At 72.4% G+C, this 42,922-nt stretch carries 41 protein-coding genes and 3 pseudogenes (1 of these 44 only partly in view); 22 read left to right on the forward strand and 22 right to left on the reverse strand.

Annotation, left to right across the window (positions count from 1 at the left end; all coding sequences use genetic code 11):
- On the reverse strand, positions 1 to 621 hold the 5' portion of the coding sequence (locus ACZ3YO_RS18245; protein WP_465570533.1) for a DUF6333 family protein. It extends 12 nt beyond the left edge of the window; 621 of the gene's 633 nt are visible here — the first part of the coding sequence; its start codon is at positions 619 to 621; its stop codon lies off the left edge, out of view.
- Here ACZ3YO_RS18245 and ACZ3YO_RS18250 point away from each other — a divergent pair.
- From ACZ3YO_RS18250 to ACZ3YO_RS18285, 8 genes and pseudogenes are all read left to right on the forward strand, one after another.
- Positions 620 to 1,012, forward strand: a complete 393-nt coding sequence (locus tag ACZ3YO_RS18250) for an Imm32 family immunity protein (RefSeq protein WP_465570217.1) — start codon at positions 620 to 622, stop codon at positions 1,010 to 1,012. The two genes, ACZ3YO_RS18245 and ACZ3YO_RS18250, sit on opposite strands and share 2 nt — an antisense overlap.
- 48 nt (positions 1,013 to 1,060) lie before the next feature.
- A pseudogene (locus ACZ3YO_RS18255) lies at positions 1,061 to 1,336 on the forward strand (SDR family NAD(P)-dependent oxidoreductase); the annotation flags it as partial.
- Positions 1,337 to 1,500: 164 nt separating this feature from the next.
- Positions 1,501 to 2,361, forward strand: a complete 861-nt coding sequence (locus tag ACZ3YO_RS18260) for an NAD(+)/NADH kinase (protein ID WP_465570219.1) — start codon at positions 1,501 to 1,503, stop codon at positions 2,359 to 2,361.
- A gap of 284 nt (positions 2,362 to 2,645) precedes the next feature.
- Positions 2,646 to 3,170, forward strand: coding sequence for a hypothetical protein (locus ACZ3YO_RS18265; RefSeq protein ID WP_465570220.1), 525 nt, complete (start codon positions 2,646 to 2,648; stop codon positions 3,168 to 3,170).
- A 2-nt stretch (positions 3,171 to 3,172) separates the two neighbouring features.
- Complete coding sequence (locus ACZ3YO_RS18270; RefSeq protein WP_465570222.1) at positions 3,173 to 3,544, forward strand: tail fiber domain-containing protein; 372 nt, start codon at positions 3,173 to 3,175, stop codon at positions 3,542 to 3,544.
- 53 nt (positions 3,545 to 3,597) lie between these two features.
- Complete coding sequence (locus tag ACZ3YO_RS18275) at positions 3,598 to 5,178, forward strand: glycosyltransferase (RefSeq protein WP_465570224.1); 1,581 nt, start codon at positions 3,598 to 3,600, stop codon at positions 5,176 to 5,178.
- A gap of 39 nt (positions 5,179 to 5,217) precedes the next feature.
- Entirely contained in the window at positions 5,218 to 5,529 is a 312-nt protein-coding gene (locus ACZ3YO_RS18280; RefSeq protein WP_465570226.1) for a hypothetical protein, read from the forward strand.
- Between the two features lie 20 nt (positions 5,530 to 5,549).
- The gene (locus ACZ3YO_RS18285; RefSeq protein ID WP_465570227.1) at positions 5,550 to 6,317 is read left to right on the forward strand and encodes a class I SAM-dependent methyltransferase; all 768 of its coding nucleotides are present in this window, start codon (positions 5,550 to 5,552) and stop codon (positions 6,315 to 6,317) included.
- Between the two features lie 44 nt (positions 6,318 to 6,361).
- On the opposite strand, the gene ACZ3YO_RS18290 is transcribed toward ACZ3YO_RS18285, so the two are convergent.
- The 4 genes from ACZ3YO_RS18290 to ACZ3YO_RS18305 form a co-directional block, all read right to left on the reverse strand.
- Positions 6,362 to 6,877, reverse strand: coding sequence for a GNAT family N-acetyltransferase (locus ACZ3YO_RS18290; RefSeq protein WP_465570229.1), 516 nt, complete (start codon positions 6,875 to 6,877; stop codon positions 6,362 to 6,364).
- A gap of 238 nt (positions 6,878 to 7,115) precedes the next feature.
- Positions 7,116 to 7,481 (reverse strand): gamma-glutamylcyclotransferase family protein, encoded by a 366-nt coding sequence (locus ACZ3YO_RS18295; protein ID WP_465570231.1) that lies wholly within the window; start codon positions 7,479 to 7,481, stop codon positions 7,116 to 7,118.
- Between the two features lie 63 nt (positions 7,482 to 7,544).
- Entirely contained in the window at positions 7,545 to 8,234 is a 690-nt protein-coding gene (locus ACZ3YO_RS18300) for a M24 family metallopeptidase (RefSeq protein WP_465570233.1), read from the reverse strand.
- Positions 8,235 to 8,665: 431 nt separating this feature from the next.
- Entirely contained in the window at positions 8,666 to 8,821 is a 156-nt protein-coding gene (locus tag ACZ3YO_RS18305; RefSeq protein ID WP_465551789.1) for a DUF6131 family protein, read from the reverse strand.
- Between the two features lie 1,129 nt (positions 8,822 to 9,950).
- On the opposite strand from ACZ3YO_RS18305, the gene ACZ3YO_RS18310 reads away from it, so the two are divergent.
- The 3 genes from ACZ3YO_RS18310 (at position 9,951) to ACZ3YO_RS18320 (ending at position 15,535) form a co-directional block, all read left to right on the forward strand.
- Positions 9,951 to 11,765: a C40 family peptidase gene (locus tag ACZ3YO_RS18310; protein ID WP_465570236.1), complete on the forward strand. Its 1,815-nt coding sequence runs from the start codon at positions 9,951 to 9,953 to the stop codon at positions 11,763 to 11,765.
- A gap of 29 nt (positions 11,766 to 11,794) precedes the next feature.
- A complete protein-coding gene (locus tag ACZ3YO_RS18315) occupies positions 11,795 to 12,391 on the forward strand; it encodes a transglycosylase family protein (protein ID WP_465570238.1) in 597 nt (198 codons plus the stop codon).
- A 1,041-nt stretch (positions 12,392 to 13,432) separates the two neighbouring features.
- Positions 13,433 to 15,535: an FG-GAP-like repeat-containing protein gene (locus ACZ3YO_RS18320; RefSeq protein WP_465570240.1), complete on the forward strand. Its 2,103-nt coding sequence runs from the start codon at positions 13,433 to 13,435 to the stop codon at positions 15,533 to 15,535.
- A gap of 151 nt (positions 15,536 to 15,686) precedes the next feature.
- Here ACZ3YO_RS18320 and ACZ3YO_RS18325 read toward each other — a convergent pair whose 3' ends face one another.
- Positions 15,687 to 16,340, reverse strand: a complete 654-nt coding sequence (locus tag ACZ3YO_RS18325; RefSeq protein WP_465570242.1) for a TOPRIM nucleotidyl transferase/hydrolase domain-containing protein — start codon at positions 16,338 to 16,340, stop codon at positions 15,687 to 15,689.
- A 176-nt stretch (positions 16,341 to 16,516) separates the two neighbouring features.
- Positions 16,517 to 17,257 carry a class I SAM-dependent methyltransferase gene (locus ACZ3YO_RS18330; RefSeq protein ID WP_465570243.1) on the reverse strand — a complete coding sequence of 247 codons (741 nt, stop codon included), beginning with the start codon at positions 17,255 to 17,257 and terminating at the stop codon, positions 16,517 to 16,519.
- A 340-nt stretch (positions 17,258 to 17,597) separates the two neighbouring features.
- Between ACZ3YO_RS18330 and ACZ3YO_RS18335 the strand changes: the two genes are divergently transcribed.
- Entirely contained in the window at positions 17,598 to 17,852 is a 255-nt protein-coding gene (locus ACZ3YO_RS18335; protein ID WP_465551783.1) for a hypothetical protein, read from the forward strand.
- Between the two features lie 24 nt (positions 17,853 to 17,876).
- Here the strand turns inward: ACZ3YO_RS18335 and ACZ3YO_RS18340 are convergent, their stop codons facing one another.
- The 3 genes from ACZ3YO_RS18340 to ACZ3YO_RS18350 form a co-directional block, all read right to left on the reverse strand.
- Positions 17,877 to 18,488 carry an STAS domain-containing protein gene (locus ACZ3YO_RS18340; protein ID WP_465570245.1) on the reverse strand — a complete coding sequence of 204 codons (612 nt, stop codon included), beginning with the start codon at positions 18,486 to 18,488 and terminating at the stop codon, positions 17,877 to 17,879.
- A 5-nt stretch (positions 18,489 to 18,493) separates the two neighbouring features.
- On the reverse strand, positions 18,494 to 18,835 hold the full coding sequence (locus ACZ3YO_RS18345) for a helix-turn-helix transcriptional regulator (RefSeq protein WP_465570246.1): 342 nt from the start codon (positions 18,833 to 18,835) through the stop codon (positions 18,494 to 18,496).
- 95 nt (positions 18,836 to 18,930) lie between these two features.
- Positions 18,931 to 19,302 (reverse strand): low affinity iron permease family protein, encoded by a 372-nt coding sequence (locus ACZ3YO_RS18350; protein WP_465570248.1) that lies wholly within the window; start codon positions 19,300 to 19,302, stop codon positions 18,931 to 18,933.
- A 502-nt stretch (positions 19,303 to 19,804) separates the two neighbouring features.
- On the opposite strand from ACZ3YO_RS18350, the gene ACZ3YO_RS18355 reads away from it, so the two are divergent.
- Both ACZ3YO_RS18355 and lanL read left to right on the forward strand, forming a co-directional pair.
- Positions 19,805 to 19,972 (forward strand): SflA family class IV lanthipeptide, encoded by a 168-nt coding sequence (locus tag ACZ3YO_RS18355; protein ID WP_331741511.1) that lies wholly within the window; start codon positions 19,805 to 19,807, stop codon positions 19,970 to 19,972.
- A gap of 2 nt (positions 19,973 to 19,974) precedes the next feature.
- The gene (gene lanL / locus ACZ3YO_RS18360; protein ID WP_465570250.1) at positions 19,975 to 22,605 is read left to right on the forward strand and encodes a class IV lanthionine synthetase LanL; all 2,631 of its coding nucleotides are present in this window, start codon (positions 19,975 to 19,977) and stop codon (positions 22,603 to 22,605) included.
- Positions 22,606 to 22,744: 139 nt separating this feature from the next.
- Here the strand turns inward: lanL and ACZ3YO_RS18365 are convergent, their stop codons facing one another.
- The gene (locus ACZ3YO_RS18365) at positions 22,745 to 23,194 is read right to left on the reverse strand and encodes a hypothetical protein (protein WP_465570251.1); all 450 of its coding nucleotides are present in this window, start codon (positions 23,192 to 23,194) and stop codon (positions 22,745 to 22,747) included.
- A gap of 385 nt (positions 23,195 to 23,579) precedes the next feature.
- On the opposite strand from ACZ3YO_RS18365, the gene ACZ3YO_RS18370 reads away from it, so the two are divergent.
- Positions 23,580 to 24,635 (forward strand): NAD-dependent epimerase/dehydratase family protein, encoded by a 1,056-nt coding sequence (locus tag ACZ3YO_RS18370; RefSeq protein ID WP_465570253.1) that lies wholly within the window; start codon positions 23,580 to 23,582, stop codon positions 24,633 to 24,635.
- On the opposite strand, the gene ACZ3YO_RS18375 is transcribed toward ACZ3YO_RS18370, so the two are convergent.
- Together ACZ3YO_RS18375 and ACZ3YO_RS18380 are read right to left on the reverse strand one after the other, a co-directional pair.
- Positions 24,636 to 25,772 carry a sensor histidine kinase gene (locus tag ACZ3YO_RS18375; protein ID WP_465570254.1) on the reverse strand — a complete coding sequence of 379 codons (1,137 nt, stop codon included), beginning with the start codon at positions 25,770 to 25,772 and terminating at the stop codon, positions 24,636 to 24,638. It abuts the gene before it with no gap.
- Positions 25,769 to 26,524, reverse strand: coding sequence for a response regulator transcription factor (locus ACZ3YO_RS18380; protein WP_465570256.1), 756 nt, complete (start codon positions 26,522 to 26,524; stop codon positions 25,769 to 25,771). Before ACZ3YO_RS18380 ends, ACZ3YO_RS18375 begins: the two co-directional genes overlap by 4 nt.
- A 214-nt stretch (positions 26,525 to 26,738) precedes the next feature.
- Here ACZ3YO_RS18380 and ACZ3YO_RS18385 point away from each other — a divergent pair.
- The 3 genes and pseudogenes from ACZ3YO_RS18385 to ACZ3YO_RS18395 all read left to right on the forward strand — a co-directional run.
- Positions 26,739 to 27,449: pseudogene (locus ACZ3YO_RS18385) on the forward strand (glycosyltransferase family 2 protein); the annotation flags it as partial.
- 174 nt (positions 27,450 to 27,623) lie between these two features.
- Positions 27,624 to 28,079 (forward strand): TIGR04282 family arsenosugar biosynthesis glycosyltransferase, encoded by a 456-nt coding sequence (locus tag ACZ3YO_RS18390; RefSeq protein WP_465570536.1) that lies wholly within the window; start codon positions 27,624 to 27,626, stop codon positions 28,077 to 28,079.
- A complete protein-coding gene (locus ACZ3YO_RS18395) occupies positions 28,076 to 28,744 on the forward strand; it encodes a class I SAM-dependent methyltransferase (protein WP_465570257.1) in 669 nt (222 codons plus the stop codon). The genes ACZ3YO_RS18390 and ACZ3YO_RS18395 overlap by 4 nt, the downstream gene beginning before the upstream one ends.
- A gap of 126 nt (positions 28,745 to 28,870) precedes the next feature.
- On the opposite strand, the gene ACZ3YO_RS18400 is transcribed toward ACZ3YO_RS18395, so the two are convergent.
- The 3 genes from ACZ3YO_RS18400 to ACZ3YO_RS18410 all read right to left on the reverse strand — a co-directional run bounded on the left by ACZ3YO_RS18400 (position 28,871) and on the right by ACZ3YO_RS18410 (position 31,759).
- Positions 28,871 to 29,491, reverse strand: coding sequence for a cytochrome b/b6 domain-containing protein (locus tag ACZ3YO_RS18400; RefSeq protein WP_465570259.1), 621 nt, complete (start codon positions 29,489 to 29,491; stop codon positions 28,871 to 28,873).
- Positions 29,475 to 30,128: a molybdopterin-dependent oxidoreductase gene (locus tag ACZ3YO_RS18405; protein ID WP_465551905.1), complete on the reverse strand. Its 654-nt coding sequence runs from the start codon at positions 30,126 to 30,128 to the stop codon at positions 29,475 to 29,477. Before ACZ3YO_RS18405 ends, ACZ3YO_RS18400 begins: the two co-directional genes overlap by 17 nt.
- Before the next feature lie 125 nt (positions 30,129 to 30,253).
- Positions 30,254 to 31,759: a hypothetical protein gene (locus ACZ3YO_RS18410; protein WP_465570261.1), complete on the reverse strand. Its 1,506-nt coding sequence runs from the start codon at positions 31,757 to 31,759 to the stop codon at positions 30,254 to 30,256.
- Between the two features lie 113 nt (positions 31,760 to 31,872).
- Between ACZ3YO_RS18410 and ACZ3YO_RS18415 the strand changes: the two genes are divergently transcribed.
- Entirely contained in the window at positions 31,873 to 33,051 is a 1,179-nt protein-coding gene (locus tag ACZ3YO_RS18415) for a molybdopterin-dependent oxidoreductase (RefSeq protein WP_465570263.1), read from the forward strand.
- Positions 33,048 to 33,479, forward strand: a complete 432-nt coding sequence (locus ACZ3YO_RS18420; RefSeq protein WP_465570264.1) for a DMT family protein — start codon at positions 33,048 to 33,050, stop codon at positions 33,477 to 33,479. The genes ACZ3YO_RS18415 and ACZ3YO_RS18420 overlap by 4 nt, the downstream gene beginning before the upstream one ends.
- Here the strand turns inward: ACZ3YO_RS18420 and ACZ3YO_RS18425 are convergent.
- From ACZ3YO_RS18425 to ACZ3YO_RS18440, 4 genes and pseudogenes are all read right to left on the reverse strand, one after another.
- Complete coding sequence (locus ACZ3YO_RS18425) at positions 33,445 to 34,302, reverse strand: S-methyl-5'-thioadenosine phosphorylase (protein WP_465570266.1); 858 nt, start codon at positions 34,300 to 34,302, stop codon at positions 33,445 to 33,447. The two genes, ACZ3YO_RS18420 and ACZ3YO_RS18425, sit on opposite strands and share 35 nt — an antisense overlap.
- 110 nt (positions 34,303 to 34,412) lie before the next feature.
- The gene (locus ACZ3YO_RS18430; RefSeq protein ID WP_465570268.1) at positions 34,413 to 35,393 is read right to left on the reverse strand and encodes a zinc-binding dehydrogenase; all 981 of its coding nucleotides are present in this window, start codon (positions 35,391 to 35,393) and stop codon (positions 34,413 to 34,415) included.
- Between the two features lie 83 nt (positions 35,394 to 35,476).
- Positions 35,477 to 36,061, reverse strand: a complete 585-nt coding sequence (locus ACZ3YO_RS18435; RefSeq protein ID WP_465570269.1) for a TetR/AcrR family transcriptional regulator — start codon at positions 36,059 to 36,061, stop codon at positions 35,477 to 35,479.
- A gap of 220 nt (positions 36,062 to 36,281) precedes the next feature.
- Positions 36,282 to 36,974 (reverse strand): annotated as a pseudogene (locus ACZ3YO_RS18440) (SulP family inorganic anion transporter); the annotation flags it as partial.
- 179 nt (positions 36,975 to 37,153) lie between these two features.
- On the opposite strand from ACZ3YO_RS18440, the gene ACZ3YO_RS18445 reads away from it, so the two are divergent.
- Positions 37,154 to 37,843, forward strand: coding sequence for a hypothetical protein (locus ACZ3YO_RS18445; protein ID WP_465570271.1), 690 nt, complete (start codon positions 37,154 to 37,156; stop codon positions 37,841 to 37,843).
- A gap of 125 nt (positions 37,844 to 37,968) precedes the next feature.
- Here the strand turns inward: ACZ3YO_RS18445 and ACZ3YO_RS18450 are convergent, their stop codons facing one another.
- Positions 37,969 to 40,701 carry a class III lanthionine synthetase LanKC N-terminal domain-containing protein gene (locus tag ACZ3YO_RS18450; RefSeq protein WP_465570273.1) on the reverse strand — a complete coding sequence of 911 codons (2,733 nt, stop codon included), beginning with the start codon at positions 40,699 to 40,701 and terminating at the stop codon, positions 37,969 to 37,971.
- Positions 40,698 to 41,012 (reverse strand): hypothetical protein, encoded by a 315-nt coding sequence (locus ACZ3YO_RS18455; protein ID WP_465570275.1) that lies wholly within the window; start codon positions 41,010 to 41,012, stop codon positions 40,698 to 40,700. The genes ACZ3YO_RS18450 and ACZ3YO_RS18455 overlap by 4 nt, the downstream gene beginning before the upstream one ends.
- 481 nt (positions 41,013 to 41,493) lie before the next feature.
- Here ACZ3YO_RS18455 and ACZ3YO_RS18460 point away from each other — a divergent pair, with 481 nt between their 5' ends.
- A complete protein-coding gene (locus ACZ3YO_RS18460) occupies positions 41,494 to 42,780 on the forward strand; it encodes a discoidin domain-containing protein (RefSeq protein WP_465570277.1) in 1,287 nt (428 codons plus the stop codon).
- Positions 42,781 to 42,922: the final 142 nt, after the last annotated feature.

The following is a 42,922-nucleotide window of genomic DNA, read 5'->3' on the forward strand; positions in this document are numbered from 1 at the left end:
CGGGAGAGCGTCATGGCGGCGGAACGCGGCGGGCAATCGCTCACACCCCCTCACCCACGCCCCCAACAGCGCCGGGGCCCAGGCCTTCGTCGCCCTGGTGGAATCCCCCGACGGCCAGAAAGTGCTCTCGGACGCGGGCTTCCTCAGCGCCTGACCCGCAGACCGGCGCGGCCGCGCCCCCTCGGTGACAACGGGCCGACAGCAGCAGGAATCGGCGGGACGGTGCCCTCGCCCGTGCGGCTCGGTCCCCGAGGGCTTGTCTGACGATTCGCGTCGCATCAGCCCGCGGCGGGAATGGTCAGACAGGCCGAACCGCCAGATCTCTTCCATCAGGGCCGTGTAGCCCTCGGTGTGGCGGACGCGGAACGCGGACGTCCGGAGGGACGTCCGGAGGGCTACGAACCCCCACGGGTCGTAGGGCCCGAGCACCAGGCGGCCGAATGCCTGCCAGTTGGTGAAAGCCGGGTCCTCCTCGTTCAGTTCGGCGTCATGCCCGGCCAGCGAGTCGGGGCGGCGGCGAACGGCCGTACGCGCGACCGGTATGCCATCGCGGGATCCCCGTCGCCGACGGCCCCGGCCGGCCCGCGGAGCACGACCCGCCCGAAGGAGGAGGAACACCATGGAGATCCACTGCTCGGACAGCACGGGGGAGGCGCTGCTCCTCGGCGATCGGGAGGAGCTGCTGGCGCCCGCGGAGGTGATCCGCTCGGGAGCCGGCAGTGTCGGGCTCGCCCCGGTCACCGATGCGGCGCCCTATGACCGCGGTCTGGCGGTCCTGGAGGTGGAGACCGTCGCCGAGGCGGCGGTCACCCTGTCCGTCGAGGGGAGCTCCGACCGGTTCCGGATCACCGGGGAGCCCCGCCTGTTGGACGTACTCGCGGCCAACGTCGAGGAGTACGGCCGCCATGCCGACGCCGGGAACTCGCTCGACCATCTTCACGTCGACTACTTCCCCGATCACTACTACCTGTCGCCGGAGTCCGAGTCCCTGGTCGTCAGCCTGCCGGGCTGACATCCGCACGCCTTGAAGGCCCGGAGTGGACGGCACGCTCGCTCCGGGCCTGGGGCCTCCCCCTTCGCCGTGCGCCGGCCGTCGCCCGGCGCCGGGGCCACCCGGGCCGTTCATGAAGCCGGTGGAGCAGGGGCCGCCACCTCCGTCCTGCTCGCCACCTCACCCCTGCTCGACGGCATCGGCGGCCGCTACTTCGCCGACTGCAACGAGACCGAGACCGTCGACCGCCACACGGGCACCCTCCACGGCGTGGCCCGCTACGCCGTGGACCCGGACAACGCCCGGCGCCTGTGGACGCTCTCGGAGGAGCTCCTCGCGGCCGCCGGCCGAGGCCGTGACGCCGAGGAGCGGGCCGGTCACCGGCCCAGCGGGAGTCCGGCGTGGACACCCGCGACGGACCGAAGCCCCGTGGTGACCTTGAAGCCGGCGACCGGCTGTGCGTGACTGGAGGGAGCAACAGTGACCCGGCCGATATCGAGGTGCTCCGGATGGGATTCATCGGCACGGTGGGGCTGGTGCTCCACCCCGAACGTACCTGCGCGCCCACGGTGGATGCAGTGGTGCGGTGGAGCCGGGCCAGGGGTGCGAAGGTCCTGGGGCTGGCGGCGGAGGTGGCACGAATCGGCTGCGAGGCCATACCGGTCGAGGCCGAGGAGATGACCGCGAGCGCCGACCTCATGATCAGCCTGGGCGGGGACGGCACCATGCTGCGCGCCATGCGGCTCATGACCGGGGGGCACGCCCCCGTCCTGGGCGTCAACGTCGGTCGCCTGGGCTTCCTCGCCGAGGTCGACATCCCCGAACTCCCTGCCGCGCTGGACGCCATCGACGACCAGCGCTTCACCGTGGAAGTACGCTCCGGCGTCCACGCCCGCTTCGGCGCCACCGAGGAGACGGCGCTCAACGACGTCGTGCTCCTGCGCAGCCCGGGGCACAAGTCCGCGGCGGTGGCCGTGCGGGTCCAGGACGAGCCCTTCGTGTCCTACACCGCCGACGCGGTCGTCGTCGCCACGCCGACCGGCTCCACCGCGTACAGCTTCTCCGCCGGCGGCCCGATCGTCTCCCCCAACGCGGAGGGACTGCTGATCACTCCCGTGGCTCCGCACGCCGCGTTCAACCGCTCCGTGTTCCTCTCCAGCGGTGAGCGCCTCCAACTGGACGTACTGCCGCACAGCGGTGACCTCGCCATCGAGGCCGACGGCCTGCTGGTCGGCCACGTCTCACCGGGCGACATCGTCGAGGTGAACATGCTGCCCGCCGCCGCACGCGTCGTACGCCTCGGCCACACCACCTTCTACCAGCGGGCCCAGCGCAAGCTCCGGCTCACCGGCTCGGCGGAGCACGGCTGACCTTCCGGTCCCGTGGGCGTCCGCCGACGGGCATCGCGACCACCACCGGTGACCTTCCCGGCCTCCCGGGCGCCGCTCGGGCCTACCCGGGCGCCTCCCGGGCCGCTCGGGCCGCTCGGACAGGAGCCCGGTGAGCGAACGCGGCCTCGACCGCGGCGGTCACCCGATGGGGCGCAATGCGCGACCGCCATCCTCTATGTCCTGATTGCCGGGAGCGGATGATGGGCCGTCCGGGTGAGATGGCGCGGGACGGCCCCGCCACCGAGTCACCCGTGGAGAAGAGCATGAAGCTTTCAGGAAGCCGGATCGCCGGACTCGCGGCGGTCGCGGTGAGCACGCTGTCGCTCGGCGCCATCATCGGCTCCGCCACGCCCGCCGTGGCCCAGCCGCCCATCTGCGGCGAGGCCGACTGCCCCAGTCTGAAGCCCGTCGGCATGAGTGCCAGCCAGGGGGCGCTGAACCTCACGAGCCTGCAGTTGGAGAACATCTCCGCCACCGTCACCGACATCGTCACCGGGCGGCCGCTGGTGGGCCTGCAGGTCCGGTTCTACACGTCCGGCGGCCGTCTGCTGGGGTCGGCCTACACCAACTACGGCGGCCTCGCGGGCATCACCGCCTCGGAGAACCTCGGCCCCGGCACCATCCAGGAGCTGCTGAACGGCTACGAGGCCGTGCTGGTCGGCGACGGTGTCCACGTCGCGGCCTCGGCGCACGGGGCGATCACCGTCGGCACGGACTGCGCCCCCACGCCGCCTCCCAGCGACCGCCGGCTCAAGTGCGACGTGGTCCCGGTCGACTGGAGCTGCTGACCGTGCGACTGTTCCGACGCTCCGGCAGAGCGGCCCAGGCCGCCCCGGCCTCCACCGCCGCCCCCGGCGCCTCCGCGGTCGCCCCGGCCGGGGCGGTCAACGGCCACCAGGTGCTACAGACGGTCGTCGACCTGCCCATCAGCACCTGGCGCTACCTCTGGGAGCCCGAACGGGTCCGCCACATCGGCCCGATGGCCCAGGACTGGCATGCCGCCTTCGACTTCCACCACGAGAACACCCGCGTGATCCCCGTCGTCGACGCCAACGGCATCGCCCTGGTCTGCATCCAGGCCCTGAACCGACGCATCGACGAACTCACCTCCGAGGTCCGGCGTTTGCGCGAACTCGCCCAGGACTGCGAAGCGAGCCGGTGAGCGGGCGGAAGCGGCCCCGGCGGCCGGCACACAGTCCCGGCAGCGAGGCGGCAATGACGACGCAACCCTCCGGCGAACCGGCCGGGACGCCGGACGAGGCGGGACTGGCCGCCCTGCGGGAGCTGGTGGCCGCGTCCGGCGACCGCTTCCGGCTGCGCCCGGAACCCGGACCGGCCCAGGAACCGCGCACCCTCACCGTGGGCATGGGGACGTACGACGACTACGACGGCGTGTACTTCACCGTGACGAGCCTGCTCCTCTACCACGCGGAGGTGATGGACCGGGTCAGCATCATGGTGGTCGACAGTCACCCCTCCGGCCCGCACGCCTGGGCGCTGAAGCGGCTGGAGCAGGAGGTTCCCCAACTGCGCTACGTGCCCTACGACCGGCGCCTCGGCACCGCCGCCCGCGACCGGATCTTCCGCGAGGCCACCTCGGACTGGGTCCTGTGCGTGGACTCCCACGTCCAGTTGCACCCAGGGGCGCTGGCCGGTCTCCTGGACCACATCGACGCCCACCCCGACAGCGCCGACCTGCTCCAGGGCCCGCTGGTGTCCGCCGACGGACGCGAGGTGTCCACCCACTGGGAACCCCGCTGGGAACGGCTCATGTACGGGGTCTGGGGCACCGACCCGCGCGGCACCGACCCCGCCGCCCCGCCCTTCGAGATCGCCATGCAGGGCCTCGGCCTGTTCGCCTGCCGCACCGGGGCCTGGCCCGGGCTCAACCCCGCCTTCGCCGGCCACGGCGGCGAAGAGGGCCACCTGCACGAGAAGTTCCGCCGCGCCGGCCACGCCGTACGGTGCCTGCCCGCCCTGCGCTGGACGCACCGTTTCGACGGACCGCGTCGCGGCGGGAGCGCCTCGACCTGGTACCAGCGCCTGCTCAACTACCTCATCGGCTACGACGAACTCGGCCAGAGCGCCGACGAGGCGATCGACCACTTCACCGCCGTCCTGGGAGAGAAGGCCGTCCGTCAGGCACTGGCCGACTACGAGGCCGAGAAACGCAACCCCTTCACCGCCTTCGGCGGCATCACCTGCATCAACCTCGACGAACGACCCGACCGCTGGCAGGCCGTGCAACGGCGCCTGACCCGACTCGGCCTGCGTCCCGAACGCGTGCACCGCCAACCGGCCACCGCGACACCGGGCGACCACCGCATCGGCTGCGCGCTCTCCCACCGCCGTGCCATCCAGCAGGCCCACATCGATGGCCTGCACTCCCTGCTCGTCCTGGAGGACGACGCTCTCTTCCTGCCCGGTGCCACCTGGGTCCTGCGCCGAGCCCTGGCCGAACTCGACGGCAGGTCCTGGTCATTGCTCTACCTCGGCGGAGCCGACCGGGGCCGGGCCTTCCCGCTGGCTGAGGGCTGCCACCACCTCGAAACAGTCACCGGCATCACCACCACCCACGCCATCGCCTACCACCACAGCGTCTTCGCCCACCTGCTCGACGAACTCCCCGGCACGGTCGAGGGCATGACCGGCTGGATCCAGCGCCACACCGCCCTCGACCAGTACCTCTCCCGCTGGGACCGGCCCGACATCCACCGCACCGTGCCGGTCATCGCCGCCCAGGCCGACCAGACCGGCCCGGGGGCCGAGGACCTCCGCGACCAGTTCACCTCCTGAACCACACCCGACCCCGGGCCACCGCAAGGAGCGCCGCCGATGACCACCTTCCGTGCCCACCGCGACGGGCTGCGCGTCAAGGAGCTCGCCGACGGCCGCCTGGCCGTCTACGACGAGCACACCGAGCAGGGGCACCTCCTCAGCCCGCTGTGCGCAGCCGTCTTCCACCTCGCGGACGGCACCCGCACCCTCACCGACCTCGGCACCGCCGTCGCCGGCACCCACCCGGCGGCCGACGCGACCGTGATCCGACGCGCCCTCGCCGAACTGAACACCGCCCGCCTGCTCGACACCGCGCCCGGTGAGCCCGGGGCCGTGGGTCGCGCGAAAGACCGGGCATCGACGGCGTAGCTCGTGCCAGGATGCTCGGTATGTCGAGTCGTGCGCTGAGCTTCGGAGTGATGGCGGAAGCCTACGAACGGTTCCGTCCGGGGTATCCCGCGGAGCTCTTCGACCTCGTGGCGGCGTACGCGGGCGGTCCGCTGCGAACCGCCCTCGAAATCGGCGCCGGGACGGGCAAGGCGACCCGCCTCTTCGCTCACCGGGGGGTCGCGGTCACGGCGACCGAGCCCGACGGGGCCATGCTCGCCGAGCTGCGCAAGCACGTGCCGGGGAACGTCACGGCGGTGCAGGCGGCGTTCGAGGACCTGCGGCCGGGCCAGCGATACGGGCTGGTCTACGCGGCAGCGGCACTGCACTGGACCACCCCGGAGGGCCGGTGGTCACGCATGGCCGGGCTGCTGGAGCCGGGTGGTGTGTTCGCCTCCTTCGGCGGGCCGGTACGGCCGGCCGACCCGGCGGTGGAGGAAGCCGTCGGCGCGGCCCGGGCGCCGTTCCTGGAGAGCGACGACGTCCCGTCGCCCGACGGGACGCCGCCGGGGCACGACCTGCAGTGGCCGGGTACGGAGCTCCAACTGTCCGAGTGGTTCACCGGTGTCCGACAGTCGGTCATCGAACGACGTCTGACGGTGAGTGCCCGCGAGTACGTCGGCCATCTCTCGACCGTCTCGGCCTATCTCGTGCTGCCGCTCGCGGAGCAGGAGCAGGTGTTCCGCCGGATCATGCGGGCCCTGCCGGAGACGGTCGAGATCACCGCCGACATCACCGTCCATCTCGCGCGTCGGCGCCACGACCGGTAGGACCTCGATCAGCGGATCCCCCGTCGGGCGAGGGCTACCGAGGGCTACTCGGCGCCCGCCACCGGACGGCGGACCAACACGCGGGTGGTGCTTCCGTCGTCCTCCTCGATGTCCCGGACGTGCTCGAAACCGATCCTGTGCAGCAGGGTCAGTGAGGCCTGGTTCGGTGCGGCAACGGTGGCGTGGACCTCCGCCAGTCCGAGGGTGCCGAAGCCGTAGGCGGTGATCGCCTGCGCCAGCTCGGTGCCCAGGCCGAGCCCCCAGGCCGCCGGCGCCAGGGCGTAGACGATCTCGTGGCCCCCGGTGACATCGGTCGGCTTGATCTCGGCATGCCCGACGAGGAGTCCGTCCCGGCGAACGGCCCAGACGTCGAAGAGGCTCCGGGCATAGACCTTGGTGAAGATCCGCCCGAACAGGGCCCGGTCCTCCGCTTCGGACGCGGGGCCGTCACCCATCCACTGCGACACCCTGGTGTCCTGGAACAGGGCGACGAAGCCCTCCTCATCGCCGGGGACGTACGGGTCCAGAAGCAGCCGCTCGGTGCGCAAAGTCGGGGTCACGGACGGCGACGCTACTCAGGCGGCGCCCGGGCCGGCAACCGGATTCGGTGCTGGACACACTGTGTCCTGCCAGTGAGGTCGGCGCGGGCGCGGCCCACGGGGTTCGCCCCACCAGGTCCGCGCCCGCGCGGCCTCACCGGTCCGGCCTCAGCCGCCCGGCCTCACCAGCCCGGATGGCAGCGCGACGTGATCGAGGTCGCACCCCGGGACGGTTCCGCCACGGGAGACCGACGAACCGTCAGACCTTCGCCCCCGCCGTCGCGTCGAGGTACACCCACGCCTTGACGCCCGAGCGCAGGACGACCTCCGCCCGGGCGTAGTCGTCGACCTCGTAGTCGTCCGCCGCGGCAAGTTCGGTGTCGGTGATGGAGAAGACGCTGCCGTCGACGGCGTCGCCCGGATCGGACGAGGCGACGACCAGCGGGTGCCGGTCGGTGCCGCTGGCCGCGATCACCTCGGGATCGGTGATCTCTATGTAGGTCAGCCGGTACCCCGGCAGTGCGTCGGGGCTCCCTTCGAGCAGCCGACCGAATCGTGCGAGCTGCACCTCGCGCAACTGCAACGTGCCGTAGGAGAACAGCTGGTGAGTGGCCGGAGCAGCCATGCGGACAACCTCCTGGAGAAGTCTGATGATGAAGGGTGGTGCGGGAAAAAGCCGGTGCTCCGGTCAGCCGAGGTCGAGCAACTCCTCGTGGAAGCCGCCGTAGCCACGCTCGAGGTCCACCAAGTGGACCTCCAGTATCCAGTGGCAGCGCCGCCCGACCCGGTCGGTGCGACGCATCGGGTGGTCGCTGCCCGGCGCGATGTACGACTCGATGTCAGCGCCGTCGATCTTCTCGTGCGGGAACTCACCCACCAGGTGCCCGGCGATCGAACCCCCGAGCCCCCAGCCGGCCTCGGCGGCCAGCCGTGCCACCTCGGCGTGGAGCTGGGCGCCGGTGACATCCGGGTGGGCTTCGAAGTATCGCCTGCCGGCCGCGAAGACGGCCGGCAGGTCGTCCCGCAGCCGGTGCTTGTCCGGATCGTCGCCGAGGACGAAGGTCCGCCCGAAGTCGGCCTCCCACTCCTCGAAGATGGGGCCGAAGTCGCAGAAGACGATGTCGTCCTCGCCGATCACCCGGTCCGGCGGGTTCTCCCGGTACGGGTGCAGCGTGTTCGGTCCCGACCTGACGATCCGCTTGTGCCAGTGGCGCCTCACGTCGAACATCTCGTTCGCGAGATCACGGATCCGGTCGCTGACCGCCCGCTCGCCCTCCCCGGCCGCGATCAGACCTCGCCTCTCCACCTCGGAGAACAGCTCCACGGCCTTCGCCTGGGCATTCAGTAATCCTGCCGCACGTGCGGGTTCATCATGCATGGCGCCACCGTATGAGACCGCCCTTCCCGCGCCAACCGAGTTGCCGCGTTCCGACGAGGCGAGGCGATGAAGGGGCGAGGAGGCGAAGAGAGTCGAGGCTCCGTACCCGCGGTGGTCGCCGGCTCGTGGGAGGGGCTGCCGGTCAGGCAGCACGCGGCGGGCGGTCCTCTCAGGGCCCGCCCGCCGCGTGCTGCCTGACCGTGCCCCCTCCACCAGTTCGGTGCCCTTCCCGACGCCTCTGCGGCACGCGGGGAGTCGGGCATCCGGGGATCTGCATGGGGGAGCCAAACCGCCACCCGCTGCCTTCGGGTGTTGGAATCAGCGCGGTCCGGCACCCCAGGCCCGCTCTCACGACCTCGGTGCCGGCCGCGCGGAACCCGCCTTGCTGTGAACGCGCACCCGCCGGACTTCGGAGAGTTTTCGGCCGGCCTCTACCAGTAATGGCGGCGGCCGGCGACCTCGTGGCCGACCGCACCCATGATCCACAGGACCACGCCTATGAGGACCAGGATGATGCCGATGGTCCACAGGATGGAAAGACCGGTGACGAATCCGATAACGAGGAGGATGACTCCGAGGACGATCACGATGACCTCCGATTTTCGCTGCTCCCGACAATGGCCATCCGCCGACGCGGAGGTCGAGCTGCGTCTTTCCAGTTCCCGGGTCTTCAATCCGGCGGATCGCGATTCCCGATCGCGGTCGAGGATGCGCCGTCCCCGCTGAGTTCTGCGGCCGCCAAGGGGCCGGGTTGAGGGTCGCGGTCAGGCCGGTGACGGGGATGACCTTGATCGGCCGGTGAGGCGGGAGCAGCCGCGAGACCACCGCCGTGGTTGCCGGCCTCGCGGCCCAGGAGACCAAGGCCGCGGCCACAGCCGCCCACGCTTCCGGCCCAGCAGCCGTGCGGCGTGCTTCGACGGGATCTACGCCGCCGGCCCCAAGGGCACTCGCGCCGGGCTTCGCCCACCTACCCCCGCCGTGCCGTCACCGAGCTGCCTTTCCTCGCCTCCACCGGCCCGCGCCCTCTTCGCCCTGTTCATCCGGTTCGGCCACGACCTCTGCATCGCCCGGTCGACAGCCAGGCCGGCACGTGACCCGGCTCCCAGAGGGTCGGTTGCGCCGAGTCACACCGGCCGGTCCGCGAGGTTCGCTCTCCCCGAGCAGGGGAGGCCGTCGACGGTTCGGCCGGGCTGCTGCGGCACGCCGGCCCCTCTGGGAAGAATTCCAGAATCTCTTCGACGTCCTGTCACATCGTCCCACCGGCATACGTCGATGAGGTGACGGCAGCTGGTGCCGTTGCTCGATGAGACGCCGAGGGGGGCTACGGGGGTGTCGAGGCATGAGCAGCATCCGAACGGTGTCCTGACCCGGTGCATGCGGCGCAGACGAAGAGTCAGACACTGATGCCGTGTATCGCCGCCATTGCACTGCTGATTTGCCTACCGACACAGAGGCGTGACCCGGTGCAGCCCGACGCCCGACGGTCGTGCAGTTCGGCGCCATGCCGATCCGCACTGAGCCGCCGACAGCCTGAGCCGCTGAGCCGCTGACCCGGCAAACACCGGGCGGAATACGGCGGTCGGGGCCGGAGACCACCAGAGCACCGATCAGGACGGCGCAATCGGCGGACCACCGTCCACCCGGCTCTGGACCATTTCACCGAAATTCACCGGGCACCTCGGCACGCCGAAGGCTGCCCGAAAACAGAAAGCCGACATGAAGATCTCTCTCATAGCCCGTGGTTCATCCGTCGCAGCTCTGGTGACAACGGCCCTTGCGTTCGGCGCGGTTGCCGCCGCTCCCGCGGCCACCGCCGACCCCGGCGCCGCCGTGGCGAACCCGGCGAGCCCGTCGGCGGACGACCACCCCAGCCTGGGCCAGGGCGTCCCCACCTCCCAGCTGCGCGCCGACGGCCTGGCCGCGCCCCTCGCCGCTGCCCAGTCCATCACCCGCAGCGAGGTCCTCGGCCGCGCCGCCACCTGGGTGGACAAGGGCCTGGTGTACAACATGGGCGGCTCGTACCAGGGCTGGCGCACCGACTGCTCCGGCTATGTCTCCATGGCGTGGGGCCTGCCCGCTCCAGGTGAGGCCACCCCCACCTTCATCCCGTCCGGCGTCGCCCACGCGATCAGCAAGGACGAGCTGAAGCCCGGTGACGCCCTCAACAACCCCAACCCGGGCAGGTACGGCCACATCGTTCTCTTCGAGAAGTGGACCGACTCCTCCAAGTCGTCCTACTGGGGCTACGAGTTCAGCAGCACCGGCGTCCACCACCGGGTGATCCCGTACGCCTACTTCTCCCTTTCGGAGGAGTACCAGCCGATCCGGCTCAACTCCATCGTGGACGACGACCCGGCCCTCGCCTCCACCGACGACAGCTCCCGGGTCAGGGGCGATTTCGACGGTGACGGCCGTGACGACGTCGCGGTGCTGTACGACTACGGCAAGGAGGGCGACCGCAGCCACTCCGGCCTGTGGACCTTCACCGGCAACGGCACCGGCTTCAACTCCCCCAAGAAGGTGTGGGACAGCGGCGCGGACAGCTGGAACTGGGCCTCCAGCAAGGTGACCGTCGGCGACTTCGACGGCGACGGCAAGGCCGACGTCGGCGTCCTCTACGACATGGGCCGCGGCGACGACGGCCGCAACCGCAGCAAGCTCTTCACCTTCACCAGCACCGGCAACGGCTTCAACGCACCCGTCAAGGTCTGGGACAGCCAGGACGACGCGGTCAAGAGCTGGAACTGGACCGCCAGCAAGCCCCTCGCCGGCGACTTCGACGGCGACGGCAAGACCGACCTCGCCGTGGTCTACGACTACGGCCAGACCGACTCCCTCAACCGCACCGGCATCTGGACCTTCACCAGCACCGGCAACGGCTTCACCAGCCCGAAGCTCACCTGGGACAGCAAGACGGACGCCGTCAAGAGCTGGAACTGGACCAACAGCAAGGCAACGGTCGGCGACTTCAACGGCGATGGCAAGACCGACATCGGCGTCCTCTACGACTACGGCAAGGACGGCGACCGCAGCCACTCCGGCCTGTGGACCTTCACCAGCAACGGCACCGGCCTCAACTCCCCCAAGAAGGCGTGGGACAGCGGCTCGGACAGCTGGAACTGGGCCTCCAGCAAGCCCACCACCGGCGACTTCAACGGCGACGGCAAGACCGACGTCGGCGTCCTCTACGACATGGGCCGCGGCGACGACGGACGCAACCGCACCAAGCTCTTCACCTTCACCAGCACCGGCAACGGCTTCAACGCACCCGTCAAGGTCTGGGACAGCCAGGACGACGCGGTCAAGAGCTGGAACTGGACCGCCAGCAAGCCCCTCGCCGGCGACTTCGACGGCGACGGCAAGACCGACCTCGCCGTCGCCTACGACTACGCCCAGACCGACTCCCTCAACCGCACCGGCATCTGGACCTTCACCAGCACCGGCAACGGCTTCACCAGCCCGAAGCTCACCTGGGACAGCAAGACGGACGCCGTCAAGAGCTGGAACTGGAACAACAGCAAGGTCAGCTGACCACTCATCAGGTCGAACGGATTCAGGACATGATTCTTCCGATACGCGGGAAGCACAGACTCGTCAACGCCGCCACCGTGACGCTGGCCGCCGCCGGGCTCGTCGCAGTCCCCGCCGTCACGGCCCAAGCCGCGTCGGTCGCCACCTGGGACAAGGTGGCACAGTGCGAGAGCAGCGGCGACTGGAGTTACCACAAGGGAACGAACCTGGGCGGCGGTCTGCAGATCCTGCCGACCACCTGGGAGGAGTACGGCGGGAGGACATACGCGCCGTACGCCTATCAGGCCACCAAGGAGCAGCAGATCCGGATCGCGGAGAACGTGCTCGCCGTTCAGGGAGTGGTCGCGTGGCCGAACTGCTGGAAGCCGGCCGGCCTGACCGTCGACGGTGAACCGCCGTTCCCCGACGGCTCCACCGACCCGGACCAAGCCGGCGCCGACCGGACGACGGGCGATTTCAACGGCGACGGCAAGGCCGACGTGCGGTGCTGTACGACTACGGCAGGGACGGCGACCGCAGCCGCTCGGGCCTGTGGGTCTTCACCAGCAACGGCACCGGCTTCAACTCCCCCAAGAAGGTGTGGGACAGCGGCGCGGACAGCTGGAACTGGGCCTCCAGCAAGGTGACCGTCGGCGACTTCAACGGCGACGACAGGACCGACATCGGCGTCCTCTACGACATGGGCCGCACCGAGGACGGCCGCAACCGCACCAAAGTCTTCACCTTCACCAACACCGGCAACGGCTTCAACGCACCCGTCAAGGCCTGGGACAGCCAGGACGACGCCGTCAAGAGCTGGAACTGGAGCGCCAGCAAGCCCATCGCCGCCGACTTCGACCGGGACGGCAAGACCGACATCGGTGTCCTCTACGACTACGGACGGACGGGCGACGTCAGCCGAACCGGCATCTGGACCTTCACCAGCACCGGCAACGGCTTCACCAGCCCGAAGCTGGTGTGGGACAGCAGGACGGACGCCGTCAAGAGCTGGAACTGGGCCGCCAGCAAGGTGACGGTCGGTGACTACAACCTCGACGCCCTGCCCGACATCGAGGTGTTCTACGACTACGGGACGAGCGGGGACGTCAGCCGTACCGGGCTCTGGACCCTCACCGGCAACGGCAGTGGCTTCGACTCCCCCAAGAAGGTCTGGGACAGCGGCGCGGACAGCTGGAACTGGCACGCGATCAAGCCCTTCTCCGGGGACTTCGACAACGACGCCACGACCGACGTCGGCGTGCTCTACGACATGGGCCGCGGCGACGACGGCCGCAACCGCACCAAGCTGTTCACCTTCCTCGGCAACGGTGCCGGCTTCAACGCCCCCAAGAAGGTGTGGGACAGCCAGGACGACACCGCGGTCAGGAGTTGGAAGTGGAGTGGCAGCAAGGTCGTGGCCGGCGACTTCAGCGGCGACCGGCTGGCCGACGTCGGCGTGCTCTACGACTACGGCACGACCGATTCGGGCAACCGCAGCGCGCTGTGGACCTTCACCAGCACCGGTCTGGACTTCGCCGCCCCCAAGGTGGGCTGGGACAGTGCCGCGGACCAGGTCAAGAGCTGGCAGTGGGCTTCCAGCAAGCTCGGCTGAGCCTTTCCGCCGCACCGCAAGAGCGAGGTTCTGTGAAGGACGTCGAGGCTTCCGATCAGGAAGGGACACAGTGGGAATGGGAAAACTGAAACGCCGCACGGCCTGCGTGCTCGTGGCGGCCGCGGCCGCCTGGGCCCTGTTCACCCCGGCCGGGGCGCCTGCCCAGGCGGCCGGGAAGATCCGGGTCGCCGCCCAGGAGCAGGCCTTCCCGGCACCGGCTCTGCTGACCGAGCCGGAACTGCGGGTGGTGTCATGGAACATCTGTGGCGAGGCCGGCGGCAGTCGCGGGCAGGACGGCTTCTGCCCGTACCGCGCCGAGCCCCGGCAGAAGGTCGAACAGATCGCCCAGGTGGTCGCCGAACACGACGCCGACGTCGTCATGCTCCAGGAGGTGTGCGGCGAGGCGCCCGGCAGCCACATGGAGTTGCTGAGGACGGCGCTCGGCAGCGGCTGGTCGATCGAGCATGCGACGGGGGCCCGCCCGGACGGGACCGCCGGTTGCCGGAACGGGCTCAGCGGTGAGCTGGGGGTGGGCCTCGCGGTGAAGGGCCGCGTCACCGAGGTCACGTCGCCGAACACCGTGCCCGCGGGCGGTGACCGGCAGACCCTGCCCGTCCTGTGCGTCCGCGTCGAGGGCTGGACCACGCGGGTGTGCACCACCCACATCCTCGCCGACGGCTCCGACCCGCGGCGGTCGGGGCAGATCCAGAACGTGAAGAGCGAGATCTGGCCGGACCGGGGTCACGTCGTGCTCGGCGGGGACTTCAACATGTTTCCGGACAGCCCGGGGCTGAAGCCGATCTCGGACGATTTCGACGAGTGCGACCGTCGGTCCTACGGTGCCGGTGACGAGGTCAACGAGATCACCCATCACGCCTGGGACGACCGCAGCGGGCACGTCCTGCGCAAACGGGACCACATCTTCGCCTCCTGGGGCGAGGCCGGCACCCGGTTCACCGCCTGCGACGTGGACCGGTCCCGGATGGACACGTCCGAGAACCGGCCCAACAGCGGTCCGCCCACCGGCTATTCCGATCACGCCCCGATCATCGGCCACCTCAGGGCCCCCCAACACCTCGACGCGACCGGCGACTTCGACGGTGACGGGAACGACGACATCGCGGTGCTCCACGGCGAGGGCCGGTCCGCCGACGGACGTAACCAGTCCAGTCTGTGGCTCATCAACGGAACCGGTTCCGGCTTCGCCGCACCGCGCCGGGTCTGGGACAGTGGCGCGGACAGCTGGAGCCGGTCCTCGAGCACCCTGGCCGCCGGCGACTTCGACGGCGACGGCAAGGCCGATCTCGGGGTCCTCTACGACTACGGCAGGGACGGCGACCGCAACCGCACCGCGCTCTGGACGTTCAAGGGCGCCGCCCGGGGGCTGGAGGCGCCGCGCAAGGCGTGGGACAGCCAGGACGACCCCGTCAGGAGCTGGAACTGGTCCACGAGCGCGCCCGTGGCGGGCGACTTCAACGGCGACGGCAAGACCGACATCGGCGTCCTGTACGACTACGGCCGCACCACCACCGGCAACCGCACCGGCCTGTGGACCTTCACCAGCAACGGCACCGGCTTCGACTCCCCCAGGAAGGCCTGGGACAGCGCCTCGGACAGCTGGAACTGGAACGCCAGCAAGCCCGTCGCCGCGGACTTCAACGGCGACGGCAAGACCGACATCGGCGTCCTGTACGACTACGGCCGTACCACCACCGGCAACCGCACCGGCCTGTGGACCTTCACCAGCAACGGCACCGGCTTCGACTCCCCCAGGAAGGCCTGGGACAGCGCCTCGGACAGCTGGAACTGGAACGCCAGCAAGCCCGTCGCCGCGGACTTCAACGGCGACGGCAAGGCCGATGTCGGGGTCCTGTACGACTACGGCCGTACCGGCGGCCGCAACCACACGGGCCTGTGGACCTTCACCGGCAACGGTGCCGGCTTCGCTCCGCCGCGCAAGGTCTGGGACAGCGAGGACGCCGCCCAGAGCTGGAACTGGGCCGCGAGCAGGCCCCTGGCGGGCGACTTCAACGGTGACGGCAAGGCCGACATCGGCGTCCTGTACGACTACGGGAACGCGCCCAACGGCCTGAACCAGACCAGCCTCTGGAGCTTCACCAGCCAGGGCGCGGACTTCGGCGGACCGCGGAAGTACTGGGACAGCAGCGCACCCCGCTGAACCGGCCACCACCGACCCGCCACCGCCGGGTCCGGGCCCACCTCGGCCCGGGCCCGGCGGCCTCGTGCCGCTCACCGCCCGGCTGCCGGACCGCGGCCTCCTGGCAGCCCCGGCTGCAGCCGGGGCTGCCGACCCGCGATCAGCGCATCGGTCAGAGGCTCGCGAGCAGATCGTGGAGGGGAGCCGGCACCGGCGCGGAGTCGAGGGCCTCGACCAGGAGGCTGCCGTAGCGGATCTTGCGGCCCTTCTTCGTGCCGAGGAAGCGCCGCATCTGCCGCTGCGGGGAGCGGCCTTGGTGCGCGGGCTGGCGCACGAAGGTCTGCCAGGCCGGGAGGTCGCCCGCGGCCCGGACGATCTCCTCCACCCGTGCCACACCCAGCGAGCGGATGAGTTCGTCCTCTAGGTCCGCCGCGCACACGAAGAACCCTTGCCGCGGCGCGCCGGCCCTCTCGAGACCGCGCTCGTAGAAGCCCTGCTCCCCCTCGTCACAGAGCCCGGCGAGGCGCAGACCCAGCCCCGGCGGGCCGAGGAGGCCGGCGTAGCGGCCGATGCTCATCGCGCCACCCATGGGGATGACGCACACCCCTTCGGCGGGCAGGTCCCGGCCATAGCGCCCGGCCAGCGCCTCCACGGCCGCGAGGTCGCTCGGCCCTTCCAACAGCACCGCCGTCCGTACGCGCAGTCGCACGGCCAGCTCACCCGCCAGCTCACCCGCCGACTCACTCGTCTGCTCATCCGCCGGCCCACCGGGGCTGCCCGCCGCCCAGCTGGTGACCGCATCCCGGAACGCTCGCATGTCCGCCATGGGGCGATTTTGCTCCTGCGCGGACGGACGCGGTACGGATTTTTCGCCGGCCGCGTCTGCGGGTCCGCCCTCCGGCCCCGTCCTGAACATCCGCCCTTCCCCGTAGGGATATGCCGGAGGTCCGCCCGCCCCTGGGCGATCCGGGGGCGGGCGAACCGGGGGCGGGCCGCTCGGAGTCAGGCGCGGCAGCGCAGCATCGTCAGCGGCGGGTTGGCGGCGTAGTCGTCCCAGAACTCCTTGCCGTACTCGTGCACGCCGGCGGCGGAGATCTCCAGGGGGACCCAGGTGACCTCGCCGAATCCGGCCGTCCGCAGGCACTTCTCGTAGACCTCGCGGCTGGGCGGGTTCGCGACGAACGAGATCGGCGGGTCGAGAAGCGCGGTGATCCTCACACGCGGCCCGATCTCGGTTTCCTCGCCGAGTGATTCGCACAGGAAGCCGTACTTGGCCAGCGACGGCCCGTCGAAACGGAATTCCGGGCTCTGTACGAAGGCGAAGAACTCGGCCCCGTCGGCGATGCTCCGGTGGATGTTGCGACACATCCGCTCGATGGTGGCGACGTCCTCGGCGTAGTTGAAGAGCTGGACCGCGACCGCGATGTCGAAGCGCTGCTCGAAGGTGCGCAGCTCGGCGACGTCGCCGACCTCGTACTCCACGCCCAGCGGCTCGCTGTCCTCCAGGGCCCGGGCCGCGTCGACCATCGCCGTGGAGATGTCGACGCCGAGGACGTGGGAGGCGCCGCGGCGCTTGAACTCCCGGCTGTAGAAGCCGGTTCCGGAGGCCAGGTCGAGGATCGACCTGCCGTTCACGTCACCGACGAGGGAGAGGAAGCCGGGCACCTCCCCGTAGCGCGCGAGAGGGAGGGTCTTGAAGCCCTCGAACGCCTCGCCGATCTCGTCGTACAGCTGACCACTCATGTGCTGTTCCCCCTCTGTTCCTCTGGCGTCGGCCTTCGGGACAGGCCGCGGCCTCTGGCGGGAAGTCTCCCTCCCGTCGGCCGGGGCGTCGTACTGGTGGAACCCACAAACATGCAGCGGCTCCCGCCCGGCACGGACTTCGTGTTCGTACCGGATGAAAGCCGCCGGGCGCCGTCGAGTTGCCGCCGACAATGTGCGGGCGGCCACCGCTCCCGCCTCGGCGGCCGGCCTGCCGCGTCACCGCGGCCGGGGCGAGGGATCCGCCCCGCGGGGTGGCCGTGGAATGGCCCACCCGCCGTACGCGTTCCCTCCTATACCGACCGGGACGTATCGAAGGGGTGTGAGGACGTTGTCGCGTGCGACCGACGACACCGGGATCGAACCGCTGGTGACGGCCTGTGGGCGGCGGATCGAGGTTCGCCGACTCCGGCTCGGCGCAGCCGGACTGCGCCTCGGCCGGATCGCGCTGGCCGTCGGGCCCGAACGTGGCGGGACATCGAGGATCTGGGCCGGGCTGAGCCCGGCCGAGGCACGCGAACTCGCCCGGCTGCTGCTGGACCAGGCGGAGCGCACGGAGCACGCGGCATCGTCGTGAGCCGGGCGGGGCGCCGGAGGACGTCTACGGGTCACGCCGGAGGCGTGCGGGTGCGGTGAGCAGAGCGGTGGTGTCGGTCAGGTCCAGCAGCCGCAGGACCTGGGGTGAGGCTCCCGCCAGTACGAGGTCCTTGCCCGCCTCCTCGGCCAGCAGCCGCAGTTCCAGCAGGGCGTTGAGGCCGCCGCAGTCGCAGAACGACACGTCCTTCAGCACCACGTCCACGCCCGTGATGCCGTCCCGCAGCGCCGCGGTCAGCGCGTCGACGACCTCGGGCGCCGTGTCCGTGTCGATCTCGCCGCGCACCTCCGCACGGCAGCGACCCGCCCGGCCGGGCGTGAGCCGGATCGCCAGATCCGGCCCGGCGACCTCACCGAGCGGTACCGGGACCTCGGCCGGGCCGGAGGCCGCCGACGGGCGGGCGGTGGGCGTGTCCGCAGCCGGCCCCCTCTGCGGTTCAGCACGGTGCCCCGTGTGCCGTCCGTCCGGGCCTCCCGGAGCCGACCGCGGCCGGGAGACCTGGTCCACCGAGGGAGACAGGCTGCCACGGTCCGGGACGGTGCCCGGCCGGGGCGTTCCGTTCGCCTCGCCCGGGCCGGAGAGCGAGGTCCGGGAGTCGGGGACTCGTGGTGCGGTCATGGCGCTCACTCCCTTGCGATGTCGGGAGACTCCGGGCTGCCGGGGAGCCGGGCGCTGTCGGCGAACAGTCCGAGCAGCCCGGCGATCTCGTGGCTTTCCTCGGCGGGGTGGCGAAAGTGCGTGCCGCGTACGACCTGGTAGTGGTTGCGGCGCCCGCGCCGGGTGCGGGTGACGTAGCCGGCACTCTCCAGGTCGGTGACGATCGCCTGGACGGCCCGCTCGGTGACCCCGCACGCCGCGGCGACGTCCCGCAGGCGCACGTCCGCGTCGCGGGAGATCAGCAGCAGGACCCTGGCGTGCTGCGTCAGGAACGTCCAGCTGCTGCGCGACTCCTGGACCTCGGCCATGAAACACATTATATGAACCGAAATGCCGGTTTCCGCAACCCTGTTTCCGGCTTCGCCGCTGCGGAGGAGGCCACGATGTCCGGACCGCGACGGGATCAGAGGCGCTCCTCCATCCGAATGGCCCTCTTCAGATGTTCGTGCGCCTCGCCCCGCTTGCCCTCCTGCTGCTCCAGCAGGGCCGCGGCGATCGCATCGAGCTTGCGCTGGATCGCGTGCTCGGCACGGCGCTCCGCATTCTTCAGCAACGCCAGCAACAGCAGCGTCACCGCGCTCATCGCGTCACCGACCAGCAACTGCCAGCTCGCGGACCACCCCGCGACATGAGCCGCCACGAACAGGCCGACCAGTCCCAGACAGAGGGCGGCGAACAACGGCGAACTCGTGAAGTTCGACGCCAGCTCGGCCGCCTCCTCGAACCGGCCACGCCGCCCGTCGTCGCCCTTCTGCGCCGGATGCTGGAACGTCATGACCACTCTCCTCCTGCCGGTCCTCGGCCGGGTCGACCGGCCCTGGCTGGACCGGGACGACGACCCCGGCCCCATGAGTAGACCAAGGCCGCGGCCCGGATCCGGGCCAGGCGTCGCACCGCCACGCGGACTGTGATCCCCGGGGGGGCGGATGCGCCACGCCCCGACCCCGAGAAGGGCGGCTCGCCCACGCGGCCGGCCGTCGCCACTCCAGCCGGTCCTCCCCGGACGCCACCCCTCGACCGGTCACAGTTCGGCGGGAACGGAACGATCAGGCCACGCCCCAGCGGCCCGGAGGCGGCGGGACCGAGAACCCACCGGAGCGCACCATCCCTCCATGAATGTGTGCTCCCTGTGAAATTCACGTGTTCTGACCCCTTGTCAGGCCGATCATTCCTCCCTACCTTCGGGGGTCAGGACCCCGGCCCCATCGGGCCTGGCGGTCCGCGACGGGCGCAACCCGCGCCGTCGCCGGACGCACGACAAGACCTGGAGGCGTCACATGCCCGTAGCCATGATGGACGAGATCCGCGACGCGGGTCCGCTGGTGGTCGACGACGAGGCCATCGTGTTCGAGGACGACGACCGAAGCGACCACGACGCCACCGCGTGTCTCGCCGACCCGTGGGTGACCGCGACCACCCGCTTCGCCTGCGACTTCAACTCCTAGCGGTGACCGCGCCCATCGCCGGCCGCAGCGGATGGTCCGATGACACCTGGTCGTACCTGAACGATCCGCGGATGCCGGCGATGGAGCACGGTTGGAAGCTGCACATCTCGGCGCGGCCCGGCGACCTCGACGCCGTGACCGGCCTCGTCCTGCCGGTGCTCGCGCGCCACGTCTGCCACGCGAAGTGGGCGAGGAGTCCGGAGACCCTGCGGGCGATCAACTCCGGTGTGTCGAGTGCGGGCGCCGTCGGGAAGGCGATCACGGTCTACCCGGCACCCGGCACCGTCGTCGGGCTCGCCGACGTACTCGTCGCCCTGCTGCGCGACCGGGAGGGTCCGCAGATCGTCAGCGACCGGCGGGTCGATCCACGCTCCCCCGTCTACTACCGCTACGGGCCCTTCACGGGCGACTACCGGACCGGCCGGAGCGGGCGACTCGAGTCGGTCATGGTGGGTCCGGACGGCCGGGCCTTCGACGGCCTGGCCGCCGGTGCGTACCGCTGCCCGCCGTGGGCCGAGGACCCCTTCGAGAACCGGCCCGGGCACGGCGCCCGGCCGCAGTCCTCCCCCGGATTCGGCGACGGACGCTACCGGGTCACCGGCGGCATCGTGCGCAAGCCGCAGGGCAACGTCTACCGCGCGGCCGACCGGCTCACCGGGCTGCCGGTGGTCGTCAAGCAGGCCCGGGCCTTCGTGGCCGAGGACGAGTCCGGAGCGGACACCCGCGACCGGCTGCGCAACGAGCGGACGGTGCTGGCCGCGCTCGACACCGTCACGGGGGTGCCCCGCGCGCTCGACTACTTCCGGCACCGCTCGGACGAGTACCTGGTGATGACCGCCTGCGGCGACCGGGACCTGCGGCGGGACGTCCAGGAGAACGGCCCGTACCAGGACGACGAGGCCCGGCCGTCGCGCACGCTCCCCGACCTGGCCGCCCAGCTCCTGCGCGTCCTGGACGCCATCCATCTCCGGGGCGTGGTCGTCCGCGATCTCAAGCCCGACAACGTCGTGCTCGACGCCACGGGCCGGTGCCACGTGATCGACTTCGGGATCAGCGCCCTCGACGGCGTCGGTCCGGACGGCTCGACCCCCGGCTACAGTGACCCGGTCCGACGCGCGACCGGACCGGCCGAGCCCGCCGACGACTACTACGCCCTGGGCGCGACCCTCTGCTTCGCCGCCACCGGCATGGATCCGGTGATCGTCGACACGGACGCCACCGTCAACCGGGACCGCACCCTCGCCGGCCTGGCATGGGCGCTGCCCGGCGACGAGCACCGGCGGATCCGGGCCGCGATCGCCGAGTTGACGAGCTTCGATCCGGCCGTGCGGACCGCGGGCGCCGACCGGCTCCGTACGGGGGTGCCCGCGGCGTTCGAGCCGCCGGAGGCACCCCGGGCGTCCCGGGGTCCCGGCCGGGTCCGATTCGACGACGGCCTGCTCGAAGAGATCATCGAGCACACGACCGCGTTCTGCGTCGACGAGGCCCGCAGGATGTCCGACCCCGTACTCGCCGCACGCGCGACCATCCCGACGCCGGTCGACGTCTACCGCGGCAGCTCGGGGCTCGGCCTGGAACTCCTTCACCACCTCCACCGACACGGGGTGCGCGAAGCCGTCGACGCCCTCGCGCACTGGACGGCGAGCCAGTCCAGGAGCCTGTCACCCGGCTTCTACTCGGGCCGCACCGGCGTCGAGCTCTTCCTCACCGCAGCAGGGGCGACCCCGGACGCCGGGCACGGCGACAAGAACAAAGACGGGGAAGTGGACGGGCACCGGAGAGGGCCCCGAACGACACGACCGGCCGGGCCGGCAGGCCACCCGGCGCTTCCGACCCGGGGCCCGGACGGCGGACCACCGGAAGCGGACCTGATCGAGGGCGTCGCCGGAATCGGCGTCGGCCGCCTGCTTCTCGCCCGGCACGCCGTCGCGGACGACAACAGCCGGCTCGCCGACCGGCACCTCGCCGTCGCCGCCGAGTGTGACCGGATGCTGGCGTCCGGCAGGGCCCGGCTGACGCCCGTCGGCGCCGGCACCGTCGGCAGCGCCGCCCTGCGCGAAGGACTCGCGCACGGCGAGGCCGGGGTCGCCTACTTCCTGCTCGAGTACGCAAGCGCGACCGGGGAGCCGGCCGCCGTCCGCAGGGCCGGGCGGGCATGCGCGCAGCTCGCCGCCCTCACGCCGGGCATCGTCGCGGCGGCGACCGGCCCGGGGGCGACACGCCGCTACGGCTCGTGGTGCCGGGGCCTGGCCGGGATCGGGGCGGTGCTCGTCCGGGCCGCCGACCGCCTCGGCGAACCCGAGTACCTCGCCCTCGCCCAGCGGGCCGCGCGCACCTGCGCCGCCCTGGCGCCCCGCATGCCGCTGGTCACCCAGTGCTGCGGGCTGTCCGGTGTCGGGGACCTGATGGTGGACGTCGCCGAGGCGTCGGGGTCCGAGGAGTTCCGGGACGCCGCCGAGACCGTCGCCGCGATCATCCTGAGCCGCAGCGGCGGCACCTCGTCGCGTCCGGTGTTCCCGGACGCCGGGCTGACCGGGTCGAGCGCCACCTGGGCCGGCGGCTCCGCCGGCGTGCTCGCCTTCCTGAGGCGACTGCACGGCCGGGGCGGACAGCGGCTCGGCCTCATCGGCTGACCGGGCGGGGCGGAGCCGTCACCGCCCGGAGGCCCGGAGGCCCGGCCCTCCGGGCCTCCGATGGTCCGGCTGTGCTTGTGCGGAGTCGTCGGCCTGCGCCACGGCGCATCGCAGGTGTCGCGCGGGCCGGCCGCCGGCCTCAATGCCCGAGGAGGTGCCGGATCCGCCCGCGGCGCTCGGGTGCGGTCGGTCCGGCGGCCGCGCCGTCCCGTTCAGCGGCCTCCTGCTCGGACGTGACCTCCTCCCGGGCGGTGTAGGCGGCGGGCTCGACGGGTTCCGCCGGACCGACGGGTCGCGTCCCCGCGGTGTCCGCCTCCGCGGCCGGGTACGCCTGCGGACGCACCCGACGGTGGGCGCCGAGCCCGACCGGGCGGCGTGCCCGCCGGGAGAGGCCGATCAACGCCAGACCGAGGCAGAACAGCAGGGCGAGGGCGACGCCGGACAGGAAGACGGCCAGGCTGTTCATGACCACCAGGTCGTTGCCGAGAACGGTCACCTGGTAGTCCGGCCCGCCGGAGAGGTTGTCCGCGATCAACAGACCGGTGAAGGCACCGGCCGCGGCCATCAGCAAGAGTCCGAGCAGCAACATGTCGGGAATCCCTTCTCTCCGGTCAGGTTGTCGTCGAGCGCTTCTCTCCCCCCGCTACCTGATCGCGGCTACCCCGGTGCCCGCAGCCCTAACGCGCGCCGCCCCCCTCTGTTCGGCCGCTCCTCCCGCCCGTGCGGCCGGTAGGAGGCGAAGGCCCGCCAGCGCACCCGCTGCGCCCCGTCACGTCGGCGCACTCGCCCGCGGCGGAGCCGACGCCACACCGTGCCTGCGGGCACGGCCGTGCGTGGTGGGGTCGGCGCCGGCGGTGTCGACGGCCCCGGCGAGCAGGCGTCCGCCGGGGGAAGGGCGAATCTCCCTTACCGATGCATGACGTGACGCCAGTCGTCGGCCACCGTGCCGTCCCCGGCCGGTAGCGTCGCCGGTCATGAGGATTCTGGTCACCGGCGGTGCCGGGTTCATCGGTTCGGCCGTCGTCCGTGCCGTGGTCGCGGCGGGCCACGAGGTCCGTGTGCTGGACGCACTGCTGCCTGCGGTCCACCCGTCGGGTGCGGCGCCCGTACTGCCGGCCGGCGTCGGGTTCCGGCGCGGCGACGTACGGGACGCGGCGGCCGTGGAGGGGGCCCTCGCCGGCGTGGACGCGGTCTGCCACCAGGCGGCGATGGTCGGTCTCGGGCTCGACCTCGATGACGCGCCCGACTACGTGGGCTGCAACGACCTCGGAACGGCGGTCCTCCTGTCCGCGATGGCACGCGGCGGGGTGCGGAAGCTGGTACTGGCCGGATCGATGGTGGTCTACGGCGAGGGCCGGTACGTGTGCCCGGCCCACGGGGACGTGGCACCCGGTCCACGACGACCGGACCATCTCGACGCAGGCCGGTTCGAACCGCCGTGCCCGAGGTGCGGCGCCGAGTTGCGGCCGGGGCTGGTCACCGAGGACGCACCGGGCGACCCCCGCAACGTCTACGCCGCGACCAAGCTCGCGCAGGAACACCTGGCCGCGGCCTGGGCCCGCGCCTGCGGCGGGTCCGTCCTGGCGCTCCGCTACCACAACGTCTACGGCCCGGGCATGCCGCGTGACACCCCGTACGCCGGAGTCGCCGCCCTGTTCCGCTCCGCGCTCGCCCGCGGCGAGGCCCCCCGGGTGTTCGAGGACGGCGGCCAGCGCCGGGACTTCGTCCATGTCGACGACGTCGCCGCGGCCAACCTCGCCGCGCTGGAGGACCTCGGCAACCGGCTGCCGGGCAGCTCCCGGGCGTACAACGTCGGCAGCGGCGAGGTGCGTACGGTCGGCGAGATGGGCCGGGCCCTGGCCGACGCCTGCGGTGGGCCGGCGCCCGTGGTGACGGGCCGGTACCGGCTGGGGGACGTCCGGCACATCACGGCCGACTCCTCCCGGCTGCGTGCCGAACTCGGCTGGCGGGCCCGGGTCCCGTTCCGTGCGGGGATCGCCGGGTTCGCCGCCGCGCCCTTGCGGGCCTGACTACGCACGCGCCGCCGGGAGTGCGATCTCGAAGCAGCAGCCCCCTGCGACGTTGTGCACCCGGGCGCGCCCGGCGTGCGCCTCGACGATGCCGCGGACGATGGCCAGGCCGAGCCCCGCACCGCTGTCCCCTCCCTCGCCGGGATCCCGCCGAGGCGTGCGCGCGGCGCTGCCGCGCCAGCCGGTCTCGAACACCCGGGAGAGGTCCTGCTCCGGGATGCCCCCGCAGCCGTCGGTGACCGACAGCACCACCTCGTCCACCTCGCGGCGGGCCGAGACGGCGACCACACCCTCCTCGGGCGTCGAGCGGATAGCGTTGACCAGAAGGTTGCCGAGCACCCGGGTGATCTCGCGGCTGTCCACCTCGACCGGCTCGGCGGCGACCTGACGGCCCTCCAGACGGACGCCGCGCTGCCGCGCCAGCGGGTGGGCACCAGCCAGTGCGTCGTCGACCAGGTCGTAGACGGACACCCGGGACAACGAGAGGGACAGCGCGCCGGCCTGGATCCGGGAGAGTTCGAAGAGGTCGTCGACCATCCCGGTGAGGCGCTCGACCTCGGCACGGATCCGCTGGAGGTACTGCTCCGGCTGGTCGGCCACCCCGTCCTCCAGCGCCTCGGCCATGGCGCGCAGGCCGGCCAGCGGGGTGCGCAGGTCGTGGGAGATCCAGGCGATCAGCTCGCGCCGCGAGGCGTCCAGCGCCTGCGCGCGGGAGCGTGACTCGGCGAGCCGGGCGCTGGTGGCGGCGAGCTCCTCGCTCAGCTGGGCCAGTTCGAGCCCGAGGGGGTGGTCCGGAGCGGTGAACCCGGTGTCGCTTCCGACGGTGCGGGCGGCCGCGGTCAGGGCCCGGCTGCCGGCCACGACCTGGCGTCCGAGCAGCGCGGCCGTGAGCAGTGAGACCACGGAGGCCATGCCGAGCACGGTGATCACCACGCCGAGGTCGTGCCCGGACAGGAACATCGCCTGGGCGACGGCGAGCGTCCCGGAGGTGACCGCGAGAACGGTGACGACGGCGACGCAGAAGAGTGAGAGCGCCACCGAGCGGCGGCGCAGCAGGCGTACGGCCACCCATCCGAGGAGGCCGGCGCCGGTGGCGCCGAGGCCTGCGAACAGGGCGATCAGCAGCAGGTCCGTCACGCCGGGCCGTCCATCCCGGCCGTCACCGGGTCGTAGCGGTAGCCGACGCCCCAGACCGTGGTGATCAGCGTCGGTGCGGCGGGGTCGTCCTCGATCTTCTCGCGCAGCCGGCGGACGTGGACGGTGACGGTGGACAGGTCGCCGAAGTCCCATCCCCAGACCCGCTGCATCAGCTCCTGCCGGGCGAAGACCGTCCGGGGGTGCCGGAGGAAGTGTGCGAGCAGGTCGAACTCCCGCAGTGTGAGAAGGAGTTCATCTCCTCGGCGGTGGGCCCGGCGAGCCTGCGGATCGAGCGTGATGTCCCCGGAGGCCAGCGGCGCGGGGAACGGCGCAGAGGGGACGGCGGCACGGGAACGACGGAGGACGGACTGCACCCGGAGGACGAGTTCCCTCGGGCTGAACGGCTTGGTGACGTAGTCGTCCGCGCCCAGCTCCAGGCCGAGGATGCGGTCGGCCTCGTCGCCCTTGGCGGTGAGCACGACCACCGGCAGGTCGGCGCCGTTCTCGGTGGCGCGCAGCCTTCGCAGCAGCTCCAGGCCGTCGATCCCGGGGAGCATGAGATCCAGGACCAGCAGGTCGGGGCGATTGCTGCGGGCCAGGTCGAGGCCCTGGTTGCCGTCGCAGGCCCGGTCGACCCGGTGGCCGGCCCGGGTGAGGTAGCCGGCGACGACCTCGCCCACGGTCAGGTCGTCGTCGACCACCAGGATGCGGGCGGGGTCCGGTGGTCCGGAGGAAGCGGGGCTCTCGTTCACCTCGCCGAGGATACGAGCTGCGGCCGTGGGCAGGTGCCGCGCCGGGGTTCACGTTCGGGTTCCGTAAGATCGCGGCCGGGCCGGGGTTCACGTTTCGGGTTCCGTAGGATCGCGGCCGGGCCGGGCACGGCGCCCACGCCCGCGACGGCCCGTAGGACTTTCGTAAGGCCGCCGTTCGGCCGCCGCCGGGCCGCCCGCCCTTAGCGTGGCCGACGTGATCTCTCCGAATCCCCCACTGCCACCCGCCGATGTGATCCTTCCGTGCCTCGACGAGGCCGAGGCCCTCCCCTGGGTGCTGGGACGGGTACCCGCGGGCTGGCGGGCGATCGTCGTCGACAACGGTTCGCGCGACGGCTCGGCCGAGCTGGCGCGCTCGCTGGGCGCGAGCGTCGTCGAGGAGCCGCGGCGCGGCTTCGGCGCCGCGTGCCACGCCGGGCTGCTGGCCGCCACCGCCGAGCTGGTCTGCTTCCTGGACTGCGACGGCTCCCTCGATCCCGCACAGTTGCCGCGCGTCACCGCGCCGGTCCACGCGGGCTCGGCGGACTTGGTGCTCGGCCGCCGCCGCCCCACGACCGCCGGCGCGTGGCCGCTGCACGCCCGCCTCGCCAATGCCGCCCTGGCCCGCCGGCTGCGGGCGAGCACGGGGGCGCCGCTGCACGACCTCGGGCCGATGCGGGCCGCCCGCCGTGAACGGCTGCTGGCACTCGGCCTGGGCGACCGCCGCTCCGGCTACCCGCTGGAGATGGTGCTCGCCGCCTCGGCGGCCGGGATGCGGATCGCCGAGACGCCCGTCGACTACCTGCCTCGCACGGGCCGCTCCAAGGTCACCGGAACCGTGCGCGGCACCCGGCAGGCCGTCCGGGACATGCGGGCCGTTCTGGCCGCTCCGCCGCCGACCCTGCTGGTGATCGCCAAGTCGCCCGTGCCGGGACGGGTGAAGACCCGCCTCACCCCGCCCTGCACACCCGAGCAGGCGGCGGCGCTGGCCGAGGCCGCCCTGGCCGACACCCTTGCCACCCTCGACCGGGTACCGGCCGGACGGCGGCTGCTCGTGCTGGAGGGCGAGGCCGGCCCCTGGCTGCCGCCCGGTTGGCAGGTCGTGCCGCAGTCGGGGGGCGGGCTGGACGAACGGCTCGCGGCCGCCTTCGCGCACGCCGCCGGGACCGCCCCGGACACGCCCGCGCTGCTGGTCGGCATGGACACCCCGCAGATCGGCGGCGCCCTCCTCGCGGAGCCCCTGTCGCCGGCCCGCCGCACCGGCGTCGACGCCTGGTACGGCCCGGCCGGCGACGGCGGTTTCTGGGCTCTCGGGCTGGCGAGGCCCACCGCAGAACTGGCCCGGCGGCTGCTTCTGGGCCTGCCCATGTCCACACCGGAGACCGGGCAGGGCCTGCTCGACCGACTGACGGCGAACGGCCTGACGGTCGGTCATCTCCCGGTGCTCACCGACGTGGACACCATCCGGGACGCGCGCCACGTCGCCGCCGAGGCTCCGGGCAGCAGGTTCGCGGCATGCCTTCGCCTGATCGGGGCCGCGCCGGAGATGACGCGGTGACCGTCGCCGCGGAGGCGTGGGTGGACGACCCGTTCGCCGAGGCCGTTCGTGCCGGGCGGGGCCCGCTGTGGCTGCGACGCGAGGACGGCGGCCGGATCCCGCTCGACGTCGAACGCTGGTGCGCACCCGCCGCCGGCGCGGATCACGGCCTGCTGCTGCGCTGTACGCGGTTGCCCGCGCCGGTGGTGGACCTCGGCTGCGGTCCCGGCCGCCTCGTCGCCGCTCTGCTGGGCCTCGGCGTGCCGGCGCTCGGTGTCGACATCACCGGAGCCGCGGTGGCCCGGACCCGCATGCTCGGCGGGCCGGCCCTGTGCCGGTCGGTGTTCGACCGGCTGCCCGCCGAGGGCCGCTGGGGTGGCGCGCTCCTCGCCGACGGCAACCTCGGGATCGGCGGCGACCCGGGGCTGCTGCTCGCCAGAAGCGCCGAACTCCTCGCTCCGGCAGGCTTGTTGTTGGTCGAAGTCGAGCCGGGGGAGGTCGACGAGCGGATCACCGTCCGGGTCGAGGGCCCCGAGGGACGGCTCGGGCCTCCGTTCGCCTGGGCCCGCTGCGGCGCGGCGGCCACCGTCCGTCGCGCCGGCCGTGCCGGGCTCGTCGAGACCGAGCGCTGGTCCTCCCACGGCCGCCGCTTCCTCTCCTTCCGGAAGGCGGTCCGCCCCCGCTGACGAGACGCGCAGCGGGAGCCAGGTCCTGTCCGGTCGATCTCGGTCCGACCGATCTCGGTCCGGTCGATCGCGGTCCGGTCGATCTCGCGCCCGGCGGGACCGGCCGGACAGGACCTCCTCGTCGGCCTACTCCTCCTGGGCCGCCGGGCTCCCGGCCGGCCACTGAGGGTGCTCCCGCTCGGCCCATCGCCGGTCGACCAGCCCCGTCCGCATCCCGCGCCGGGCCTCGGGATCCCGTACGGCCATCCGGATGTGCCCGGCCGTCACCGTGGCGATGGCCGCCGCGAGCCAGTCGTGGACGAAGGTCGCGCCGGTCCGCCAGGCCGGCGGCGTCAGGTGGGTGAGCCACATCAACAGGCCCGTACCGAGGATCACCAGCATCGCCCCGAGCGTCCACTGGGCGTACAGCTTCTGCCCGGCGTTGAACTTCCCCGCCGGACGGTGCGACGCGCGCGCCCACGTCGCCCGCAGCCACGCCCGGTCGGCCGGAAGGAAGCGGCTCAGCCTCGACACGTCCGCGCGCACCGCCCGGAAGGCCAGGCCGAGCAGCAGCGGTACCGGCAGCGCCAGGCCGCACCACACGTGGGCGGTGGCGACCAGCCTTCGGCGCCCGACCAGTTCGGCCAGCGGCGTCACGTAGAGGCAGGCGGCGGTGGCCAGGCAGGTCAGCATCAGGGCGGCGGTGGCGCGGTGCACCCAGCGCTCGGCGCGGGTGAAACGGAGGAGGAGCTCAGGCGGTCGGCGCATCGTCACGTCCGTTCGACCGGCCGACCCAGGCGTCGACGTCATAGCCGTTCTGCTCCCAGTAGCCCGGCTGAACCGTGTCGGTGACGGTGATCCCGGACAGCCACTTGGCCGACTTGTAGAAGTACATCGGCGCCACGTAGAGGCGCACCGGTCCGCCGTGGGAGTGCGAGATCGGGGCGTCCTGGAGCTTGAGCGCGACCACCACGTCGTCACGCCGGGCCTGTTCCAGGGTGAGGCTCTCGGTGTACTCGCCGTCGAAGCAGCTGAACCGCACAGCTCCGGCGCCCGCCCGGACGCCGGCGGCGTCGAGCAGGTGGGCGAGCGGCACGCCCTCGAACGGTGTGTCCGGTACCCGCCAGCCGGTCACGCACTGCACGTCCCGCACGATCCGGCGCTGCGGCATCGCCTGAAGGTCGGCCAGGCGGTGGCTGCCGGGCCGCTCCACCAGCCCGTCCACCGTCAGGGTGTACGTATCCGGGCCCCTGGCCGGTACCGAGGGCACCACGGAGTAGTACCGGAAGCCGCCACCGCCCGGCAGCAGTCCGGTGAGTCCCGTCGGATCCTTCCCGGCCACGGCGTCCTGGGCCCGCTGGAGATACGGGCCGGCCGCCACGCCCACGGCGCCGAGGCCGAGCATGCCGAGCACCACCCGCCGGCCCACCGGGGTGCCCCCGGAATGCTTCGCTGTTCTGTCCACGCCTCCGATTCGACCAGTCGCACCGGTGCCGCGACCAGATCCGGCGCCGAGCCGTCAGGCTTTCGTCATCTCCGTCCGCGCACCACGGGCCGTTCCGCGCCGGGCGCGTCACGCGTGGACCACGGCGCCGTCCCGCCCTGCGGGGACCGCGCGAGCCCGCGCAGCACCGGCACCAGGAGGACGCAGGCCAGGGCCGCCCCGTAGGCGGCCTGCTGAGCCACCTCACCGCCGACCAGGTAGAGCACCTGCCCGGCGGCGGGAACCGCCAGCCACTCCCAGGCACCGTCGAGTGCGACCAGGGCCACCACCAGCAGGCCGTACCAGGGGTAGGCCGGCGCGACGAGCAGCAGTGCCGTCCCGGTCACGAGCAGCGCGCCCCGCCACGGGCGGCGGGGGTCACCGCGCCGCAGCACCCACAGCACCACCGCCGCCGCCACCAGTCCCGCCGCCCATGGCGCCCAGCCGTCCGGAACCACGAGCCGCAGCAGCCCGAACCGGTCGAGGTGCCCCTGCTCGTAGCCCTCCTCCCGCAGGTATCCGGGCAGGTATCCCAGGACGGCCGGGCCGGAGACGGCTACATGGGGCGCATACGCCGCCGCGAACGCCCCGAGAGCCGCGCCGAGGACGGCGAGGTCGCTCCTGGTCGGACGGCGTGAGAGCGCCCCGGACAGGGCTCCGGGCAGGGCGAGGGCCGGCAGCAGCTTGGTGGCGACCGACGCGCCCAGCAGCACGCCTGCGGCTCCCGCCCCCACTCCCGTTCCGGCACCGGCCCCGGCTCCGGCACCGGCCCTGGCCCTGGCTCCGGCCCTGGCTCCGGCTCCGGCTCCGGCTCCGGCTCCGGCACGACGGTGGGCCACGTGGAGGCGGGCCGCACAGCCGAGCCCCGCGGCCGCCAACAGAGCCCCGAGGGTGTCGATGTGCGCGTCGTTGACCGCCCACACGGTGATGCCGGGGCACCAACCCCACAGGGCCGCCCGCCGGCTCCCCCGCCCGATAGCCAGCAGCACGCCCGTGGTCGCGACCGCCAGCAGCGCACCCCCGGCCTGCACCCCCCGCACCCCGCCCCCGAAGGGGTGCACGGCGAGGAACCACACCTGCGCGACCGGGGGGTAGATGGTGTGCACGGAGGGCCGGTTGATCCGGGTGCAGTCGCCGGACGCCGTCCGCCGCTCGTCCCACCCCGTACAGCCGTCCGTCGCCGGGAACAGGGCCTCGTCGCGCAACCGGACGAGCGCCGGATCGTCCGGGGCGTGCGCGTACGGCGAGATGCCGGCCGCCTGCACCCGTCCGTCCCACACGTACCGGTAGGCGTCGTCGCTGGTACGCGGCGGAGCCAGCAGCCCGACCACGGCGACGGCCACGCTCCCGGCCAGCACCAGCGGCGCCACCCGGCGGCCGGGCACCCGCCGCAGGAGCACCAGCGCTGCCGCGAACAGTCCCGCGTCGAGTGCGTACCAGCCCCACAGCGGGCTCCGGTCGGCGAGCGTGCCACCGCCGGTCACGGTCATGGCCAGAGCCACCACCAGCGCGGAGAGAGCGAGCGTGCAGGGCAGCAGGGTACGTGTGGCCACGCGCCCACCCTGCCACCGTCCCCGCCGGGCGGACGGCTCCGGCGGGCCGCCGTTCGGATTCCGTAAGCACGTCGCACCACCCGACGAGGGCCCGGTAACGCTTCGATGAGGGCGTGGAATCCAAGCACTCCGGCGCCCGGCGCCGCCTCCGTCCCGCGCTCCCGCCCCCACCCGCGTTCCTGCGCCGCGGTCCGTTCCGTGACGACGTCTTCTCCTCGGCGGTGCACGAGCCGCGCACCGCCGTCGTCCTCGGCCGGTGGCTGGGCGCCGCACTCCTGGTCTGCTTCCTGACCGGGCTCGCCAGCCATCTGCTCCAGGACCCGCCGGGCGGGCTGTCCGGCCTGCTGCCCGCGCGTCCGGTGAACGGCTATCGCGTCACCCAGGGACTGCACGTCATCAGCGGCCTTGCCGCCATCCCCCTGACCGGGGCCAAACTCTGGACGGTCTACCCCCGGTTGTTCGCGTGGCCTCCGGCGCGGAGCGTGCCGCACGCGCTGGAGCGGCTGGGTGTCGCCGTCCTGGTGGCCGCCGTGCTGCTGGAGCTGTTCACCGGCCTGCTGAACACCCTCCAGTGGTACCCGTGGCCGTTCCCGTTCCGGCAGACCCACTTCTGGCTCGGCTGGCTGGCCACCGGAGGCCTGCTGGTCCACATCGCCGCCAAGTTGCCGCTCATCGCCGGGAACTGGCGACGCCCACAAGCCCCCGTTCCCGGGCGGCGTGCGCTCCTGACGTCGGTCGCCGCGGCGGTCGGCGCGGTCACGCTCACCACCGCCGGACAGACCGCGCCCTGGCTGCGCCCGCTGAACCTGCTGTCGCCACGACGCCCCGACCTCGGCCCCCAGGGTCTCCCGGTCAACCGCACCGCCGCCCAGGCCGGAACCGTCACCGTTCCCGACACCTGGGTTCTCCGGGTGGACGGGCCCCGGCCGTACGAGCTCACGCTCGACGAGCTGGCCCAACTCCCCCAGCACGAGGCGGTCCTGCCGATCTCCTGCGTGGAGGGGTGGAGCGCGAGCGCCCGTTGGGGCGGCGTCCGGGTCGCCGACCTGCTGGCCCGGGCCGGTGCGCCCGCCGGGACCGCCGCACGGATCACCTCGTTGGAGGCGGCCGGCCCGTACCGGGTCATGGAGATGCCCGCGCAGTACGCCGACGACCCGCTCACCCTGCTGGCCCTGAGGGTCAACGGCGAGACGCTGGACGCCGATCACGGGTTCCCGGCACGCATCATCGCGCCGAACCGCCCAGGGGTGCTCCAGACCAAGTGGGTCGCCCGGATCGAGGTGGCCCGATGACGACCTGGCTCCGAGGCACCACCCTCGCCTCCGGTCTCGCGCTGATCGGCTTCGGCCTGTACGGCCTGCTGACCGACTCCTACATCACCGCCCCGGCGCAGATCCTCACCTGGGGGGTCGGGGCGCTGATCCTGCACGACGGCGTCTGGCTGCCGCTGCTCTGCCTCGTCGGCGCCCGCCTGGCCCGCGGGCCGGTCCTGCGCGGCTGGCTGATCGTGGTCGCAGCCGTGACCGCCGTCGGTCTGCCCGCCGTTCTGCGTGCCGGCGACGATCACGGCAACCCCTCCCTGCTGCCCTTGCCCTACCTGCGCAACTGGCTGTCCGTCCTGGCTGCCACCGCCGCACTCGCCCTCCTGGTCGGGCTCGTGCGGCGGTGGCGCCGATCCCGGCCGGTCAGTCGCCCGGAACGCCGGGAAGACCGGTCGTGAGGCCGTCCAGCGCGTGCCCGCACGGGCAGGCCCGGTCGGTGGGAAGCCGCCCGATCGCCTTGAACAGCACCGTGCGCAGCCGCTCCACGTTGCGCCCGAATTCCGCGAGCACCTCCGCGTGGGTCACTCCCTCGCCGCTCTCCACGCCGGCGTCGAGGTCGGTGACCAGGGCGATCGAGGTGTAGCACAGGCCGAGTTCACGAGCCAGGACGGCCTCGGGGTGGCCGGTCATACCGACCACCGACCACCCGTTGGAGGTGAACCACCGTGACTCCGCACGGGTGGAGAACCGAGGCCCCTCGATCACCACCAGGGTCCCGCCGTCCACGGGGTCCCAGGCGGCGCCCGCGGCTGCCGCGAGCACGGCCCGGCGCCCCTGCGGGCAGTACGGATCCGCCATCGACACGTGGACCACCCCGGGCACCGAACCGTCCGGCAAAGCCAGTCCGTCGTAGAAGGTCTGGACGCGTCCGGAGGTCCGGTCGGCGAACTGGTCGGGCACCAGCAGCGTCCCGGGCCCGTACGCGGGCCGCAGCCCGCCGACCGCGCAGGGCCCGAGCACCTGACGCACGCCGAGCGAACGCAGCGCCCAGACGTTGGCGCGGTAGTTGATCCGGTGCGGCGGCAGCCGGTGGCCGCGCCCGTGCCGGGGCAGGAACGCCACCCGGCGGCCGGCCACCTCCCCCACGAACAGCGCGTCGCTCGGCTCGCCGTACGGGGTCTCCACCCGCACCTCGGCCACGTCGTCCAGCAGCTCGTAGAGCCCGGACCCGCCGATCACACCTACATCGGCTCGGGGAAGCAGGAACTGATCGTCCGTCACTTCACACACCTTTCTCGCCTGACTGTGCCGCCACTGTAGGAGCCGGCGCAGCGGGAGCCGGCGCGGTACGGCCTTACGAATCACGAACGGCGCCCGGGAGCGCACCGTCGTCAGTCGAGGACGACGACCATCTTTCCCAGCGCCCGGCCGGCCTCCATCACCCGGTGGGCTTCGACGATCTCGCCGAAGCGGAAGATCCGGGTGGGGCGGGCCCGCAGGGCGCCGGCCTCGACCCGGGCGTAGATCGCGTCCAACGGAACCTCCGCGAGGGGGAAGGCAGGGGTTCCCAGGACGAAGGCGCTGCCGAAGAAGCTGAGCTGGACGCCGCTGGGCAGATCGGCGATCGGGTCGAAGTCCGCCACCGGGGCGAATCCGCCGAGGAAGCCGACCTGGCAGACCCGTCCGCGCGGCCCGACCGCGGCCAGCGAGTCACGCAGCACCGTGTTGCCGACGATGTCGAGCAGCGCGTCGACGACGACGCCCCGCCGGCCGACCTCCGCCGCCAGGTGACCGTCGTCGATGAGCACGTCGGAGGCCCCGAGCTCCTTCAGCAGGGGCACGTGCGCCGGGTGACGGGTCGTGGCGAGCACGCTCGCGCCGTGCTGGACGGCGAGGTTGACGGCGGCCTGCCCGAGGGAGGAGGTCGCACCGCGGACCAGCAGTGTCTCGCCCGGCCGCAGGGCGAGGTTGCCGTGCAGGGCGCTGTACGCCGTGGCGTACACCTCGGGCACCGCGGCCAGGTCGGCCCAGGGCAGCCGCGCGTTCACGGCCACGACGTTGGCCGAAGGGACGGTCACCAGTTCCGCATAGCTGCCGTTGCGGGTGCGGCCCATGCCTCCCAGGATCGCCACCACCTTCGTCCCGGCGGGGAGCCGGCCCGAGGGGTCGGCCTCGACGAGGCCGGCGCACTCGATTCCGGGGACGGCGGCGACCTGCCCCCAGGCGCCGCTGCGCATGTACGCCTCGGCGTGGTTGAGGCCGAACGCCTTGACCCTGACGAGGACCTCGCCGGCGGCGGGCACCGGGTCGGGCAGGTCGGTGACGGTCAGCACCTCGGGGCCGCCGTGAGTGGATATGACGATGGCCTTCATGTCCGAACCTCGTTCTTGAGTAGTCATTCAACTATTGGGCCGACGAAAGGGCCACCGCGCGCGGTGGCCCGAAAGTCGTACGGTCAGGCGAGCACGGCGAAGGCGTTGTCGACGATCGCCCGCAGGACCGTCCCGTCCGGATTCGCCTTGCCGACGACCATGAGCCCCTGACAGGTCGCGACCAGCAGCTTGGCGCTGCCGCCCGCATCGAGGGAGTCCCGCACCTCGCCGCGGCGGACCGCGTTCTCCAGGGCGCGGGTCATGCACCGCTCCAGGCGCGCCAGGTGGCCGCGCACGACGGCCGCCGCCTCGTCGTCCTCGGCGGCCTTCTCGATCGCGGTGTTGACCAGGAGGCAGCCCTGGCGCCCCTCGGGGCTGAGCAGGTCGCGCACCAGCCCGTCGAAGTAGCCGCGGACCTCCGCCACCGACGCACCCGGCGCCTCCAGTTCCCCGAGCTTCTGCGGGACGACCAGCTTCGAGTAGCGCTCCAGCGACTTCACGAAGAGCGCGCGCTTGCCGCCGGGGAACGCACTGTAGATGCTTCCGGGCTTGACGCCCGTGGCCTTCACCAGGTCCTCGATGGAGGTGGCCCGGTACCCCCGCTCCCAGAACCGCAGCATCGCCTGGTTCAGGACGGTGTCGGGGTCGAACTCACGCGGTCTGGGCATGGAAGGAACATACATGAGCGACCATTCAAGAACAAGGTCGCCGGATTGGCGGACCACGCCGTCCGTGCCCGCCGGCCGGGTGGGGTGGGGTCGGCGCGTGGAGCTCACGCCCGCCGTCGAGCGGTGCCGCGCCGGCCGACACGCCGGCTGCGGGCACCGACGGCGCCGAACGACAGCACCGGCCCTCCGGGAGTCCGGAGAGCCGGTGCGGTGCGGTCCGTCAGCGGCCGGCGAGTTCGCCGCTGAGCGTCTTGTGGATCGCGGCGCTGGGCTGGTTGAGACCGGTGATCTCGGCGGTCTTGCCGCGCTGGGCGCACTTGGCCTCGACGGCGTCGAGAGCGGCCACGGACGAGGCGTCCCAGATGTGCGCCCCGCTCAGGTCGATGACGACACTCTCCGGGTCGCCCGCGTAGTCGAACCGGCCGACGAGGTCGTTGCTGGACGCGAAGAAGAGCTCCCCGGTCACGGCGTAGACCACCTGGCCGCCGTCGGGGTCGGTGGCGGCGGTGACGTCCGCGCGGTGGGCGACGCGCCTGGCGAAGATGACCATCGCGGTGACCGAGCCGACGACGACGCCCACGGCGAGGTTGGAGGTGGCGACGACGAGGGCGGCCATCGGGAAGAACACCATCAGGGCCAGACCGGCCGCGATCAGCGGGTAGACCGGCCACGGCACGTGCGTCATCCCGGGGACCTGCGCCAGGAAGACCAGGATCGCCAGAGCGTTGACGAAGCCGACCATGACCGAGCGGGGCACGAACCGGATCAGCTTCGCCACCCCGACCGCGCCCAGCACGATCTGGAAGACCCCGGCCAGGATCACCGACACCTGGTGCACGCGCACGCTCCGTCTCCTGCCAGAAGTCCTCGCGGGGGCGCCACGTGCGTTCCCCGCCCGTCCCGGCGTGCCGCCCTGCGCCGCCGGCAGGGCAGTTGAGTGATCGTCAATTGACCGGACGTGGCATCAGCGGCTACTTTGAACGCGTTCAATTTCACGGAGGGGGAAGCCCTGTGCAAGCGTTCCAGCAGATCGGGCCGAGCGCTGTCACGCGAGGACGCAGGCTGACCGGGGTGGCCTTGGAAGGTCCCTTCGTGGCAGCCCGCGCCGCCGGCCCGAGGCGCGGACGGCCGCCGCTCGGGCGACCGGCCGGGCACGGCCTGTGCTGCGCGGTCGGCCACTCCTTCACCGTTTCGACCCTCCTCGCGCTGCCCGCCGCCTACCTGGCGCTGTTCGAACTCGCTGAGGAGTACCCCGGCGGAGACCTCGGGCTCCTGCTCCTGTTCATCGCGCCGCTGCTGCTCCTCCCCTTCGCCCTCGGTGCCCGCACCTGGGCGACCAACGGCCGGACGGCCCTGCGCTGGGCCGGAAAGGCCGCAGCCCACTACCTCGTCTACTACCTGACGCCGATCGTCCTGCTGGCCCCCCTGCCGGCCCTCGCCGTCGGGTCCACCTCCCCCGACGCGGGCTTCCCCGACTCCCCACCGGGGCTGTACCTCCAGATCGCCGGCGTCGTAGCCCTGTTCATCGGCGCCCCGGTCCTTGCCGCCCTGCTCATGGTGGCCCCTTGGGCGTCGCGCGGCCGGAACGCCCGCCTCCCCCTCGCACTGCTCGCGAACCTCGCGCCGGCCTTCCTCCTCCTTCTCGGAGGCCTCCCCGTCGTACTCCTCATCGCCGCCCACATCGTCTTCGCCTGCCGCGTCATGCCCGCCACCGCGACCCCGCAGCCCTCCCGGCCCGACCCTGCCAGGCAGCACCACCCCGCCGACCAGGACCGTCCCTGACCGGCCCTCGGGGCCGATGCCGACCCGCCCCGTCCCGCCGGTCGGCACGGGCCTCGCCCAGGGCCGGCCCACCCCGGCCCACCACGGCCGGCCCAGGCCGGCCCGGATCTCGGCCGCGCCCGTGATCAGGGGTGGGCCAAAGGGCTCCGGCGCTGCGGACCGCCCGCAGGGCGGAAGCCCTCCCGGCTGAGCTGGCAGCTGCGGCGGGGCCTGGCCATGCGCAGCAGGACCAAGGGGATGCCCGCGTATCCGACGAGGTAGTCGGGGGTGATCCGGCGGGGGACCTCGGAGATCCAGCCCTGCCCCTGCGGGGTCTCGGCCGTGAACGCGTCCAGGATGCCGATGAGTTCACGGGCTTGCGCCCGCAGGTCGTCATCGTCCAGGGCCAGAGCGGCGTCCCAGAGGAACTCGGCGTTCCCGGCCAGCCCGTGGCACAGGGTCGGTCCGCTCCACCGAGCCCCCAGAGACACCGAGCGGCAGGTGCTGCGGAGCGCTTCCGTCGGGTCGGGTCCGACACCGAGGCGCCGGGCGTGCAGGAGCAGCCGGCCGATGCCCGTCGCCCCGTGGCACCAGAACGGCGCGGACGCCGGGCCTCCTTCGACGACGGGCCAGGCGAGCCCGCTCCCGTCCTCCAGGCACGGGAGCGCCTGGCGTGTGATCCAGGAGAGCGCCTCTCGCGCGGTCTGCTCGTACCTGGGCGCACCGGTGGCTTCGTAGAGGTCGAGCAGCGCGTCGGCGATGCCCGCCGCACCGTGGGCGTAGCCGAGGAAGCTCTTGCCGCTGAGATCGCCGTATCCCGCCGGGATCGGCCAGTGCGCCGTGCCGCGCTCGCCCTCGCGCTGCCGCAGGAGGGTGTCGCCACAGCCCACCGCCCGGTCGAGGCTCCGCCCGTCGCCTGTCTCGTCCCAGAGGATCAGGTGCGCGAGCAGCCGGCCGGCGAGGCCGTGGAACAGGTCGGGAGAGTCGTCGGGACGTGCCTGCGGCTGCCCGGCGGCCCGGTCGACAGCGGCCTGGACGAGTTCCTCGTCGGCCAGCACCTGCCCTGCCCGCAGGGTGGCGGCGGCGACTCCCATCTCCCCCACGCAGAGCCCGCGTGGCCGGTCCCCGGGGAGCGGCGGCATGGCGTGGAGCGTCCGTGCGGCGGCGCGCAGGACGTCCGCGTGGTGCGGGACCCGCAGTTCGTCGGTCAGCTCGGCCAGGGCGAGGACGGTGCCCGCCATCCCGGAGTTGAGGTCGCGGCCAACCAGCCCCTTGCCGATGCGGTACCGGCTTCGCCACGTCACTCCCTCCTCCGAGGAGTCGGCCTGGGCGCAGATGAAGTCACCGGCCCGGCGGGCCAGTTCGAGCAGGTCCGAAGCGTCCGGGGCCCGTGTCCCGTCCCGGCCGGACACCTCGCACGGTTCGGGTGCCCGCGTCGTGTGCGGCTCGATCACCGTCAGCAGCGCCCGTCGGACCTCGCGCATCGAGGTCAACCGTCGCGCGGGATCCTGTGCCAGGCATCGCGACACGACCGCTGCCAGCGCGCTGTCGACGGTCGGGCTGAGCTGTCCGAGCGGTCTCGACAGCAGGTTGTCCGCGTCGGGTGCCCGCGAGGGCTCGGCGTCGGTGACCAGGAGATAGAGCACCGCTCCCAGCGCGTAGACGTCGTCGGACGCGGACACTGCGCCTCCCGCCCTGCAGCCGGGAGACACGTAACCGCGGGTCCCGGCTCCGGCGGGCCGCCCTGTGGCGCCGATGGGATACGCCAGATCGAAGTCGATGAGCCGCACCGCGCCGTCGGGCAGGAGGACGATGTTGGCCGACTTGAGATCCCCGTGTACATGACCGATGTCGTGCAGGGCGGACACGGCATCCGCGACGGCGACGCCGAGCTCCACGACGCGGGCCGTGGAGCAGCGGCAGCCCGCTCCGGACAGCGTTCGCACGTGCCGGTCGAGTGTGTCCCCGCCCAGGTCCTCTGAGACGAGTACCAGTTCGTCCCCGTTGTCGATGACGTCGAGAACCGCCGGGGTCACCCGTCGCCCGGCGAGCCGGGCCAGGACGTCCAGTTCGCGCCGCAGCAGCAGGGCGCCGTCGTCGGCCTCGACATGGTGGTCCGCCGGCCGCGCTCTCGCGCGCTTCAGGACGCACACCCGCGGCACGGACAGGTCCAGGGCGAGTTGGACGACGGTCTCGGGCGAGTGTGCCAGGGTGATGACGGGCCGGTATCGGCCCGCCACCGTGTCCGCCGGCGCGTGCGAAGCGCTCCGGCCGTTCCTTCGGAACGGATCGTCGACCCACGTCGGCACATGGGGGGCCGCTCCCCGGACATCCGGCACCAGCCGGCCCGCCGGGTCCAGCAGGGCGAGGACGACCTCGCCGAGCCTGGTCTGCATCCGGGTGTCGCCGAACCCGCCGTACCGGTAGAAGACGACGCTCCCGTCGGCGTAGGCGCGGTCCGACGGGATGTGAGGTCCGCGCATGCCCCGGGTGGCGGCCTGAACGGCGGCCGCCACCTCAAGAGCCGCATCCTCGTCCCTCGGATAGACGGTGATGAACTTTCCGACCTGCGAGATCCCCGCTGCTCCGCGGTTCAGACCGGCGAGCCAGTCGAGAGATCCGATGACCTTGAAGGCGGCTCCCGCGGCGACCAGGGGAGGCAGAGCCAGCCCAAGGGTTTCGGCCGCCGTCGAGGCGTAACTGGAAACGTGGAGCTTCCAGCCTTGCCGAGGGAGGGTGCGGTCACGGGGAGCGGCCGTTATCCACGGCTGTAGGGAGTCGGCGGCCGGTGTGACCTGCCAGTCGGGCGAGCGACCACCGACCGCTTCCACGACTGCGTTCAGCATCCAGGTGTCGGGCCCAGCGGTGGTCGTGCTCATGCGTCGGGAGCGTCGATCTTGATCGTGAGGTGGCAGGTAGGTCCGCAGAAGGTGGCGATACAGGTGAAGTCGTTGCACCCGCCGGTATGGATGCATTCGGTCGGATCGAACGACTCTCCGGCCACAGCGGAACGCGACCGCGATTCACTGATCGCCCGGGAAAGCTCTTCGACCGCTCCCTCGGGAATGTTGTTCTCGGCCAGGACGGAGCCGGGGTCGTCAGCCAGTCGCTGACGAAACGCCTCATCGGTCTCGGCCTGCGCGACGATCTGCGCCAGTCGCAGTCTGACGGCGACGACATCCTCGGTCATAGCCGCCCCCAATTCGGTCCGTGCGCGAATAGGACTCGGGGCTGCCTCTTCGGCGGCCTTACGTGTTCACCCGTCCCCCACCGGGTGTGCCCACCAATGACATTGTCCGCCCCGTCCCGCCCCCACCGCCACAGGGAAAGCCGCGGCAACGATCCGTCACATCGATGACGGAGAGCCACCTGTCCCGCCGGCCCGGACCCCCCGTGGGTCGGACTCCGGACGAAGTTCGGTCCTGCTCGACCATTGATAGGAAACTTTACTTTCTACTAGGCTGTCGGCCGGCGGCTTGGCGCGGCACCCGCACCGAACGGGGTGTGACGCGCTCAGCGAGAGAGCTCTGACCCGGCCGCTGCGGTGGTGCGGTCGCCGCTTGACCGGTGGGCTCGTGTGGTGTGCGCCGGTGCCCAGCTCTCGCCGTTTCTCAAGGTCAGGGAGTCCAGGAATGCGTCTTGGTGTCTCGGCAAGGCCTGTCCGTATCGGTGTGTTCGCCGCTGTGCTCGCGTTGCTCGGCGGCCTGTTGCTCGGCTGGTCCGGGCGGGCGGGGGCGGCGGCCGATCCGCTGATCTCGCAGGGGAAGCCCGCGACGGCGTCGTCCACGGAAGGCTCGTCGTACGCGGCGGGGAAGGCGTTCGACGGGAGCGCCACCACCCGGTGGGCGAGCGTGGAGGGGAAGGACCCGCAGTGGCTGCGGGTGGACCTCGGCGGGAACGCCAACGTCTCACGGGTGAAGCTGGCTTGGGAGGCCGCGTACGCCAAGGCGTACCGGCTGGAGGTGTCGGCGGACGGGGTGACCTGGACGAGGCTGGCGGAGGAGAAGGCCGGGAACGGCGGGACGGACGACTGGACGGGGCTGGCCGGCAAGGGCCGCTACGTCCGGATGTACGGAACGGCGCGCGGGACGTCGTACGGGTACTCGCTGTTCGAGATGGAGGTGTACGGGGCGCTGGACGACGGGCCCCCGCCGGGCGGGGCGTTCACCGTGGTGGCGGCGGGCGACATCGCCGCGCAGTGCACCGCCTCGGACAGCGGCTGCGCGCACCCGAAGACCGCCGCGCTGGCCCAGCAGATCAACCCGAAGTTCTACCTGACGATGGGTGACAACCAGTACGACGACGCCCGGCTTTCGGACTTCCGGAACTACTACGACAAGAGCTGGGGTGCGTTCAAGGCGAAGACCCACCCGGTACCGGGGAACCACGAGACCTACGACCCGGCCGGGTCGCTCGCCGGGTACAAGTCGTACTTCGGCAGCATCGCCTACCCGCAGGGCAAGAGCTGGTACAGCTTCGACGAGGGCAACTGGCACTTCGTCGCGCTGGACTCCAACGCCTTCGACCAGAGCGCCCAGATCGACTGGCTGAAGGCCGACCTGGCGGCCAACGCGAAGAAGTGCGTCGCCGCCTACTGGCACCACCCGCTGTACTCCTCGGGCGGGCACGGCAACGACCCGGTCTCCCGGCCGGTGTGGAAGATCCTCTACGGCGCCCGGGCCGACCTGGTGCTGAACGGGCACGACCACCACTACGAGCGGTTCGCCCCGCAGGACCCGGACGGGAAGGCCACCGCGGACGGGATCGTCGAGATCGTCGGCGGGATGGGCGGCGCCGAGCCGTACCCGATCGAACAGGTCCAGCCGAACAGCCAGAAGCGGATCAGCGGTGAATACGGCGTGCTGAAGCTGGACTTCACCGACTCCGGGTACGGCTGGAGCTACGTCGGCGCGGACGGCCAGGTCAAGGACACCAGCCCGAAGTACAGCTGCCACTGATGATGTACCTGGCCACCACCGGCCGCCGTCCGGACGCGGCGCCCCCCCCCGGGGGGGGGGGGGGGGGGGGGCCCCCCCGCGGGCGGGGGCGCGCCGGGGGGGGGGGGGGGGCCCCCCCGGCCCCCGGGGGTGGGGACCCCCC

This window comes from Kitasatospora sp. NPDC022785 (assembly GCF_055561295.1).

What these genes read in the sequence shown, in the direction of transcription:
- ACZ3YO_RS18250 (WP_465570217.1), top strand. Translation starts at nt 620, where the DNA reads ATGGAGATCCACTGCTCGGACAGCACGGGGGAGGCGCTGCTCCTCGGC.
- ACZ3YO_RS18260 (WP_465570219.1), top strand. Translation starts at nt 1,501, where the DNA reads ATGGGATTCATCGGCACGGTGGGGCTGGTGCTCCACCCCGAACGTACC.
- ACZ3YO_RS18265 (WP_465570220.1), top strand. Translation starts at nt 2,646, where the DNA reads ATGAAGCTTTCAGGAAGCCGGATCGCCGGACTCGCGGCGGTCGCGGTG.
- ACZ3YO_RS18275 (WP_465570224.1), top strand. Translation starts at nt 3,598, where the DNA reads ATGACGACGCAACCCTCCGGCGAACCGGCCGGGACGCCGGACGAGGCG.
- ACZ3YO_RS18280 (WP_465570226.1), top strand. Translation starts at nt 5,218, where the DNA reads ATGACCACCTTCCGTGCCCACCGCGACGGGCTGCGCGTCAAGGAGCTC.
- ACZ3YO_RS18285 (WP_465570227.1), top strand. Translation starts at nt 5,550, where the DNA reads ATGTCGAGTCGTGCGCTGAGCTTCGGAGTGATGGCGGAAGCCTACGAA.
- ACZ3YO_RS18295 (WP_465570231.1), bottom strand. Translation starts at nt 7,481, where the DNA reads ATGGCTGCTCCGGCCACTCACCAGCTGTTCTCCTACGGCACGTTGCAG.
- ACZ3YO_RS18300 (WP_465570233.1), bottom strand. Translation starts at nt 8,234, where the DNA reads ATGCATGATGAACCCGCACGTGCGGCAGGATTACTGAATGCCCAGGCG.
- ACZ3YO_RS18310 (WP_465570236.1), top strand. Translation starts at nt 9,951, where the DNA reads ATGAAGATCTCTCTCATAGCCCGTGGTTCATCCGTCGCAGCTCTGGTG.
- ACZ3YO_RS18315 (WP_465570238.1), top strand. Translation starts at nt 11,795, where the DNA reads ATGATTCTTCCGATACGCGGGAAGCACAGACTCGTCAACGCCGCCACC.
- ACZ3YO_RS18320 (WP_465570240.1), top strand. Translation starts at nt 13,433, where the DNA reads ATGGGAAAACTGAAACGCCGCACGGCCTGCGTGCTCGTGGCGGCCGCG.
- ACZ3YO_RS18325 (WP_465570242.1), bottom strand. Translation starts at nt 16,340, where the DNA reads ATGGCGGACATGCGAGCGTTCCGGGATGCGGTCACCAGCTGGGCGGCG.
- ACZ3YO_RS18330 (WP_465570243.1), bottom strand. Translation starts at nt 17,257, where the DNA reads ATGAGTGGTCAGCTGTACGACGAGATCGGCGAGGCGTTCGAGGGCTTC.
- ACZ3YO_RS18340 (WP_465570245.1), bottom strand. Translation starts at nt 18,488, where the DNA reads ATGACCGCACCACGAGTCCCCGACTCCCGGACCTCGCTCTCCGGCCCG.
- ACZ3YO_RS18345 (WP_465570246.1), bottom strand. Translation starts at nt 18,835, where the DNA reads ATGGCCGAGGTCCAGGAGTCGCGCAGCAGCTGGACGTTCCTGACGCAG.
- ACZ3YO_RS18350 (WP_465570248.1), bottom strand. Translation starts at nt 19,302, where the DNA reads ATGACGTTCCAGCATCCGGCGCAGAAGGGCGACGACGGGCGGCGTGGC.
- ACZ3YO_RS18355 (WP_331741511.1), top strand. Translation starts at nt 19,805, where the DNA reads ATGCCCGTAGCCATGATGGACGAGATCCGCGACGCGGGTCCGCTGGTG.
- ACZ3YO_RS18365 (WP_465570251.1), bottom strand. Translation starts at nt 23,194, where the DNA reads ATGTTGCTGCTCGGACTCTTGCTGATGGCCGCGGCCGGTGCCTTCACC.
- ACZ3YO_RS18370 (WP_465570253.1), top strand. Translation starts at nt 23,580, where the DNA reads ATGAGGATTCTGGTCACCGGCGGTGCCGGGTTCATCGGTTCGGCCGTC.
- ACZ3YO_RS18400 (WP_465570259.1), bottom strand. Translation starts at nt 29,491, where the DNA reads ATGCGCCGACCGCCTGAGCTCCTCCTCCGTTTCACCCGCGCCGAGCGC.
- ACZ3YO_RS18405 (WP_465551905.1), bottom strand. Translation starts at nt 30,128, where the DNA reads ATGCTCGGCCTCGGCGCCGTGGGCGTGGCGGCCGGCCCGTATCTCCAG.
- ACZ3YO_RS18420 (WP_465570264.1), top strand. Translation starts at nt 33,048, where the DNA reads ATGACGACCTGGCTCCGAGGCACCACCCTCGCCTCCGGTCTCGCGCTG.
- ACZ3YO_RS18430 (WP_465570268.1), bottom strand. Translation starts at nt 35,393, where the DNA reads ATGAAGGCCATCGTCATATCCACTCACGGCGGCCCCGAGGTGCTGACC.
- ACZ3YO_RS18435 (WP_465570269.1), bottom strand. Translation starts at nt 36,061, where the DNA reads ATGCCCAGACCGCGTGAGTTCGACCCCGACACCGTCCTGAACCAGGCG.
- ACZ3YO_RS18450 (WP_465570273.1), bottom strand. Translation starts at nt 40,701, where the DNA reads ATGAGCACGACCACCGCTGGGCCCGACACCTGGATGCTGAACGCAGTC.
- ACZ3YO_RS18455 (WP_465570275.1), bottom strand. Translation starts at nt 41,012, where the DNA reads ATGACCGAGGATGTCGTCGCCGTCAGACTGCGACTGGCGCAGATCGTC.